Genomic DNA, 57,671 nt, shown 5'->3' with positions numbered 1-57,671 from the left:
AAGGTGGAACTTCAGCAAAAGGGGCATCGCTTTCGTTCGGATTGTGATACAGAAGTCATTATCCATGGTTATGAGGAATATGGAACCGGGTGGATTGAGAAGTGCAACGGTATGTTCGCTTTTGGCTTGTGGGACCCCTCTAGAGGTACCTTGCTTCTTGCCCGTGACCGTATGGGAGTGAAGCCGCTTTATTACTATATGGACGATCACTGTTTTGTATTTGCTTCAGAGATCAAAGCGATTCTACAACATCCTGACGTACCTGTTCAGCTTGAACCCGGATCTATTCCCGAATATTTGTTCAGTACTGCAATTCTGGATGAGCGAACTATGTTCCGCAACATATACGCTGTTCCTCCCGGACACACACTGACCTTAATCAACGGTGAAATGCGGCTTGCCCCTTACTGGGAGCTGAATCTGGATTCGGATCATTCCCCGGGCTCCCTGGAACAGTGGAAGGACGAATTCGTGGACCTGTTGACGGAATCGGTACAAATGAGGTTGATGAGTGATGTGCCTTTCGGCTCTTTACTGAGCGGAGGTTTAGATTCCAGCCTGCTGACGGCGATGGCTTCTGCCGCTTCACCTTCCCGCCTCAACACGTTTTCGATTGAATTCACCAATAATGTAAAGATGAATTTCCAAAACAGCGATACATACTATGCCCGCCTGCTCGCAGAACGCCTGCCGACGACTCATCACGAATATGTACTCGATCCCTCTGAATATTCAGGGATCATGGAGAAGGTCACCTGGCATATGGAGAAGCCGGTTGAATTGACAACACCGTCCCTGTACCTGCTGTATCAGAAGGTAAAGGCAGAAGCCACAGTTGTCATTTCCGGGGAAGGCGCAGATGAGCTGTTCGGAGGGTATTTCTTCTTTTTGCAAGAGCAATCAATCGGCCGGATGAACCAGTTTCCGTGGTCCCCATATTATGAAGAGGTTTCCGGTCTGTTGGACCCAGCGATGGAGACATCCACTCATTACAGGCAACGTCTGAGTCTCGCGATCAACCGGATGATGAACCAATTCAGTACAGGTGACACCATCAACAAAGTGCTTTATATGTTCCTGAAGGTCTATTTGCTCGAAATGCTGGAACGGCAGGACAAAATGAGTATGGCATCCAGTGTAGAGGTAAGGGTGCCGTTTCTGGATTATCGGATCGTCGAACAGATAGCGCGTCTGCCCTCCCATCTGAAAATCCAAGACGGTACAGAGAAATGGTTCTTGAAAGAAGTAAGCAAGGCCTTTCTCCCGGATGAGATCGTTAGCAGGAAGAAGAAGCCTTTTCCTTTTCCCGTTGATCCCAAATCTCTCTTCCAGCAAAGAAATATGGCGCTTGAGCTGATGCATTCAGGTAATTCGAAAATTGCGGCTTATTTTGACCGGAAGAAGGTCAGCGATTTTTTGAACAAAACCGGAGATTACACGAAGCTTGATAATCTGGCCATCTTCCGAACGGCTCATGCACTAATCGCTTTGGAGCTATGGCACAAGACATTTGGAGTGTGAGATATGGACGATTCACAGTTACGTCAGATTGTTCTTGAATCCACAGATGCTTTTATAACAGAATTTGTTGCGCCGATTGCCCAGGAGATTGATGAAAGTGAACGTTTCCCTCTGGAGAATTTGAAGGAGATGGGTCGAATCGGACTTACAGGCATTCCTTTTCCGCAGAACTATGAAGGATTGGGGCTTGATTACAGCGTTTATCTTACAGTGATCCGCAGGATAGCCGGTATCTGCGCTTCCACAGCGATGACGCTTGTCTCGCATAGTACATTAAGCTGTACACCTATTCAGGCGTTCGGAACGGAGGAGCAGAAACAGACGTTCCTCAGACAGATGATTTTGGGTGAGAAGGTAGGCGCATTTGCCTTGACGGAGCCCGGCAGCGGCTCGGACATGGCATCCATGATGACCACAGCAGTGGAAAAGGACGATTATTACGAAATTACCGGCAGCAAAGCCTTTATCACCAATGCCAATGTGGCTGACTATTATATTGTCGCCGCCAAAACCGCGCCCGATAAGAAAGCGCTCGGCATTAGCCTATTCATCCTGGAAAAGGACATGCCAGGTGCTTCCACAGGTGTAAAGAAGGAAAGAAAGCTGGGGATGAGGGGCTCAGATACGGGCTCGTTAACTTTTGATCATGTGAGGGTACCAAAGACTCATTTAATTGGAAAAAGGAATTTCGGCTTAAAAATCTTGCATCATACTTTGGTATCTGCCCGGTTGGGGATGGCTGCCATTGCTCTCGGGATTGCCGAGGAAGCCCGTAAGCAGTGCCTGGAATATGTCAGGCAGCGGAAGCAATTCGACCAATATCTGTTCCAGTTCCAGGCTATTCAGGGCATGCTCGCTGATATGGAAATGGGAATCAACGCTTCCATGCTGCTGCTGGAGAAGGCTGTCCGCTTGAAGGAAGAGGGTAAGCCATACACCAAAGAAGCTTCTGAGGCTAAGCTGTTCGCCTCGGAAACGGCAAACCGGGTAACCAAAAATACGGTACAGATCTTCGGCGGATACGGATACTCAAGGGACTTGCCTTTGGAAAGGTTCTATAGAGATGCTAAGCTAACCGAAATCGGAGATGGGACCTCAGAAATTCAGCGGATGATCATTGTTGAGGAACTTATGAGAAAAGAGAGCCGTGCCTGAATTCAGGAGAAGGGAATGAATTGTAATGACTCTGGAGAAACGAAAGTACTCTTTGCCTGCCATAACTGAGAAAGCCGCTTCAGCACCGCTGTCCTTTCAGCAAGAACGGTTATTTTTCTTATCGCAGCTGATGCCGGACAGCCCGGTTTGGAATCGGGTATCCGTACGTAAATATTCCGGAACCCTGGAAGTCTCGACGATACGCAAGGCTGTGGCAGAACTGGCTAGAAGGCACAGTGTGCTGCGATGCATAGTTAAACGGCAACAAGGCGAACTCTGTCAATATTTCACAAGGGATGTCTCAGAGTTGTTTATTTATACAGACTTGACTGCTGGAGAAGGTCGGGAGGTCGGGATACAGCAGTTGCTGTCCGATGCCTGGCGGATACCTATTCAGCTTAGCGGAAGCGATCCGCTGTTCCAGGCAAATCTGGTACAGACTGCCGGGCAAGAATTTTACATCGTGTTAAAGCTGCATCATATCATTTCGGATGCGACAACCTTTGAACTCCTGTGGCGTGATCTAAAGCATATCTATAACGCCTTACTTGATCCTGCGGCAACGGACTTACCGGAGTTGAAGCTCGATTATGGTAACTATGTAAAGTGGCAACGCAAAGCTTTCTCCGAGGAACACACGAGGGAACAGGAGCGTTATTGGCTGGAGGAATTCAAGGGAGAATTGCCCATTCTGGACCTGCCCACGGACTTGCCGGCACCTGCACAGGTCAGCTTTAAGGGGGCGTTGACAGGGGTGATTCTGCCGGAAGAACTACTGAAGCCACTGCGCGCTCTATGCTTGAATAATAAGGCGATCCTCTTCTCTGGACTGCTATCCGTCTATTATATACTTCTTCATAAGCTGGCCCGGCAGGAGGAAGTTGTTGTCGGAACGGTGTTTAACGGACGGCATTACGGCTCTCAATTAAGCCAGATGGCCGGGTTCTTTGTCAATACTGTAGCTATTCGCCTTAATGTAGATGAAGAACAGTCTTTTGCAGACCTGCTGAAGAGGGTTCAAGGTAAGGTGAACGATGCCTATTATATGCAGGATTTTCCGTTTGAGCGGCTTGTACAAGCCATTAACCCGGACCGGTTGAACAGCCGCAATCCGTTGTACCGCGCCATGTTCAATATGGTGGTAAGCGGGAAGGATAGATTAAGCTTTGCGGGTATGGAGGAATCGGCTGTAGATTCGGAAGGTGAATCCGCGCAGACCGATCTGTTGTTTGATGTAAGGCAGGATGGGGAGCAAACAGCCCTTTGGGCAGAATACAATACCGATCTTTTCCGCAAAGAGACGATTATGCATTTTCTGGATATGTACAAGCATCTGTTGAGCCAGATTGTGACCAGCCCGGAGATATTGCTGAAGGATCTGACACTGATTAATGACGCGGAGAAGGAAATAATCCTTCAATCGTTTAACGCCACCTCCACCGGAGATGCGGCGGACAAGTGTATCCATGAGCTGTTTGGGGAAAGGGTGCAGGAAAAGCCTGAGCGTACGGCACTCCTATTCCGAGACCAACAACTTACTTACCGCGGGATGAACGGGCTTGTCAACCGGCTTGCACTGCATTTGCGCCGTTCGGGTGTTCATGCTGAAAGCATCGTAGCAATTATTGCCGAGCGAAGCCTGGAAATGGTTATCGGGATTTACGCCATTTTGAAAGCGGGTGGAGCTGTGCTGCCTATCGATCCCCTCACGCCGAAGGAGAGAGCCCTGTATATGCTGGAGGACAGCGGTGCAAGCCATGTTCTGCTTCATAAGCCGGAATTCTCGGAGCTTGTGGGCGAGGGGATAAGGATTCATCCGATTGGCGATTTATCGGTATATGCGGATACGGATGAAAGCACTGAGATCGGCTGTGTTAACCAGCCTGAGGATCTGGCCTATATCATCTATACCTCAGGTTCAACCGGCAAACCGAAGGGCGTGATGCTGGAGCACCGCTCTATTGTGAATACCCTGTTATATTTACAGCAAACTTATCCGCTTGAAGCCGGAGACACACATCTTTTCAAAACCACATATACGTTCGATGTGTCGATTGCGGAGCTGTTCGGCTGGTTCTTCGCAGGGGGCAGGCTGGCGATTCTTGAACCAGGGCTGGAACGTGACCCGGGAGGTATTCTGGATGCATTTGGAGCACATAAGATTACTCATGTCAATTTCTCCCCTTCCATGCTGGCAACCTTTCTGGAAGCGACTGAACGCAGAGCCGGTACGGAGTGGGAACAGGTCAAATACGTTTTTTCTGTTGGAGAAGCGCTTAAACCTTATGTGGTAAAGAGATTTTTTGAACGGGTGGAAGGCACGCAGCTGGAGAATATGTACGGGCCGACGGAAACGACCATCTATGCGGTTATTTATTCAGCACGCACAGAGGATGCTGCTGCAAGTATTCCTATTGGTAAACCTATCTCCAACATGAGAGTCTACATTATGGACAAGCATATGCAGCTTCTGCCTCCAGGGGTTGCGGGAGAACTGTATCTAGCCGGCCGGGGAGTTGGCCGCGGTTACCTGAAGCAATATGAACTGACTATGGAAAAATTCGTGGAAGACCCATTTTTCCCTGGTGAACGAATGTATAAAACCGGAGATTTGGCCCGTTGGCGGAGTAACGGGATTCTTGAATATTTAGGACGGATGGATCAGCAGGTCAAGGTACGGGGCTTTCGCATTGAACCTGGTGAAGTTGAGCAGACGCTACTGATGCATCCGGCGGTTAAAAGGGCCATCGTGGTTGTAAAAGAGGATGAGGACGATCAAAAACGGCTGGTCGCTTATCTTGTCATGCAGCCGGACGGGCACGAGGATAACTGGGCAGGCTTCTTAAGTCGATGGCTGCCATCCTATATGATTCCTACAGCGTTCGTACAGTTGGACGAAATCCCGCTGAATGCAAACGGCAAGGTAGATATAAGAGCGCTGCCGGCTCCAGGTCTGGCAGTCATAGCTAATCCTCTGAAAAGTGATATTCCGCTAACCTACGTGGAGAGCAAACTGATTGAAATTACTGAAGCGGTACTCCATATCGAGGGCATCCGGATTACAGATAATTTCTTTGAACTGGGCGGGAACTCCCTGCTGACGATTCGTTTTGTAACCGAAATTGAGGAAGCCTTTGGCATCAGCGTCTCACTGCTGGATTTTTTTGATCTGCCGGTTTTGTCTGACCTTGCCAAGATCATCGAACCTTTATTTCAAGCCTCGGTGGTATAGAAGGTACACGGCGTATAACCCTAAGAGGGAGAGTGTGTGATGGTAAATCTGGTTAAGAAGTATCCGCCTTTGTTAGCTGCAGGCCGTGCAGACACGTATCCTCTTTCCTATCAGCAGGAACGGCTGTATTACTTATCCCAGATTCTGCCGGACAGCTCTGTATGGAATCTGGTTACATCCAGAACATTATCGGGAAATTTGCAGGTGGCTGCCATGAAGAAGGCTGTGGCCGGGCTGGCCTCGCGGCATCCCGTATTGCGCAGCGTGATGGACTGGCAAGGTAATGCTCCCTGCCAATCTTTCACAAGGAATACAGATGAGTTATTCACTTATTCTGATTTGTCGGTAAAGTCGTTAAGTGAGCGCAGCCACATGCTGCAGGAACAGCTCGAAGAACTCTGGTACCATCCAATTCGGCTGAGCGGGGAGGATCTGCTGTTCCAGGCTACGCTAATCCGGACGGAGGAAGAGAAGTATGTAATGCTGCTCAAGCTTCACCATATCATTGCAGACGGAACGAGTTTGCAGATTCTATGGCGGGACTTAAAGCTCATTTACAATGCTCTAATTGACGGGATTCCTGCCGACTTGCCTGCACTTAAGCTGGAGTACGGCACTTATGCATGGTGGCAGCGGGAGAATTTTTCCGAGGAATTCACGAAAGAACAAGAGCGCTATTGGCTTAAGGAGTTCCAGGGTGAACTGCCGGTACTGGATTTACCTGCCGATTTTCCCCCGCCTGTGCAACTTAGCTTTAGTGGTGCACTTACGAGCCTTGAGTTGCCTGGGGAATTGGTCAAGTTGCTCCGAATACTTTGCATGAATAATCGGGTGATTCTGTTCTCCGGTTTGATGGCCGTTTTTTATACGCTGCTGTATAAGCTTGCCGGTCAAGAGGACATTGTGGTAGGTACGGTGTTTAATGGCAGGCATTACGGTCCGGAATTCAATCACCCGGTAGGTTTTTTTGTCAATACGGTAGCGGTTCGCATGGAGATCAGTGACGGGCTGAAGTATACGGACTTGCTCAAAAGCGTTCACGATAAGGTGGATAATGCTTATTACATGCAAGATTATCCGTTCGAAAGGCTAATCCGTGTCTTGAATCCTGACCGGGATAATAACCGGATTCCGCTATTCCGCACCATGTTCAACATGGTGTCGGAAGGAACAGAAGAGCAGGGGTTCCTGGGTCTGGAAGAGACCAAGCTGGAATCGGACGCCTGTGCTACCCAGACGGACCTCTTGTTCGATGTTCGGCAGGAAGGACCCCGGACATTCCTCTGGGCAGAATACAATACCGACCTATTCCGCGAAGAGACGGTTAAACAGCTTCTTGGGATGTATCTGAATCTATTGCGCCAGATTGTCTTAAGCCCGGAGGCAAAAATGGAGGAGTTAGTATTAACCGGCCCGCAGGAGCAGGAAGAAATCCTTAAGGTGTTCAACGACACTTCAGTACCGTACCCAGCGGACAAGTGCATTCATGAGCTGTTCGCAGAACAAGTGAAGCGGACGCCGGACCATACGGCACTGTGTTACGGGGACCGGCAGTGGACATATAGCGAAGTGAACCGTCAGACTGAACGGTTGGCGGGTCAGCTTCACCAGGTAGGGGTGGAACCCGGAAGCATTGTAGGCATTCTCGCTGAGCGGTCACCTGAACTGGTCATCGGGCTGTTGGGTATTCTGAAGGCAGGAGCCGCCTATCTGCCGATTGATCCGGCCTATCCGGAGGAGCGGAACCGCTTCATGCTGGAGGACAGTGGCACATCTATTTTGCTGGTTCAGTCCGGGCTGAATCCTCCTGCAGCCTGGAGCCTAAAGACGCTGGTGCTGGATCAGCAGGAAGCGGAAAGCGGACCCGGCGGCATGATACCGGAGTTCCCCATCCCGATGGAGCAGGACGAAGAACAGCGCGCGGGGCGGTTAGCCTACGTCATGTATACCTCCGGGTCGACCGGCACACCTAAGGGAGTGATGGTTGAGCACCGGAATGTGGTACGTCTGGTTCATGACGGCGGCTTCCTGGCGATTGAGCCGGAGGACCGTCTGCTGCTGACCGGTTCCCCATCATTTGACGCCGTTACCTTTGAAATATGGGGCTCCCTGCTGAACGGCCTCCCCTTGTATCTAGCCGGAGATGATACGCTGCTGCAGGCCGGACGCCTTGGCATGTTCATCCGGGAGAAGGGGATCTCTCTTCTGTGGCTGACAGCGGCGCTGTTCCAGCAGCTGGCCGAAGAGGACCCGGGGCTGTTCGCGCCGCTGCGGTCTCTGCTCGTGGGCGGGGATCAGCTGCCGGTTCGCCAGGTCCGGCAGGTCCGTGAGGCCTGCCCGGGACTACGCATAGTGAACCTGTACGGACCTACGGAGAATACCACCTTCTCCACCTGTTATCTCATTCAAGGTGAGCATGACACCGGGATTCCCATCGGGAAGCCCGTTCCCAATTCAACGGCTTATATTCTGGATGCGCGGGGACAGATGCAGCCGGTGGGGGTTCCCGGAGAACTGTATGTGGGCGGAGACGGGCTGGCCAGAGGTTACCTGAACCGGCCGGAGCTGACCGCAGAACGGTTCGTGCCGGACCCCTTCCATCCGGGACAGCGGATATACAAGACAGGGGACCGGGCAAAGTGGTTGCCGGACGGGAATATTGCTTTTCTGGGGCGGCTGGACAACCAGGTGAAAATTAGGGGGTACCGGGTTGAGCCGGGTGAAATCGAGACGAGCCTGCTGCTATGCAGCGCCGTCACGGAAGCTGCAGTCGTGGCCGGAGAAGACCCTGAGGGAAGCAAATATCTGTGCGCTTATGTGGTATGCGCCGGGCCGTCCGCTGTCCCCGAAATCCGGGATTTCCTGAACGAACACCTGCCCGGTTACATGATTCCGTCCGTCATCGTTCCACTGGCGAAGCTGCCGTTAACGCGGAACGGGAAGATCGACCGGAAGCAGTTGCCGGCTCCGGCAAGCCTTGAGGAGCCGGCCGTGTTGTTCAGAGAACCCGGCAGTGCGGCGGAGAAGCAGCTGGCGGAAATCTGGCGCGAGGTGCTGAACCGGGAGCAGGTCGGAGCGGACGATCACTTCTTCGCCAGCGGAGGGCATTCGCTGAAGGCGATGTTGCTGATATCGCGGATTAACCGGAGCTTTCAGGTCGAGCTGCCCCTGCGGGAGATATTCCAGGCGCCGACAGTAAGCCGGCTGGCCGCACGTATTGAATTCCTGATGGAGCATGGCCGTTCGGATAGCAAAGGGGATGGAACTGCGATTCCTTACGCTGTACCCCGGGCGGAGGGGTACCCGGCATCAGCCAGCCAGAAGAGGATGTATGTGCTGCACCAGATGATGCAGGAAGGCATCGGATATAACGTTCCACTGGTGCTGCGTGCAGAAGGGACCGTGGATGCTTGCCGGCTGGAAACGGCGTTGAACCTGCTAATACAGAAGCACGAGGCACTGCGGACCTCCTTTCACATGGTGAACGGAGAGCTGGTGCAGCGGATAGCGGAGGATGTGCGGCTGCGGATAGAATACCGGGAAGCAGCGGATGAAGCCGAAGCCGGGTGCCAGGTTCAAGCGTTGATCCGCCCCTTCATTCTAAATCAAGCGCCGCTTATGCGCGCTGCTGTGATTGAAGGCAAGGACAGCAGTGTGTTTCTGGTGCTGGATATCCACCATATTGTAACGGACGGGGTGTCCAGCGGAATACTGCTGCGGGAGTTAAGCCGGTTCTATGAGGCGGCGGCAACGATAGACCCGCAGGATGCTTCCAGATTGCAGGAACTTTCCAGATTGCCGGAGACCAGACTGGACTATAAGGATTATGCCGCATGGCAGCAGGAACGACTCGGGTCGGAGGCGTTACGGGAACAGGAAGCGTACTGGCTGGAGCAGCTTCGGGGTGACATACCGGTCTTGAATGTGGCTGCGGATTATCCGAGACCGCCGGTTCAATCCTTTGCGGGAGATCGCCTGAGCTGTAAGGCGGATCAGCAGCTGTATGAACGGCTCCAAAGAACCGCAGCTGACAACGGAGCGACATTATACATGATCCTGCTTGCCGGGTATCAGGTGCTGTTATCCAAATACAGCGGGCAGGAGGATATTCTGGTAGGAACGCCCATAGCAGGACGGCAGCATGCCGATGTGCAGAACATGGTGGGGATGTTCGTGAATACGCTGGTGATGAGGGGGTATCCGCGGGGCAGTCTGAGCTTCAGGGAGTATCTGGAGGAAGTGAAGGCGGGAGCACTGGGCGCTTACGAGCACCAGGAAGTTCCGTTTGAAGATCTGGTGGAGAAGGTGCAGATGACCCGGGATATGAGCCGCAACCCGCTGTTTGACACGATGTTCGCTCTGCAGAATATGGAGCAGAGCCCGCTCGTGTTGAATGGAGTGACATTCCGGGAGGCGGAGTATGAGTATCCGGTATCCAAATTCGATCTGACGCTGACGGCGGAGGAAGGGGAAGAGGGGCTGCGGTTCGAGTGGGAATATGCCGTGAAGCTGTTCAAGCAAGCAACGGTCGCCCGTATGGCCGAGCATTACGTTCATATCCTGGAACAGGTGACGGAGAACCCGGACCAGCGCTTGTCTGCCGTGGAACTAGCCACTATACAGGAGCAGGAAGAAATCCTTAAGGTGTTCAACGACACTTCAGTACCGTACCCTGCGGACAAGTGCATTCATGAGCTGTTCGCAGAACAAGTGAAGCGGACGCCGGACCATACGGCACTCCTGTTCCAGAACGAATCACTGACCTACTGCGAACTGGACAAGCAGGTTAAGCGACTGGCCTGGCGATTGCGTGATAGCGGCATCCAGTCCGGAAGTATCGTGGCTATTATTGCCGAGCGGAGCCTGGAAATGGTCATCGGAATTTATGCCATTCTGAAGGCAGGAGCAGCCTATCTCCCCATAGATCCCGGCACTCCCGGTGAACGGCTTCGTTATATGCTGGAGGACAGCGGTACCCGGCACGTCCTGATTCATCGGCCGGAGGATTCGTCTCTAGTAGATGCAGATGTAACCTTCCATCTAATTAACAGTCTGCCCAAGGATAACGCAGCAGCAGAAGAACAGGAAGAGTTATGCGTGAACCGGCCGGATGACCTCGCCTACATCATCTATACGTCCGGTTCAACTGGCAAGCCAAAGGGCGTAATGATCGAGCACCGTTCATTAGTCAATACGCTGTTGTATCTCCAGGATGCTTATCCGCTCACTGCAGAAGGAACGTATCTGTTCAAGACGGCTTTTACCTTCGATGTGTCAGCGACTGAACTGTTCGGCTGGTTCTTTCAGGGAGGGAGACTGGCCATTCTGGAACCTGGTCTGGAGCGGGAGCCGAGGGGGATTATGGAAGCGGTAAGGCAGCACAAGGTAACTCATATGAACTTCTCGCCGTCCATGCTGGATGTCTTCCTGCAAGCTGTAGACCGCAGAACAGACATGGATTGGGATGGAGTCGAATATGTCTTTGCCGCCGGGGAAGCGTTGAAGCCCCATGTGGTGCAGAGTTTTTACGAGCGGGTCAGCGGTGTGCGGCTGGAGAATATCTACGGGCCGACCGAGATTACGATCTATGCCACCGCCTATCCTACAGAGGCATTGGACAAGAAGGGGAATATCCCGATAGGAAGACCTATTTCTAATATGAAGGCCTATATAGTTGACAAGTATATGCGGCTGCAGCCTCCAGGCGTAGCTGGAGAACTGTGCTTTTCGGGAGTAGGGCTGGCAAGGGGCTATCTTAACCAAGAGGAGATGACGAAGGAGAAATTCGTGAGCAATCCGTATCATCCAGCGGAAATGATGTACAGAACGGGTGATATGGCCCGGTGGTCGGACGACGGGAATATTGAGTATCTGGGACGGCTGGATCAGCAGGTGAAGGTAAGAGGTTACCGTATTGAGCCGGGAGAGATCGAACAGACCCTGCTTGGACATCCAAACATCAGAGCCGCCGTTGTGACTATAAAGGAAAGCTCATCCGACCTCAAGCGCCTACTCGCATACCTAGTCCTGAGGGATGAGGAACAAGAGGATAATTGGGCGGGCTATTTAAAACGTTGGCTGCCATCTTATATGATCCCGGAAGCTTTTGTACAGCTCAAGGAAATTCCGCTTAATGCAAGTGGGAAGGCGGATATAAAGAGGCTGCCGGACAGCGGAGCCGAAAAAAACACCTCGTTCAGCGCGCCGCGTACAATGCAGGAAATACGGCTTATACAGCTTCTCGAAGAACTGCTCCAAACGGGTGGACTGGGGATGAACGATAACCTGTTTGACCGTGGAGCCAATTCGATTGTCCTCGTTCAACTGGCCATGCTGCTGGAAGACGAATTTCAAACTGTTATATCTATTATGGAACTGATGGAGGCTCCCACAGCTGAAGCCATTTTCGATAAAATCAGCCTTTCGGCAAGGACAACGGGTACAAGCATATTGCTGTAGGTAACGCGTAACAACCTTTCAATGTAGAGGAGGAGGTCCGGTGAGTCTGACACTGCTGAGCAAATCACATCAAAAGTTTCAGTACAGACGTAGTCTGGTGCTGCTGCGAAAAGGGTCTGATCCCGGTAAAAAGCTATTTCTCATTCATGATGGTACCGGCAGGATCGAGGGATATCTTCCGTTATGTGCTTCACTGGATCCCCGGTTTGACATCTATGCGGTCATACTGGATGCAGCTGTAGACGGAATACCCCGCAACATTCGGATAGAGGAATTGGCCAGCCGGTATGTGGAGTACCTGCTTAATCTGACAGAGGGCCCGTTTTATCTCGCAGGCTGGTCGATAGGAGGAAGTATCGCCATTGAGATGTCTAATCAGCTGGAGGCGAGGAATGCGCAGGTGAAGCTCTGCTGCATGTTTGATACTCCCCAACCCGGTTACTATCCGAAAGGGAGTGTCGCGGCATTTACAGTGGCCTCCGAATATGAGTTCTTCAAGCGGTTCATCAAGAGCGGCAGTGTGCAGAGGGAGCTGAATGCGTACGAGAGTATGAGCATGGAGTCTTTTTGCTCTCAGCTTATTGATGCTCCGGCTGAAGCCATTGACTGGGAAGCTTTTTTTGCAGGGTTAGACGGTGAATGGCCGTTTCCCTTGGTGAAGCTAGGCAATCTTACTTATATTGACCGGCTGTATCTGCTCAATATCAATCGTATTCTCCACCATGCACGAACAGAATACTCGCCTCATACCGTAGGAACCTATCCGGTTCATATGTTTCAGGCCATGATTGATCCCATACCTGACCTGAATGAGTGGTCGCGGTACTGTTCATATTTCACTATCCATGAAGTGAACGCAACTCATTATTCTATCTTTGATCCAGAACCCAAAGAGGCTATAGCATCCCAACTCAATGCAATTCTCGAAAAGGAGTGTCCCGCATGACACATTTGTTCGATAGCGTATTTGCACTGCATCAGGACCGGCTTGAGCGTCTGCCACTTATTAACCAACCGAAACTGGGTTATAGTTCGATCTATACACCAGAGGAAGTGCTTTACGCTGCAGGCGTTGTCCCTTTTCGCATAACAGGTGATACACGTACCGTTAATTCGGATGCAACCTCGTTGTTGTCTAACAATTTTTGCTCCTATATCCTAAGCTGCCTGAGTGAAGGCTTGGAGCAGGTCTATTCGTTTTCAGACGGTCATATTTTTGTAGATACATGCGACATGCGTAAGCGGCTGTACGAAGTGTGGCAGAAGAGCGTTGGTGATTCTTTTCATTATCTATTGGAGCTTCCGAAGGATGTCAAGGAATCGTCGAAGAGTTACTACCGCTGGCAAATCGAACGGCTGATTAAGGAGCTGGAGGAGAGATATTCCTGCACGATTGGCCAAACGGAACTCCGGAACGCAATCAGGCTGTGTAACAAATCTAGAAGACTGCTGCAAAAGACGTGCAGAATGCGCAATCAGGGCATACTCCCGATGAATTCTGTCGACATGCTGGAACTGGTCAAGGCCGGCAGCTCGGGATTCAATGAGGAATTCAACGAGAAGCTGGAAGCCATTCTCCAGATCTACGAAGGGGTAGAGATACCTGCTCATACAGAAGGCTGCAATGTACTGCTCACTGGAAGCTATTTCGACAATGCGAATATTCTGGAGGTTATCGAACGTACAGGTGCCCGTGTCGTCTATGAGGACATGAGCACGGGATACAAATATTTTGAAGGTGAAATTGATGAGAATGCAGAACCACTGGAAGCTATTGCGAGTTATTACCTGGATAAAGCGACAAGTGCACGGATGATCGATGCAGACCGGAGACTTGCCCATATCCAGCATTTAATCCGGGAGCATAATGTGGATGCGGTGTTGTACCTTTCGCTTAAATTTTGCGATACCAATCTGATTGATTATCCATATATCCGCCACGCGCTTGCCCAGCTCGGAATCCCGGTATTATTCATCGAGTCGGAACGGCATATGACCAATATCCAGAGTATCAAAACTAGGATTCAGACTTTTTTTGAAACGAGAATATCTTAGAGGAGGCCATAATGACACTGACTAATGATTTTAAGCTGATCGATGGTGATGACCGGAGCCTGCAGGCTAAGAATATGGCAGAGAATCTGGTCAGCTACAATGTGCAAAACTACTCGCAGCCGAGCTATCCTAAGACAGCCCGTATCCGTTCGCTGTTCAATGCCTATTACATTATGCAGTGCTTTAAAGAGCAAACCAAGGTCGCGTATGTCGGAGAGGTTTTTCCCAACGAGCTGTTATTCTTATTCGGTTTCATTTCACTAAACTTTGAGAGCATATCCACGCTTTTCTCCCAATCCGATGCGATAGATATGTGTCTGAGGCTTACGGAGGAGAATCATCTTCCGAGAGATTTATGCTCCAGTGTTAGAGCTGCCTATGGAGCGGCATTGGCCAATTGTCTGCCAAGACCGGATATCATCATCATCAACAATCACTTATGTGACGGGCTCGCCAAACTGGGCTTTCAATTCAGTAAAATCTATGACAGTACCTACAGTACCTTTAATGTGCCGATGCTGCAGACGGAGGAATCAGTTGCCTATCTGACCGGACAATTTCAGGAAGTCCTCAGGGAAGTTGAACAAGTAACAGGAATGTCCTATGACGAAAAATCTTTTCAAGAGGTTATCAAGCTTTCCAATGAGGCGAAGGATTACTTCCTTCAGACGATTGATATTGCCAAGCAGGTGCATATCCCGGGACTGCAGCGAGAGCTGTATGAAATAATGGCTGTTAATTGTTGGGGCATGAAAGAAATGGTGAAGATTTGCCAATCCCTGCACTCAGAGACTCTTGAAAAGCTGGAAACACAAGAAGTAGCACCTAGAAAAAAAAGGATGCTATGGGTTGGACTGGCCCCCGATCAATCGCACGAGCTGGTTCAATATTTGGAGAGGGAAATTGAAATTATCTATTGGACTACCTATTGGGAAGGTAATTTGATGAAGCTTGATCCTGAGCGACCTCTGGATAGTATGGCTGAGCGGTCTATCGCATATTTGTGGAATTCTGAAAGAATGAGGGAACAGACCGCCGTTGTCTGCGAGCAAAATCATATTGATTGCATTATCCTGGTCAATACCTGGGGCTGCAGAAATATGATGGGTCTTAGCCAAGCGGTCAGGGAAATGTCTGTCACTAAGCAGATTAAATATCTTTCGGTTGACGTGGACATCCGGGACAAAAATAATTATTCGTTCTCTCAAGTAAAAAACCGTATTGATGCGTTTCTGGAAATTATCTAACCTTCAGAAAAAGGAGACTATCATAATGATTACATTAGGAATAGATATTGGCTCGCTTTCCACCAAATCGGCGATTCTTAAGGATAAAAAAGAAATCCTTGCTTATGATGTCATTTATACCGGAGGCAACAACAGACAATCTGCTGAAATGACCTACCAAAATGTCATTGAGAAAGCCGGACTGACACCCGATGACATTGACCTTGTAGTGACTACCGGCTATGGCAGGGAAAATGTACCATTCTCCAATAAGAATTATTCTGAAATTACTTGCCATGCAAAAGGAATGTATTTCCTAAATCCGGAAATCCGTACTATTCTTGATATCGGAGGGCAGGATAGCAAAGCGATACAGCTTGATGATAACGGGAATGTGCTGAACTTTCTAATGAACGACAAGTGTGCGGCTGGCTGCGGAAGGTTCCTGGATATTATCGCGCGGGCGCTGAATGTCCAGCTTGAAGACATGGGAGAAATTTCACTCAATTCCACCTCCGCAGCACGGATTAGCAGCATGTGCTCTGTTTTTGCCGAAACGGAGGTTGTCTCCTTGGTGGCTGTAGGCACACCTGCTCCCGATATTGTCAAAGGCGTTCACGATTCCATTGCGACGAGATCCATTGCTTTGCTTAAGTCGGTAGGAATCCGGGAACCGCTTGGAATGAGTGGAGGTGTAGCTAAAAATATAGGGATTATCAATTCGCTGAAAGAAAAGCTGAACATGGATATTCATGTTACCGATTATCCTCAAGTCACTGGTGCGATAGGTGCAGCGTTTCTCGGACAATAAGGATATAAAATATGAATGAACAAAGGGGGGGATTCAACTTGAATCACACGGCTGCACTTGATAAAATCTCTTATAAAAAAATTATAAACATCACCTATCCTATTATTTTGTCGATGTTTTCCATCAATATTATGGTATTTATTGATCGTGCATTCGTGGCGCAATACGATATTACGCAATTTGCGGCGGTTATGCCGTCCAGTAATGTTGCGACATCATTAGGGAGTATTTTTTTGGGTGTTGTAGGGTTTTCTTCTACATTAATAGCCCACTTTTACGGGGCGGGCGACAAGAATAGCTGCAGCAAATCTTTGTGGCAAGGAGTGTACATAAGCCTGTTTTCTTCACTCATTTTACTCCTTACAGCACCCATTTTTGCATCAGTCTTTTCACTCATGGGACATAGAGGAGAACTTCTAGCCTATGAGAAGCAATTTTTTTACCTGATGATCTTCTCCAACTGTGTGCAGATTATGATTGCCGCTTTTTCCAGCCTGTTCCGGGGTGTGGGTGATACCAAGAAAATTCTGTATGTTGCGCTGATTTCCAACCTCTGCAACATAGCTCTGGATTGGCTGTTGATTTTCGGCCATTGGGGCTTCCCGGAACTGGGTGGAATCAAGGGGGCGGGTCTCGCTACCCTGATCAGCTGTTTCATTAATTTGGCGATTAATATCCTCATGCTCTGTTCCAATTCCTATAAATCAGGCTTTCAGATCTTTAAGCATATCAAATTTGATCGCGAGTTGTTCGTGAAAATATGGAAGTTCGGATTGCCTTCCGGTGTCCAGTCCTTTGTAGGTACTGCCTATTTCAGTCTGCTATTGCTGATTATCGGAAAAACGGGAGAAAGTGATTTAACTGCGGCAAATATTGTGTTTACGATTGAAGGCTTATCCATCTTTCCGATCTGGGGACTCGGTAACGCCTTAAGCATTCTGACCGCTCAGGAGAGGGGCGGGGGAAGGATTGAAAATATTTCGGTCATCCTGAAAAAGGGTTTGTGGTTTGCACTTGGGTTCAATGTGCTGATCATAATATCGTTCAATCTGTTTCCGGAGTTCCTTGTGTCCATTTTCCACGCCAAGCAGAGCCAAGGGTATGATCTGGTCAGGGATATTACCGTCCCGCTTATAAGATTGACATCCGTATGGATTATATTTGATTCTGTTCAAATTGTTATTGGAAGCATCCTGAGGGCAACGGGAGACACCTTGTTCATGATGAAGTTATATTTGATTCTGCCTATTCTGTTTTATTTGCTGCTTCCTTATTACACTTACATCATAGCTGATTATTCGTTATTCTGGGTATGGATCGAGCTGTTAACATATACGATAGTTATGCTGCTTATTGTGACCTGGCGGTACGTAGGAGGCAAGTGGCGTAATATCGAGGTGTTGAACAATCAGTCAGTGAGAGCCTGATGCTGGTCAAGCAATGAAGAAAGGGGAAGATAATGATGATTGAGCTGGCTCCCAAGGATTATCACAAAGCGCTCGACCTGGTCCGCCAGATACAGATTAACACCATGTTCGCTGAAGCGGTGCTTGAGCAGCAAATTACAGGACATGTATATGTAGATTGTATTGAGAACCCCTGTACCTTTTATGTAGTCCATTCCTATGGGATGTCTTTGCTGTTCGGTGATGCTGGAATTGAGTCCTTTACTAACAAGCTTTACGATTATATAACCAATCAGTCGGCAACCAGGGAACAAGTGGAATGGCTGCAGGCTGATCCGGGGGGAGAATGGAGCGGGATAGTGGATGGTATGCTATCCTTCCATAACAGTGAGCTCAAGAAGTGTGATTTGCCGTCCGGTGGCTTTGAGGAGAAAAGAATTATGAGAAATACCAGAGTCAACTTCACCTTTGATCACGATGCCTATCAGCAGGCAAAGCAGAAATTTCCCAGGCACAGTGAGCCTGTAATCCGCATAACCCCAAAGCAGTTTTTGACCCAGACCGGAGCTGTAATTCCCCGGCACTTCTGGCGGGATGAAGAGCATTTTGCCACGGAAGGCGTGGGTTATGCCCTGCTTCGCGATGGAGAAACTGCTTCAAGCGCATTCTCCTCTTGCCGGACCGGGAATCAGCTGGAGATTGGAATTGAGACGGCGGAGGCTTACAGGGGAAATGGTTATGCGGTCTCCGTATGCTCCGCTCTAATCGAGTATTGTCTAGACCATGATCTGGAGCCCGTATGGGCTTGCCGTCTGGAGAACGAGGGGTCCTATTATTTAGCGCAGAAGCTGGGCTTTCGGCCGTCGGTAACGTTGCCTTATTATCGGCTGCCGGTATAATCACTAAGAGAAGAGAGGAATCTCTGGGTGGCGGGCATTCAATAATAAACTCAGTAAAAATAAGGGTGACCAAGAGCCGGAGTAACGCCCGGCGATTCGGTCACCCTTATTTGCTATACTCTTTAGCCTTCCGTCTGCAGCCGTTGCTTCAGCTGTTTTTGTTCGGAATGCAGGGCCAGCTCAGTCTCGAGCTCCATGCCATAGGCTGCGGCCGCCTTTCTGGCATGGCTATGATCAGGACCATAGCGGTGGCCCATCATGTAACAGTTCTTTACCACGTTACTCCTAACCAAACAATAGCCCAAAAGAGTAGTTTTGGCCGTATTCACCAAGATGTAAGAAAGAGTTGATCCTTTCATGAACGTTTGAAGGCAATAAGGTGACCGGAACTGTTTTACTTAAAATTAAAGATATAATAATTCAAAATATCTAACTGCTTGGATAAGGAGGCACTAACGTAATGGGCATCGATACTGTGCTGTGGAGCAGACTGGTGACAGGCTTAACATTGGGGTTCCACGTTATTTTCGCAACAATTGGCGTTGGGGTTCCGCTGATGATTGCTATTGCAGAATTCATGGGCATACGCAAAAAAGACGCTCACTACACGTTAATGGCCAAGCGATGGGCCCGCGGGTTTGTCATTTCTGTAGCCGTTGGCGTGGTGACAGGTACGGCGATTTCACTGCAGCTGGCCTTGGTCTGGCCGAATTTCATGAAGCTGGCCGGTAACGTGATTGCGCTTCCGCTATTTATGGAGGTGTTTGCGTTCTTTTTTGAGGCGATCTTCCTGGGCATTTATCTCTATACCTGGGACCGCTTCAAAAAGCCGTATATCCACTGGCTCCTTACGATCCCGATTGTTGCCGGTGCCGGGATGTCCGCTGTGTTTATCACGACTGTAAACGGGTTCATGAATCAGCCTGAGGGCTTTGCCATGGCGGGAGGACAATTCACAGCTGTGAATCCGGTGGAGGCGATGCTGAATACAGCGACGTTCTCCAAGGTGTTCCATGTCTTAAGCTCAGCCTATCTGACCGGGGCTGCACTGCTGGCAGGCATTGCCGCATTTGCGCTACTCAGAAAGGGCGCTTCGGAATACCATAAAAAAGCGCTGAAGCTGATGATGGCCGTGGTGATGGTGTTTGGACTGCTGAACGCACTAGCTGGAGATGTATCTGCGAAATTTTTGGCGGAGCATCAGCCGGAGAAGCTGGCAGCGGCAGAGTGGCATTTTGAAACGGAGAGCGGAGCAGATCTGGTTCTGTTAGGGTGGCTTAACGCAGAGCATGAGGTGCTGGGCGCACTGCACATTCCCAAATTTCTCAGCTTCCTCGCCTTTGGCGATTTCAATGCAGAGGTGACCGGTCTGAATGAATTTCCTGCGGATGAGCGGCCGCCGCTCCTGGTTCATTATTTGTTTGATCTAATGGTCGGTATAGGGTTCGCCCTATTAGGCATTTCATTCCTGTATTTCCTGTTTGTATTCTGGAAAAAACGCAATGAGCATAACAAATGGCTGCTCCGCGCCATCGCGTTAGGCGCACCGCTTGCTTTTCTGGGAGTCGAGCTGGGCTGGTTTTACGCTGAAATTGGCCGCCAGCCCTGGATCTTAAGGGGATACATGCGTGTAGAAGAGGGGGCAACGACATCCCCGAGCGTGAGAATCCTGTTTTTTGTTTTCCTGTTGCTGTACATCCTGTTGGGAACTGTATGCGTTCTTGTGCTGCGGCGCATGTTCAAGGACAATCCGGCGGAAACCGAGATGGAGAAGTGGCATCAGCCTCCCGGAGGCAACTCAACAGGAAAGGGTGAGCACGCAAAATGAGTTATGAGCTGATTGGAATTTCAGTGCTCTGGCTGTTTTTATACGGCTATTTAATCGTGGCCTCCATTGATTTTGGAGCCGGATTCTTTGCATTTTATGCGCGGCTGACGAAGCAGGATCATCTGATTAACCGTTTGATCTCCCGCTATTTATCGCCTGTCTGGGAGATTACGAATGTGTTTTTCGTCTTTTTTTACATCGGACTTGTCGGCTTCTTCCCGGATACCGCTTATTATTACGGCTCGGCGCTGCTTGTTCCGGGAAGCATTGCTGTGATCCTCATCGCGATCCGCGGTTCGTTCTATGCGTTCGAGAATTACGGGTCCAAAAATAACATCGTATACCTCTTTCTGTACGGCGCTTCGGGGCTGCTGATTCCCGCATCCTTGTCCGTGGCGCTCACTCTGTCGGAAGGCGGCTTCATCTTCAAGCAGGGGGAGAGCGTGTCTCTGGATTACTGGGCATTGTTCACCAACCCCTTATCCTGGTGCATTGTAGGCTTGGCGATTGTATCCGTGCTGTTCATCAGCGCCTCCTTTTTGGCCTTTTATGCTTCCCGGGCTGAGGATCAACCCGCGCTGAAGCTTATGCGCACCTATGCGCTGTTCTGGAGCACGCCGACGATTGTTACCGCGCTGACGGCCTTTATTTATCTGGGACAGCACAATGAGCGGCATTTTCAAAATATGATGGATTTATGGTGGCTGCTTGCGCTGTCCGTCGCTTTCTTCATGCTTGCCATGTGGCTGCTGTACAGCGGACGCCGTTACGGGCTGGCGTTCATAAGCATCATGCTGCAATTTCTATGCGCCTTCTTCGCTTACGGGATCGGGCAGTACCCTTATATTCTGGACCCGTTCATTACGCTGGAGAACAGCATCACTTCACCGGCCATGGGCCTGGCGCTCGTCATTGTATTCATCGGCGGGATGTGCCTACTCATTCCTTCTCTGATTCTGGTGTTCAAGCTGTTCCTCTTTGACGCAGATTATGTGAAAGGAAAGAAATAAATGAACAAGACAACAAGCCTGATTGCTGAGCAAATGTCACGGCAACGAAAACGGTTGGTTATGCTGGCCGTCCTATCGCTCCTGCTCGGTATTGCGATTGTAAGTCAGGCCGGGCTACTGGCGGAAGCGGTGCAGCGGGTGTTCGTGGAGAGGGCTTCCTTATCTTCGGTTGCACTGCTGCTCGCGCTGCTGCTGTCAGTGATGGCGATCCGCACGTTGCTGTTATACGGGAACGGAAGAATAGGCTTGGCTATGGCGGCCGACGCTAAGGCAAATATGCATTCAGCCGTGCTGCAAAAGCTTACCCATGCCTCCATGCCTTCAACGCTGCGTGGGCAGACGGGAGGAAAGGTCAGTGTGGCTCTGGATGCAGTGGACGAGACGGACAGCTACTTCAGTCAATACATGCCGCGGATGGCCGAAGCTGCGATCATCCCGGTTCTGATTCTGGTCGTTACGTTCATTTTACATGCGAATACCGGCTTCATTCTGCTGTTTACGGCACCGTTCATCCCGCTGTTCATGATTCTGGTGGGACTGCAAACGAAGAATAAATCGGAAGAGAAGTATGCGCAGCTTGCCGAATTCTCCGGCACCTTCCTGGATTCGCTTCAAGGGCTGGTGACCTTGAAAATATTCGGACAGGGCCGCCGCCAGCAGCAGCAGATTGAGCGCAGTAGCCTGGGGTACCGTGACGCGACCATGGATATTCTGAAGGTTGCCTTTACGAATACGTTCATGCTGGAATCCATCGTCATGCTGGGCATCGGGATTGTCGCTCTTGAATTGGCTATTCAGCTGCTCGTGTTCAAATCAATGCCGTTCCACACGGCATTTCTGGTGCTGCTGCTTGTTCCTGAGTTCTTCAACCTGCTCAAAAATACAGGCACCGCTTTTCACAGCGGGCGGACCAGTATGGGGGCGGTCCGTAAGGTGGAGCAGATGCTTGCGGAAATCAGCGGCGGCACCGGTGCACAGCCGGAAGCGGGCGGGCAGACCTCAGCCAAGCTGCTCAAGCTGCCGCCATCCATTGCGCTCGATGGTGTACATTTCCACTATGCACCCGGTTCATTCGAGCTTAAGGCTGGGTCTGTCTCCATAGAACCCGGACAGCATGTTGCCATCGTCGGCCACAGCGGCTCGGGCAAAACAACCTTACTCCATCTCATTGCCGGGCTTTTGAAGCCGGTATCAGGGACAGTGACGGTGAACGGAAGCCCGCTGACAGAGTGGGAGGAAGACTCATGGTTTGAGCAGGTGAGCTACATTACGCAGCACCCTTATATTTTTGCCGGCACCTTCGCTGACAATATCGCCATCGGCGCCGGACGGAACGTATCCAGGGAAGAAATCAGGCAGGCCGCAGAGGAAGCGGGACTTGCACCGCTGATTGCCGGGCTGGAGCAGGGATTAGACAGTTATGTCGGGGAAGGCGGCAGGGGACTGTCGGGCGGGGAAAAGCAACGTCTTGCTTTAGCCCGGGCCTTTTTGAAACGTCCGGCCCTGATCTTGTTCGATGAGCCTACGGTAGGCCTCGACTTGCAGACCGAACAAATTCTGCAAAGCTCCATAACAGCGCTGGCCCAAAAGGCCACGATGATCACAGTCGCACACCGGTTATACACGATCCGGCAAGCGGATAATATTTTGTTTATGGACCATGGAGTATTAGCAGCGGCCGGACCTCACGACGAGCTCCTTGAACGTATGCCTCAATATGCCCAGATGGTTGATATGCAGCGAAAAGGAGGGTCAGCATGAATGAACTGGCGATTTTATCCAAGGCCATGATAGCGGAGCGTAAGGATATTCTCCTGTCGATTCTGGGAGGGTTTATTGCCGGCGCAGCCGGTGTGGCCCTCTTCTCCGCAAGCGGGTATCTGATTTCACAGACGGTCTTCATGCCGCCGCTCTACACCCTGATCGTACTGACCGCGCTGGTCAAGCTGCTGGGTCTGCTCCGGGCGGCAAGCCGTTACGGAGAACGCCTGTATTCGCACAGAGCCACCTTTTCCATGCTTAGCCGTTTGCGCACAGGCTTTTTTACCCGGCTGATCCCGTTAACGCCCGGTATCTTGAACAAGAACCGCAGCGGAGATCTGCTGGCGCGGATTGTCGGCGATGTAGAGAGCCTGCAGAATTATTTTTTGCGTGTCGCTTATCCGCCGGTGATCGTCATCTCGGTGTTTCTGGCAACCATGGTGTTCAGTGCTTCTTATTCGTTCTGGATCGCCTGCTTATTTGTAACAGGGATGCTGCTAACCGCATGGGTTGTACCGGGCATCGTACTGCTGGGCCAGCGGGCGATACACGGGCGTGTCCGTAAGCTGCGGGCGCTGCTGTCAACGGAAGTGACTGAAGTATTATATGGCTTCCGCGATCTGAAGGTGTACGGGCAATTGCCGCAGCGGGAGCAGCAGCTCCAGGCGGCTTCAGCAGCACTGACAGCAGAGCAGCAGCGTGCAGCAGGCCATCTGTTATGCGGACAGGCAATGCACACCTTTGTAACCTTTTTTATATCGTGGGGTGTACTGACGCTAGGGGCCTATCTAATTATGGAAGGTTCGCTGTCCGGCGTATTTCTGGCTATGCTGGTCATGGCCTCACAGACGGTGTTCGAAGAAGCAGCGGCCATGGCTACTTTACCAGCCTATAAGCAAGACAGCGAGCACGCGGCCAGCAGGCTGACTGAAACTGTACTGACTGCTGGTGATTTACCTGTGCAGCCGGGCGGCACCCTGGCGGCGGGAGATGCTGTTTCGGTGGAGCTGTCCGGCGTTACGTTCCAATATGAAGACGAGTGGCGGCCCGCGCTGACCGAGGTGTCGCTGCAGCTCCCGGCAGGCTCCGGAACGGCAGTGGTCGGACCGAGCGGTTCCGGCAAATCCACGCTGATCGATCTGCTGCTCAAGCTGCGCACGCCTGTATCCGGGGACATCCGTTTGAACGGTATTCCGGTGCAAGAGCTGGATGAGTCAGGCATCTGGGAAGCTGCGAATGTCGTATTGCAGCAAAGCCATTTTTTCCGCGGAACGGTCCGTGACAACCTGCTGCTGCATGGAGAAGAACAATCCGACGAAGTATTGTTGGAAGCTCTGGCTAAGGCCCAATTGCCGGATATGGCATTAACAAATGTCGTATTCGAAAAAGGAGAGAACCTGTCCGAAGGCGAGAAGCAGCGTCTGGCTCTGGCGCGGGTAATGCTCCGCAAAGGGCGGTTATGGCTGCTGGATGAACCGACCTCTTCACTGGATTATGTAACGGAAGGGCGCGTGTTAACCCATCTGTACGAACAGTCTGCCGGAGATACGTTGCTGCTCATTTGCCACCGGCTTACCGGCTTGGAAGATATGGACAGGATTATCGTCATGGAGCAGGGCAGGGTGATCGAAACAGGTTCGTATGCGGAGCTAATGGAACGAGAGGGGTACTTGTACCGGATGAAGCAGATTGAGCTGCAGATGATTGGAGAGCAATAGGCAACAGAATTACATCCTAAAACAATCCCGATATGACACCAAGCATATCAGGGTTGTTTTTTTGTCTGGTTAAACCTTTTTCTGTAATTCAACAGGTTGTCTATTTACAGGAATATAGTTATATTTTAGGAAATGAAAGAAAGAGAGAATGAATGAGATTATGCTCAAGCAAGCCATAAAATCCATTGCTATTTTATACAAATATGCTCCCTATCTGATCATCTTGAAGTTCTTACAAATCCTGCTGCTGGCTCTGACCACTCCGCTAACGCTATACATAACACAGCATCTGATTGATTCTTTGCAAGGTTATATCAATAATGGTGTTCCGCTGAATCAGCTTGTCCAATGGGGAGCAGGCTTGGTAGCTACTTTGCTTTTCACAGCGAATAGCACCTTCATGGACAGCATGATTACCCTGCGCTTAAGGAGTAAGCTGAACAAGGATTTTATGGAAGAGATTGTGGAGAAATTTAACCGGATAGAGTACTCCTGCTTTGAGGATTCGAAGGTACAGGATCATTTGAACAAAATGGGAAATCACCCGGATGAAAAGATTCTGGAGGTGCTGGTTCAGACCTTAACGATGATATCGCAGCTGGTCAGCTTAGTGAGCTTGATGGCTATCTTTTTACAGGTATCGGGCTGGTTCACTGTGGCCTTCTTGATAATCTTCACACTAATGGTGGTACTGAACTTCAAAGCCATGGAAATGATGAACGGACTGTTCACCAGCCAATCCCGGGATGAGCGTGAACTATCCTACTTGGGGGGACTGCTAAGTGACAAAAGATCCCTGCTAGAACTCAAGGTATTTGGTGCGGTCGGATACATACAGAGTAAATGGAAACAAAAATCGGAAAAGGTGCTAAAAGAGCGCTTGATGACGACGATAAAGTCTCATCGCTATTTTGCTGCCAGCAGCTTTTTGCTTCTAATGTGGATAGGACTAGTAATCTTTGAGCTGATTCATGGAGTCATGGACGGGCGGGTGTCTGTCGGGTTGTTCGTTTCTTTGGTTGGAGCATCCGGCAGTATTTTGGGCATTGCAGATGATCTGTCATTGCTGTTCTCCCGGCTGTCTCATCGTTGTATGGAGATTATGCATTATGAAATGTTCATGCAGCTTCCAGAGCGGCAAATTACAACTGTATCCGTGCATCCGGCACCTGCCGACTCTGAACCGTATCCATTCATAGAATTTAAAGATGTTTGCTTTACATATCCGGGGACTGCAGAACAGGTGCTGAAGAAGGTCTCCTTCACCATTCATCAGCATGAACATCTTGCTTTGGTTGGCGGGAATGGGGCCGGTAAATCGACAATTGTAAAGCTGTTAGTGAAGCTATATGTTCCAGATCGCGGAGAAATATTGATTCATGGTGTACCCTTGAACCAGATCAGTCAAGAAAATCTTAGAAACAGTATAGGGATTATCTTTCAGGATTACGGCAAGTATTCACTGACTCTTCGGGAGAATATCGCTTTTGGTAACATAGCCAAAATAGGAAATGACAATGACCTTAGAGGCGCTTTAACCAAGGCAGCACCCGATGGGTTTCTGTCTGATTTGGATACGGCTCTAGGGAAAATTGCGGAGAACGGTATAGATCTGTCTGGAGGACAATGGCAGAAGATTGCCACGGCCCGTGCCTATTTGGCAGATTGCCCTTTCATGATTATGGATGAACCGACAGCGGCATTAGATCCGGTGGCTGAGAGTGAATTGTACGCAACTTTTAGAGATATGATGGGGGAGAAGGGTTGTTTATTTATCTCTCATCGATTGGCGAGCGCCAGATTCGCTGACCGTATCTTAGTGCTCCAAGACGGTGCTATTGTGGAAGACGGAACTCACGAACACTTAATCAGTCAGAAGGGTATGTATGCAAATCTATGGAGCAAGCAAAGCTCTTGGTATAGGGACAGTGATAACCATGAAGGATAGATACACACCGCTGGTGATTGTGCTCAGAGTATACAAACAAACGTTAAAGGCTGCTCCCTGGTCAGGGATTTTGTCTCCGCTGTATTATTTGCTTGAGGGCATTTTTCCGGTATTTATAACGATTATTTCGGCCGCTCTTTTTAACGAGGTTTATTCTTACTCGCAGGGAAGGACGGAGGCGGAGCCTCTTTTTTTCTACGGGGGAGTTCTGCTGGCAGGCTATGTAGTGAAGCAGATCCTTCAGTTTATATCTAATATTACAATCAATGCCGGAGTATATGAACGATGCACAGACTATCACAAACAGGCTATAGCCCACAAGAGCTCCCGGTTACCGTTAATCCTGTATGAGGACTCCGAGACCATGAACATCAAAGCTAGAGCTATGGACTGTGTAAACCGTGAAATTCTAAGTCAAATTTATATGTCATCTGCGGTATTTGCTACAAGCGCTATCAGTATTATTTCATTGGTGTCTGTGCTGGCCAGCTACAATTTGCTGTTTATTCTGTTGTCCTTGTTGACAGTCATGCCCTATTTTATTGCGAGAAGGCTGCGTGGTAAGGATTTCTATGCGCTGAAGAAGAGACAAACCAAGCGGGTCCGCTACAGGGATTATTTATGGGAACTGTTCAATGATAAGACCGCAGTGAAAGAAATGCGAACTATGGGGTTCGACCAGTACTTAAGCGAGCAATTTAAAGAAACGAGAGTTGAGATCGATAAGGAGTTATGGGCATTCAGTAAAAAGGATGCATTATCTTTGCTGTTCTGCGATACAATTCGTGTCATCGGTTATACGGCGAGTGTAGTTCTCGCACTGGTCCTAACCCTATCCGGGGAGATTAACATAGGCTTGTTCGGAGCAAGCATCGGGGCTTTCTTATCTGTGCAGAATGAAACGAAGAAGTTCTTAATGGATTTAGGCAGCCTTCCTGAGAAGATAGCCTTTGCCAAGGACTACTATACTTATTTGGACTTGAATGAAGAACAGAAAGGCTCTGTGCAAAAAAAGGGGCTGAGCGAAAGCATAAAGCTGGAGCAGCTTGAATTTACTTACCCCAACGCTGCTGGCCAATCCATCAAAGGAGTTAATCTGGAAATTCATAAAGGTGAGAGGATAGCGATTATAGGTGAAAATGGAAGCGGGAAAACAACGCTCTCGAAGTTGATTTTGGGACTATACCCCGTTCAGCGCGGTACAGTTACCTATGATGGAGAAGCCTTAGAGGGGCTGAATCAGGATACGCTTTTCCAAATGAGCTCTATCATTCCTCAGGATTTCATGAAATATTCCCTTACTCTGAGAGAGAATATTTGTATCTCGGATCTGAGCAGATTAGAGGCTGACAATGATATTCTGGATGTACTTGCTGCGGTTAATCTGGAATTTGAACCCGCCCAGCTTGATTGTATGTTAGGCAGAGAATTCGATGGCCTGGAGCTTTCGGGCGGACAATGGCAGAAGCTCTCTATCGCCAGAGGATTATTTAAGAATAGCGAGCTTATTGTGATGGATGAGCCGACGAGTGCTCTCGACCCGCTGATCGAGAATCAGATCCTGATGAATTTCCTTACAGTAGCTCAGGGCAAGACGGCAATTATCGTCTCCCACCGGACCGGCTTGTGCAAGCATGTAGATAGACTTGTTGTGATGAAAGCCGGTGAAATCGTCGAAGTTGGCAGCCACAGCGAACTCATACAGCAAGATGGCGACTATACAAGGCTGTATACAACGCAAGAGCAGTGGTATGTTTAGCAAGAATTATAGAGCCCAAGCCTCTTAACGGTGTTACTGTATTAAACTTAGCGGCGTATGTGTATATGGATATTGGCTTCGTTTTCAACGCTTCCTTTTGTGTTGAGTAGCGGTTTCGCCGAAATACTTTTTGAACGCATTGCTGAATTGCTCCGGGGTAGCGAAACCAGCCTGTGCTGCGATCTCGCCAATCGATATTTGTGTAGTGAGCAGAAGCCTTGAAGCGGCGCCCATCCGGGCTTGCTGCTTCTTATCTTGGAAGGACATGCCGTATTGCTTATGAACCATTCGTTCCGTCTGTCTGGTGCTTAGCCCCAATTGGTTGGCAAGCTGTTGTAGCGTAATGGAGTTGTACTCATATAAAAAGCAGTTCTCGATCATGAGCAGTCTGCTATCATCGAGAGTCTTCAGGGGAAGGGACGGTATAACGGAGTGATTCCCTCTATAATGCCTTAACAGGCAAATCACAATCATCTCAAGAATGTTGGTCGCCATATGATGGACCCCAATCCGCCCGCGGGAGAGCTCTTCGGCAAGCATCTCGAATAAGGAAAGCATGGTACCGTCCTCTTGCCCAATCCAGAAGGGGTTGGCTACCAGCAGTTCGGGGAGAGACGGCTCGCTGAAGTGTTGATGTTTTACATTCGGAGAAACGGAATTTCCGGGCAATACCTCAAAGAAGATGCAATATTCCGCCATAGGGTCTTCCAGATCGGGAATCTGCTCGTGAACGACATCCGGGCCGGTTACAAAGAGCATGCCAGGCGAAATCGCGTAACGGTTGCCTTGTGCAATCAGAGTCCCCTGGCCGGTTGGAATGTAATGCAGCTCGTAGCTTCCCTGGCTGTGGCTGTGTGCAGGCATAGCCTTATAGAAGTACCCGAACTTGACATACAATACGTTCAATACCATTGTGCCCAGAGTCAGCTTGATATCCAGATCACCGATGTTAATGTTAGGTAAGTTCATTCTTCCGGACGCCCCCCCCTTGTCAAAATGCGACATTCATTGTTCTTCCTTGTCATCTCTAAGGATAACGAATCTCAGCCTCCATTGATATAATTATTACTGAATTTCGATGTAATGTGATTCATTAGCCCAAACCGCTCAGGAGGAGATCCAATGACGATTGCACCGGAACCAGCACGGATGTATAAGAAGGGGAATTATGCAAATGTCTATACAGAAGTTTCAGCAGTTCATCCCGGAAATGCATGGCGGGAAGGTATGGTTAGCGGAAACGGGGAGAACGGATATATTACTTCAGGCTCACCGTATACGGACTGCTTTATTTTTCAGAATATGTGGTTTAACTATCCTTCCAGGGACCCGCGTGCGGTTCCGCAAGAATTGACAGGACAACTGGATGCCGCCAGGCAAAATGTGTACAGGCAGAACGATGAATGGAAGATTACAGATGCTAACGGATCTACCCGGATCAGAACCTTTTATTACAGCTACCATCCGGGCCATCAGCTCCGGTTCAATATACCCTCCTATGGAAGCTTAAGCGGATATCAGCGATGGACGAATTATGAAACTGCGGAGACAGGGGTACGGTACAGCGATGAGAATGGGGAGTGGGTCCGTACTTCCTTTACTTCTCGTGAGGATAATGTCTCAATTACCAGGATTACAGCTTCTTCTGCAGGTGCAAAAGTTAATATAACCCTCTCGATTGACGATATATCCTCGATGAGCGGAGCGAACGAAGGTCACATTGAGCTGAAGGGACTGCAATATAAAAAGCTGGTGGACGCAAATGCCGACATTCTCGCCCAGGTTGCGCATTACCCTTTTTATGCGGAAAGTGAACTGGCTTACGGGGGATACGCCGGCTTGACTCAGGTTGTTGTTGTGAATGGAACCAAAAAGAGAATACAGATGCAAGGCAACCATGAAGCAGTGAACGTTGGTCAAGAGGCCAACCCGGCAATCCAGATTAAGGACGCTGATGCTGTATATCTCATTACGCGCTCATGCAGAACACATTCTATGGGAAGCATCGAAGATTTTGGTGCAATGGCTCACTACAATATTGTAGACGAGCTCTTTGAAGGGACCCGTGCCGTTGTTCAAAAATATTCAGCAGCAGATGGTCATTTAGATTATGAAGCGGCACTGGCTGCTCACACTATCAAGCATTCCGCAGAATTTAATGCAGTGAGCTTCCATATTGAAGGCGATGCACCTCACAGGAATTCGGACAACCAGACCTTAATTGCTGAGCAGCAATCAACCCCGGCAAGGGTTAATCATGCCTTTATGGAGCAGGTATACAATCAGGGGCGGTATGCCATGATCTGCTGCAGCGGTGCAAGCGCACCGCGCTTATATGGAATGTGGACCGGGGAGTGGAATCCTGGCTGGCGGGGGATTTATACGCTGGATGCCAATGTGAACCTGCAGGTGGCAGCCATGAATATTGGTCATTTAACTTATGCGCCGCTCGGGTATATTACATTTTTTCTCCGGAATACGCCCGATTTCGAATACAATGCGCGAATGGCCTACGGAATGCACGATGCCATTCAGGTCTCTGTTAACTCTGACGGGGACCGGGCAATGCATGTCGAATATGACAATGATTATCCGTTTGAATACTGGAATGCCGGAGCAAGCTGGTGCCTTCTGCCCATTTATGAATATTGGCAATGCTGCGGGAATCAGCAGATACCAATCAATGATCAGATGAGAATCCATAAGCTGAAGCCGATTCTAAGCGTTGAAGATGGAGGGCTGGCTGATGAAGAATTCGCAGAGTTGCTCGGCAGGGGATATTTGGATTTAGAGCAAGATATCCTGCTTCCCTTGCTGACCAAGCAGGCCAACTTTTGGGAGCAGATCTGCACACCGGAATATTACACGGATATTAACGGGAAGGCTTGTTATCGGCAGGGGAAAGCGCGGCTTGATCCGGGAGAGAAATACTTGATTATTCCTGGATATTCTCCGGAAAACCATCCTATCGGATATAACAGCACCATTACGGCAAATGCCACGATGGATATATCAGCTGCACGAGATGGTCTCTCTATGGTTATTGCAATGGAACGGGAAGTCAAACGTGAGGGTTATGAAGCAGCTATAGCTAAGTGGAAGGCATTACTTGAGCTGTTGCCGGATTATAAATATGACTACGATGGTGCTTTGCGCGAATGGGCAATGAATGAATATACAGAAAATAACAACCATCGTCATTTGAGCCATCTGTATCCGGCATGGCCTGCTTATGAGACACAAGCCGATCCTGCGCTGACACGGGCAGCTAAGATAGCGATTGATAATAGAGACCGGTTGAATACCGGCGATGATACAGCAGGACACGGCTGGATGCATAAGGCACTAGTGCAAGCCAGGTTGAAGAATGGTGACGGAGTACTGTCATCCCTTCTGCCAATGATGAGAGATGCGGCGTATTACAGCTCCTTAATGACAGATCATGATTCTAACAGAAGATGCAATTGTTATTGCACGGACACCTTATTCGGTACTGTGGCAGCTGTGAATGAAGCGCTATTATTCTCGAACACAGGCGAAATAGAGATCCTGCCAGCGTTGCCCTCCGATTGGCTGACGGGTTCTATACATGGGCTTATGGCAAGAACCTGGGCTGAAGTCAAAACATTAACCTGGAATCTTCCTGCGAAATCAGTGCATCTGGTACTGCGTTCCCGTAGGAATGACAATGTCATCCGGTTAAGCGCTGGACTTCCTTGGACAGAGGCCCGGATCAACGGGGAGAGGTTGGATGTGGTACAGGACTCACGGGGGAAATATATTCAATTCACTCTAAGTGAAGGAACAGAGGTTAGCGTAACGTTTGAATGGTAAGAGAGACGGGAAAGACACCTTTGAAGTATCGCCGTGCGCAAAAGCAGCATTCCTTTCTTCCTTTAACGGGGAGCGGAGACAATGCTGCTTTTTGCGGTTTAGTTAAAAAAGGTACATGCACCTTAGCCAAAATAGGGTTAAGCTAGAGTTATAAGAATGGAGGGGACACACCATGAAACAGCTCTACATCAAGCAAAAGGTATTCAGCATAGGCGAAAAGTTCACAGTGAAGAATGAGCAGGAGCAGGATGTGTATTATGTGGAGGGCAGCTTCATGCGGATTCCCAAGACCTTCTCGGTTATGAATGCCGGCGGGAGGGAAGTTGCACAGATTACGAAGAAGGTGTTCAGCTTTCTGCCCAAATTCTTCGTGGAAGTGGATGGCCGTGAGGTATTGACGATTAAGAAGGAGCTGTCATTCTTCAAGGCGCGCTATTCGATAGATTCGGCGGATATTGAGGTGTACGGGAACTGGTGGGACATGGATTTCCAGGTTTTGCAGCGCGGGACCGTCGTCGGGGAAGTGAGCAAGAAGTGGTTCACCTGGGGCGACAGCTACAGTGTGCAAGTATGGAATGAGGAGCTGGAGGCGATCATCATCGCGATTGTGGTTGCCATTGATTGTGTGAAGAGTGATGAAGCCTCGGCTTCTAGCCAGTAGCCGGCATGTTAGAATAGATCAATTATGATCCTGCTTAGATCATTGTTTTGGGGCAGGGCGTCTATTAGAATTTGGGGGTAGGTAACGATGTACATGTAAAGGAGACGGTAATATGCTTAGATTGGTCAATGTGGAGAACGGTGCGGTAAAAGGCTTGCCCGCAGCCGATCCCCGGATTACTAGCTTCAAGGGAATACCGTTCGCAGCTCCGCCTGTAGGCGAGAACCGCTGGCGGGCACCGCAGCCTGCCGAAGACTGGGAAGGCGTGCTGCAGGCCCACGAGTTCGCACCGGTCTCCATGCAGGTCAGACAGGAGCTGGATGACAACAACATCTATACCCGTGAATGGGCGGTTGAGCCGGACATTGCGATGAGCGAGGATTGCCTCTACCTGAACGTATGGACCCCGGCCAAGCAGGCGGACGAGAAGCTCCCCGTCTATGTATGGTATTTCGGCGGCGGACTGCAGGTCGGCCATCCGGCAGAGATGGAATTCGACGGCGAACGGATTGCCCGCAGAGGGATTGTAGTTGTGACGATCAATTACCGGCTGAATATCTTCGGCTTCCTCTGCCATCCTGAGATTACGGCCGAATCACCGGAGGCGCCTGCTAACTTCGGCAACCTTGACCAACAGGCGGCAACCCGCTGGGTGAAGCGCAATATTGCGGCCTTTGGCGGCGACCCGGACAACATTACCATCGGCGGGCAGTCGGCGGGCGGCGGCAGTGTCATGAGTCAGCTTACCTCTCCGCAGAACGAAGGATTATTTCAGCGGGCGATTGTTGAAAGCGGTATCTTCACGGACCTGTACCCGGGAAACCTGCTGCCGCCGCTCCGGGGAACGCTGCAGGACGGGGAACAGGATGGCATTGAGTTCTTCAAGTATCTAGGCGTATCCACTCTGGCGGAAGCGCGGAAGCTGGATGCGGACTACCTGCGGGACAAGGCTGTAGCGCTTGGCGGGTTCTGGGGTACGGTTGCCGACCAGAAGTTCCAGGTGGGGAATCCGTTCGATCTGTTCGTGCAGAATAGACGCTTGCAGGTGCCGGTGATGCTCGGCCATACCTCTTCCGAATTCTTCAGCACTCCGAAGGTACAGTCCTACGAGGAGTTCAAGCAGCTTGCGGCAGACATGTTCGGGGAGGATGCGGAGACCTTCCTGAAGCTTAGCGGCGCACGGCCGGATGCTGTTCAGGAAGCGGCGGAGCGGGCAGCGGTAAGCGGGATCGAACACGCCATTCGTATTGCCGCGCAGGCGAATGCGGATACCGGAGGAGAAACCCCGCTCTATTACTATAACTTCGATGCCGAGATTCCGGGCTGGGATAACCCGGGCACCTTCCACTCGGTGGATCTGTGGTTCTTCTTCGAGACGCTGGCCAAGTGCTGGCGGCCGTTTGTCGGCAAGCATTACGATCTGGCCCGCCAGATGTGCAATTACACGGCGAATTTCATCCTTACCGGTGACCCGAACGGCAAGGATTCCACAGGCGAAGAATTGCCGCGCTGGGAGCCGTACACCCCGGAAGCACCTTATGGGATGCTGTTCGCAGACAAGGCGGAGTTCTCCAGAGAACAGCCAGGCGCTATCATGGATTTTCTGGTGCAGCAGTATTTCAAGAAGGCTGGCAGCCCGGTCTGAGCCGGATGTGATTCAAGCTGGCTGCTAAGATTAAGCGGCCGGAAGCCCGATAGGCTCTGGGGTTACGGCGGCGAAGCCCCGGCCCTGGCCTGTCTCTGGTAATTTCGCGGTGTATGCCCGGTCACCTGCTTGAATTGCCGGCAGAAATGCTCCACATTCGGGTAGCCGCACCGTGCAGCGATATCGGCGATGCTCTCGGCGCTGTGAACGAGGTATTCCTTGGCCATGCGGACGCGGCTGTTAATGACATCCTCCATGCAGGAGAGTCCGAAGTTTTTTTTGTAGATACTCTGGAGATAGCCTGGACTGATCTGAAGCACACCGGCCATTCTGGCCACGGTCCAGTACTCTCCGGGGTTCGTCTGAATGAGCGTGCGCAGCTTCAGCAGCTTATAGTATTGCGGGGTAATATTGTCCTGGAAATAGGATTCCCACAGCTTGTTGAACAGCGCGCGCAGGAGCAGATCGGTGGAGGAGGCTTTGCAGTCCCCGCCCATATGGTGCTCGCTGGCAAGCAGTTCAAGCAGCTTTTGACAATAGTCAGGGTCGCTAAGCGCAAAAGGGATACCTAGGGGGAGCGGAGATTCCGTGACATAAGGCTCATTGGACTCAAAGCGAATCCAGTCATTAATGAACTGGCCGCCGCAGGCCTGATAATACACCTTCTGCTGCGGTTGATAGAGAACTACGCTGTGAGCAGGGTATTGCTGAAGTCCGCCATGCACCCAGAATAGCGCCGGAGTCTTGGTAATGACCATGAGCCAGTGCGCACCGGCGGGAACATCTACAACAAAGTTAGAAGCGTGTATCGTATTGCACTCGACATAGTGAATAAGGGCCATTCGCACTCTCCTCCTAATGAATCTCGCGGAATTCACCTGGCGTAATTCCTTCGGATTCCATGAATTTCTTGTTGAAGTAGCTGATGCCCGGATACCCTGAGAGGATGGCCACCTCTTTGATAGAGATAGTGGGATGGCCCAGCAATAGTTGCTTGCTTTTTTGAATCCGGCATTTGGTGATATAAGTGACAGGAGTCATTTTCGTTGCTTTTTTAAATAGACTGCAGAAGTAATTCGGTGTCAGCCCTGCTTTGCCCGCCCACCATTCCAGCTCAAAGGGAAGGTGGGCTTTTTGCTGCATTTCGGGCAACAGAGCCGTTATTTTATCCAGATGATTGGTGCTGCGGTAGGAGGAGAATGGAAGCGAATTGCTCACAAATTCAATGATCACGCTATAGGTTAAGGTGGAGATCCGGGAGGGGCGGAGGAAGTTATAATGCTCCACCTCATGAAATAAATCCTCAAATGCCGAATGCAGGAGGGAAGCGTTCTTCAGCGTCCAGATCGAAGAACTGGTATACCGGTTATCCAGAAAGTAAGCCGGGAGTGCATTGCCATTGAACTGAATCCAGAAGATATTCCACGGGTCTGACTCCGAGCAATAATAACGCATACGGTCGTTCGGGAAATGGAGAAAAGCATCTCCAGCGCCCAAGGTGAAGGTCCGGTCCCCGATTTCGATATCCCCGCTTCCGCTGGCGATATAATGCAAGCTGAAATCTCTGACCCCGTTCGGCCGGTTCACATTATGATCGTCCGGGCGGACGAAGTTTCCGAACGAATGCGGAAAGCAGAAGAACCGGAATTCCGTAAAGTTGGGTAAGTAATAAGTCCGCATGTTGCTGTCCCCCTACCTTTCCTCTATCAGACGAAATCTTAATATAGTTTCATTAATAGTATAATATTATTATTTCGTCAAGGATTATTGATCATTATAATGAAAACAATAAACTATTTTTGTTTTAGAAAACGGTGCCCGATATATAAAAGTGACAACGCTTTCTAGAAAATGTTAGCTTACGCCGCGCTTCCCCGGGAAGGTAAACTACAGGTAAAGGAGGAACGAATGATGCAGCTCGAAACAAACGTAACCGGCGCGGAGGTTCAGCGGGGCCAGATATGGAAGCGGTTTAAAAAACAAAAAGTGCTCCATTTATTTGTCGGACTTGGCCTGATATTTCTGGTGATTTTCTCCTATACGCCGATGTTCGGGATTCTGATGGCATTTAAGGACTACAGTATTTCCGACGGGATCAAGGGGATTTTTACAAGTGATTGGGTGGGTCTCCGCTATTTCGATGAATTTGTACATGATTATCAGTTCGGGAAGATCGTCAGGAATACGCTCGTGCTCAGCTTCCTGAAGGTGATTTTTGCTTTTCCAGCTCCAATCATACTGGCCATTCTGCTCAACGAAGTGAAAAGCATGCCGTTCAAGCGGTTTGTGCAGACCATCAGCTATTTGCCGCATTTTATCTCCTGGGTAGTGGTGGTCGGGGTCTCCTATGCGTTCCTGTCCGCAGATCTCGGTCTTGTGAACAAAGCGCTGCTGCAAGCCGGATTCATCGACCAGCCGCTTAATATTCTGACCAGTCCGAATTATTTCTGGGGCCTCGCGGTAGGAAGTGCCGTGTGGAAAGAGATGGGCTGGTGGACTATTATCTTTTTGGCGGCCATTACAGGCATCAATCCTTCTCTATATGAAGCCGCCGAGATTGACGGGGCTGGCAGGCTGGCCCGTATCCGCCATATTACACTGCCGGGGATGAAGGGGACCATCGTGGTCGTGCTGGTTCTGACCATCGGCAGCATTCTTGGAGGCGGCTTGGTCGGCTCTAACTTTGAGCAGGCGTATCTCCTGGGGAACAGCATTAATAATCCGACCTCGGAAATCGTGCAGACCTATGCGTTCAAGGTGGGGTTAAGCGACGGCCGGTTCTCGTATGCAAGTGCGATTGATTTAATCCAGTCTGTTATCTCGGTCATTCTAATCTTCTCCAGTAACTTCATTGCCAAGCGCGTCTCTGGCTCAAGCCTATTCTAGAGAAAGGAGCGTTAACTGTGCCCAAGAGTCAAAAACAAAAAGATCTGGTTATGGACAGCATTGTTTATTTGCTTCTTTCCATTATTGCGCTAACGATGCTATATCCCTTTTATTATGTACTGATTGCTTCGTTTAACAAGGGATCTGACACATTGTTGGGCGGGATGTATTTATGGCCGCGCAGTGTAACCTTTGAGAATTACAGGATTTTTCTGGAGGACCCCAAATGGATGAAGGCATTTCTGGTTACTGTGGCCCGCACGGTCTCCGGCACTGCGCTTGGGCTTCTGCTTACCAGTCTCGTCGCCTACGCGCTGTCTCACCGGGACCTGCTGTTCAGTAAATTTTATTTCACCCTGATTATTTTCGCGATGTACTTCTCCGGCGGCCTGATTCCGTATTACGTGGTGCTGCGTTCATTGGGACTGCTGAATACGTTTGGTGTGTACATTGTCCCTTCTATGCTGAATACGTTTTTCTTGCTGATCGCCATCTCGTTCTTCCGGGAGATTCCCGGTGAATTGAAGGAATCTGCTCACATGGACGGCGCAGGCGAGTTCACGATTTACTTCCGCATCATCCTGCCGGTCTCGATGCCGCTGCTTGCCACCATGGCTCTGTTCATGGGTGTAGGCCAATGGAATTCCTGGCTGGATTCCGCGTATTTCGTCCAATCCGAGAATCTGCGGACGCTTACGTTCCGAATGATGGAGATCATCAACCAGAGCAACGCCCCGATGGATTCGGTGGCAGTGGCCAACCGGCCCGGCGGCGGGGTCACCAGCTTCTCGTTGCAGGTCACCTCGATGGTCGTCTCCATCCTGCCGATCATCTGCGTGTATCCTTTCCTGCAGAAGTATTTTGTACACGGAATTATGTTAGGTTCTGTCAAAGGTTAATCAGAATGCTGAGAACAAAACAGGGAGAGATAAACATTGCTTAGAGAGAATCTGGACCGGAATTGGGAGTTTGAACACGGAAAGCCGTTTCACATTCAGCGCAAGGAAAACGGGCAGGCAAGGATCGTCCATCTGCCGCATGACTTCACGATTGAAACGGATACCTGGGCGGAGGCTCCCGGCGGAAGGGCAACCGGGTATTACGGCGGAGGAATCGGCACTTACACCAAGCTGCTGGATATCCCGGCAGAGGCAGAGGGCAAGCGGGTTCTGCTCGAATTCGACGGCGCTTATATGAACACCACTGTGGTGCTTAACGGACATACTGTTGCCCAGCATCATTACGGATATACTCCATTCCATGCGGACCTCACGCCTTATATTAAGCCCGGCAAGCCGAACCGGCTCGCGGTTACGGTCAACAACGCCGCACAGCCCAACTCCCGCTGGTATACGGGTTCAGGCCTATACCGCCATGTCGATCTGTTAATCAGCCCGAAGCTGCATATCGTGCCATGGGGAATCTATGCCCGCACCTCGCATATCGTGGGCGGCACAGCGTTCATCATTGTGGAGACAACGGTAGCGAATCATACGGATACCCCGGCGAGTGTATGGGTGGACCTTAAGCTGGAGAAGGAAGCCGGAGGGGGTGAGGCGGGAAGTGGCAGAGTGCGGGTCTATGTACCGGCAGCGCAGAAGGCCGTGGGCCGGGTGACGGTCGCGGTTGAACATGCCGAATGTTGGGATATTGATTACCCGTGTCTGTACCGCATTACCGCATCTCTGAATGGGAGCGACAGGCACTATGACAGTGACAGCACACTGTTTGGCATCCGCACGCTCAGTGTTGATGTGAAGAACGGTCTTATGCTGAACGGGCGCACGGTCAAACTGAAGGGCGGCTGTGTGCACCATGATCACGGGATTCTCGGGGCTGCCTCCTACAGGGACAGCGAGTACCGCAAAATGAAGCTGCACAAGGATAACGGATATAACGCCATCCGCTGCGCTCATAATCCGCCGTCCAGGGATATGCTGGATGCCTGCGACCGGCTGGGCCTGCTGGTGATGAATGAAGCCTTCGATATGTGGACGATGGACAAAAATCCGCATGATTACAGCTTGTTTTTCGAGAGCAGCTGGAAATCTGACATCGAAGCCTTTATCCGGCGTGACCGCAATCATCCCAGCATCATCATGTGGTCAACAGGCAATGAAGTCAATGAGCGCGGAGGGTTGTCCGGCGGATATGAGTGGGCTGCCCGGCTGGCGGCATGGGTCAGAGAGCTGGACCCGAGCCGTCCGGTGACCAATGCGGTATGCACCTTCTTCAGCGGGCTGGAGGATGAGGATCAGCAGCGATTCTATGATGATCTCAAGAATCCGCCCAAGGAGTCAGCAGGCTTCGTCAACTTCGACACGGAGTTCGGCAAGCAGGTGTGGGACGGCTATACCGAAGCCTTCTGCGCTCCGCTCGATATTGTCGGCTACAACTACCTGATTCATCAATTCGCTGCCGCTGCCCATAAATATCCTGACCGGGTAATCTGCTCAACCGAGAGCATAGCCAGAGATATGGATAAATATTGGGAAGGTGTGGAGCAACATCCTTATATTATCGGTGATTTCAACTGGACCAGCTTCGATTACATCGGTGAGGCCGGACTCGGTAAGACGTTATATGTGGAACCGCATGAGGCAGATGAGGGGCGTAAAACCTTACATGTGTCTCCATACCCTTGGCGCTTGTCCTATGATGCGGATTTCGATCTATGCGGCTTCGCGCGCCCCCAGCTGGCTTACCGGCGGATTGTCTGGGGCTCTGACGAAACCTTCATTGCCTCCCATCATCCCCGGAACTTCGGTAAAACCGAGCTGATTAGCGGCTGGGGCTGGCCGGAATGCGATCATGCCTGGACCTGGAGCGGGTACGAGGAACAATCCGTTACGGTCGATGTCTACTCGGCGGCTGAGGAAGTCGAGCTCATTCTGAACGGCGTAAGCCTGGGCAGGCAGCCGGCCGGGAAGTCTAACCGCTTCAAGGCGCGCTTTGTTCTTACCTATATGCCGGGCACCTTGGAGGCTGTCAGTTATACGGGCGGCAGTAAAGGTTCCAGCGATGTGCTTCACTCGGCTGGAGAGCCAGCGGGCATCCGCATTGTTCCGGAGAAAAAGGAGCTGTCCGCCGATGGGCAATCGCTCTGTTACGCGGTTGTTGAGATCATCGACGCCGCCGGCCATTGCGTGCCGGAAGCCTCGCTGCCGGCGGTTGCCCGGGTAGAAGGCACAGCGTCTCTGGCTGGCTTCGGTACCGGCCGGCCGCAGACGGCCGAGAATTATACGGCTGGCCGGTTCACGTCCTTCAAAGGCAGATTGCTGGCCGTTGTCCGTGCAGGGGGTGAGCCGGGAATCTCCACGCTGACAGTCAGCGTGGACGGGCTGGAACCGGTTAGTCTGGATATTCCTGTGAACTAATCATATGGAGGGATTACATTGACAAAGAGAACAAGCCACAAGATGCTTGCGGCAACCATGGCCGTTACCTTGACGCTGGGACTATTGTCCGCCTGCGGCGGAAACAACGAAGGAAGCAAGCCGGAGGAAGCTGCCGCAACAGCCGGAGCCGGAGCTGTGAAGGAATTATCCTTGTTCATTGATTTTCCCTGGTGGGCAACTAAGGAGTGGAAGGGACCGATTGCGGAGAAAATCACCGAGAAGACTGGCGTTAAGCTGAATGTAACCGTAGCCACCGACGACAAGCAGCTCCCGCTAATGATTGCATCAGGCGATTTGCCGGATCTGGTGCTCACCTCCAGCAACGTAGGGCGGATGTCCGACGCCAAACTGTCGTATTCGTGGAATGAGCTGATTGAGAAGTATGCGCCGGACTTCAAGCTGGACCCCACCCGAATTGCCATCAATACGATGGATAACGGCAACTTCTATACGGTCCGCAATGCTTTTGCCACCCAGGAAGAGATGTCCAAGAATAAATTTGCGCTCGGCGGGGACGGCAATCCGGGGATTGCTGTGCGTGAAGATATCCTGAAGGAGCTGGGGAATCCCCCGGTCCAGACGCTGGATGACTTCGTGAAGGTGCTGGGGATGGTCAAGGAGAAGTATCCCGACATGGTGCCGCTGGTGCTGGACAAGAACTGGATCGAGCAATATTTTCTCCAGCAATTCGGTGCTGAGGCCCTGTTTGACAATTGGTATGAACAAGACGGGAAAGTCGATTATTTCATCAGACAGCCGCAAATGCTGGAGTTCTTCAAATTCATGAACAGCCTGTACCGGAGTGGCTACATTCTGGCCGAGAACTTTGCGTTTGCCAATGATCAGATCGACGAGCAGTATGCGACCAGCGGCAAAGCGTTCGCCCACGGCCACACCGTAGGCACTGCGGATACGGACAACAGCGCGATTAAGAAAAACAACGGTACGTTTACCTTCAAAATGCTGCCGAGCGCATTGACCAAAGAAGCGAAGAAGGTAAGCACGGGACTTGGCTTCGCCGGCACCTTCATCACCAAGAAGAATAAGGACCCGGAGGCCTCGATCAAGCTTCTGCAATATCTGGCCAGTGACGAAGGGAAGAAGCTGACGATGTTCGGGGTAGAGGGCGAGCATTGGACGTGGAATGAAGAGGGACACCCGGATCTGAAGTATGATTCCTCTGATCAGGACTTCATGAATGCAAACGGCATCGGCTGGTGGGTGCTGTACAATGACGGTGTCATGGAGGGCATGAGAGGATATGTGCCGGGCAAGCAGAAGACACAGGCGCTGATGGAGACGAAGGCGATCACAACCTATAAGCCGGCGCTCGGCCTGATTCAGACCCAGCCGGATTCTGCGGAGAAGACGCTTAAGACCAAAATTGACGAGATGATTAAAAATGAGAAGGTCAAGGTCTATCTGGCAAGCTCTGAAGCGGAGGCAGCAGCCAATTACGAGAACCTGGTGAAAACGGCCGAGAGCCTGGGCTTGCAGCAGTTGGTCGATTGGGCCAACGACACGTATCAGAAGAAGAAGGAACTGTTCAAGTAAATCAGGGACAACTGGTAGAGGCGATGAGCCTCTACCTTATTTTGTGTCAGACGATACTCATTACAACAGGAGGAAGAGCAAACATGAGAGTACTGATTGTAGATGACGAACCGCTGATTCTGAACGGGCTGGTGAAGATTATAGGGGAGGCGGCTCCGCTCGGGACGGAGGTGTTCAGGGCGGACAATGCGTTTGAGGCCTTGGAGCTCATGACAGACTGTATGCCGGATGTGACCATAACAGATCTTCATATGCCGGAGAAAAATGGCTTCGAGCTCATTGAGGCGGCCCGGGAGAGCGGTCTGTGCGACCGTTTCATTATTCTGACGGGCTACGATGAGTTTGAATATGTACGCAGAGCGCTCCGCACAGGAGTCGTGGATTATCTGCTGAAGCCGCTGGGCAAGGACGAGATTGCCGCTCTGCTGGCGCGGATTGAACAGGAGCTTCCCTCAGAAGCTGATCCGGAGTACTCGAACCATGCGAAGCGCATACTTGCTTATACCAAAACCCATTATATGAACGATCTGTCGCTGGGCCATCTGGCCGAATTGATGAATCTTCATCCGAAATATATCAGCAGTCTGTTTAAAAGAGTGACCGGCGATACGTTTGTCAATTATCTGAACGGATTTCGCATCAAGGAGGCCCAGAGGCTGCTCCGGTCTCATGGCCGGTTATCCGCGAACGCCATCGGTAAGAAGGTCGGGTTCGAGGACAAGCATTATTTCACCAAAGTGTTCAAAAAGTATACAGGAATGACGCCGGGCGCATACCGTGAAGAGGTCAAACAGGAGTATCCGGCGAGTAGCGTAGAAGCAACCGGAGCTGGAGGACTGGAGCTGCAAGATAAGCGCAGTTAAAGCGTTGCATCCGGGATTTTGTCAATGCCGGATAAGTGAAGTAAAAATGTGAGCGTTGTCATTAAATAGATGCCTCCCTCATAATGAAAGCGTAACCAAAATAAAGACCACAATAATTGAACTGGGGGTTGACTATGAAGACAGGTACAAGAAAAGGTCAGAGCTTACTGAAGAGTACTTCCATCCTGTTGTTGTCTGCACTGCTGTTGTCCGCTTGCTCAGGCAAGCTGGAATCCGGTAACGGCGGGAAGGAAACGCCAGCCGGTAATGATCCGAAGCCAAGCGCAGCTGTAGATGAGAGTCCGCTCGGCAAATACGATCCTCCGATTGAGTTGTCGTTCGTCAGAGATCTTAGCGATGTGGTAGAGAATAACGTGCTTGGCGTATTGAAGGACGAGACGATTGATAACAACCGCTGGACCAAGTTGTATGAGGATCAGCTCGGCATCAAGATCAAATATAACTGGATTGTGAAGGGCAGCCAGACCTCGGACCAGTACTTGCAGAAAATCAATGTCACTCTGGCCTCCGGGGATCTGCCGGATGTAACGCCGGTCAACGCCACCCAGCTTAAGCAATTGGCCGATTCGGACCAGCTTGAGGATATGACGGCGTTATATGAAAAGTATGCTTCACCGTTCACAAAGAAGGTGCTGTCGGGAGAAGGAACAAGTGTGTTCGATGCCGCGACCTTCGATGGCAAGCTGATGGCTATTCCGAGCCTGGAATCCTCTATTGAACGGTCGATGTACATCTGGATTCGGACCGACTGGCTGGAAAAGCTCGGGATGCAGCCGCCGAAGACAATGGCGGATGTCCTGGCAATCTCTGAAGCGTTCGTGGATAAGGACCCCGACGGAAACGGGAAGAAGGATACCTACGGCCTTGGCATTACCAAGGACCTGTGGGGCGGGGCCATGGGACTGGAAGGCTTCATGGCCGGATACAATGCGTACCCGAACATCTGGGTGGATGACGGCAGCGGCAAGCTGGTCTACGGCAGCATTCAGCCGGAAGTGAAGAAAGCGCTTCAGGTGCTGCAGGATATGGCCAAGAAAGGGCAGCTGGATCAGGAGTTCGGCGTGAAGGACGGCGGCAAGGTCTCCGAGCTGATCTCAGCCGGCAAGATCGGGATGGAGTACGGCGAGCAATGGAATTCCATCTGGCCGCTGCAGCTTAACCGTGACAACGATCCCAAAGCCCAGTGGCAGGCCTTCCCGATTGTCTCGGAATCGGGAGACACGCCGAAGGTACCGCTGAAGTTCAGCACGACCCGCTTCTTCGCGGTCAAGAAGGGCGCCGCACACCCGGAAGCGGTCATTAAATTGTTCAATCTGCATGTGGAGAAGAACTGGGGCGAGACGGCCGAATTCGATAAGTACTATGCACCGCCGGAAGCGGAGAGCGTCTGGCAGTTATCCCCGGTTACGCCGTATCCGGTTACGAAGAACGTAGACGCGTTCCGGGAGATTGATGCTGCCCGCAAGGCCGGTGATTTCTCCACCCTGAAAGGTGAAGCGAAGACAATCCAGGAGAAGCTTGAGTCCTATGCTTCAGGTTCAACAGAAGGCTTCTCCTTATGGGGCTGGGAGCGGATCTATGGTGAGCAGGGCTCCATGGGCATAGCCGACCAATATATCAAGAATGACCAGTTCCTGCAGGAGAAATTCGTCGGCGCTCCGACTCCGACCATGGTTGAGCGCAAGACAACGCTTGAGAAGCAGCAGAATGAAATGTTTGTCAAAATCATTCTGGGTGATCCGATCGATAAGTTCGACCAGTTCGTGAAGGACTGGCAGAAGCTGGGCGGCGATCAAATTACGCAAGAGGTCAACGAATGGTACGCAGCGACTAAGAAATAAGGCGCCTCTGGAGGAAGAAAACGACCTTTTCTTCCTCCATTCCATTCTAGCCCTGCAGATGTGGAGGATAACAATGAGAGCAAAACTGCGAAAAGAACTGCCGCTTCATTTGATGCTTTTGCCGGGACTGGTGATGATCATTCTGTTCTCCTACGTCCCCATGGCCGGTGTCATGATCGCGTTCCAGAAATTCATCCCTGCCAAGGGCTTGTTCGGGGATCAGAAGTGGGTGGGCCTGGATAACTTCGAATATGTGATGAACCTGCCAAGCTTCACACAGGTGCTGTGGAATACGCTGTTTATTTCGAGTCTCAAGCTGATTCTGGGCCTGATTATTCCGCTGGTGTTCGCCATTCTGCTGAACGAGCTGGCCAGCAATGTGATTAAACGGTCCGTGCAGACAGCGATTTATCTGCCGTATTTCTTGTCCTGGGTGGTGCTTGGCGGCATCTTGATTGATATTCTGTCTCCATCGGGCGGGATTGTGAATGAATTCCTCGGATGGTTCGGCGTCTCCAAGATCTTTTTCCTCGGCGACAATGACTGGTTCCCCTTCACGCTGATTGCCTCGGATGTGTGGAAGAACTTCGGCTACGGCACGATTGTATATCTGGCGGCCATAACGGGCATCGATCCCGGGTTATATGAAGCAGCTACCATTGACGGCGCCAACCGCTGGCACAAGACCTGGCATATTACCATTCCGGGCATACGCATGGTCATCGTCCTGCTGTCGGTGCTCAGTCTGGGACAACTGCTGAACGCGGGCTTCGATCAGGTCTTCAATCTGTACAGTCCGCAGGTCTACGAGAGCGGGGATATCCTGGACACCTTCGTCTACCGGATCGGTCTATTGGATGCCCAATACGGCGTAGCGACTGCCGTCGGCTTCTTTAAATCCATCATATCGCTCACCTTGATCTCCAGCTCGTATTTCCTGGCTTACCGTTTTGCCAAATACCGGATCTTCTAGAGGAGGGAGTACCCTTGGAGCAATCGCTTACGCCTAAACAGGCAGACATAACTACTGTTCACCGTTCCAAAAAGTTCGACGGGATATCGGTGCTGAACGCCGCCTTCCTCATTCTGGTCTCACTGCTCTGTATCCTGCCGCTCGTTCATATTATAGCGGTGTCCTTCAGCTCCAGTGCGGCAGCCTCCGCAGGGTATGTCAGGCTCTGGCCGGTAGACTTCACGTTCGCCTCGTATATGTATACGATGAGCCGCACGGAATTCTGGCAGTCGATGGTGGTATCACTGACCCGGATCGGGATCGGGACGCCGCTGAACCTGCTGCTGACGATCCTCGTGGCCTACCCGTTATCCAAAGAATCACACGCTTTGCGCTTCCGCAGCGTCTATGCCTGGGCCTTCTTCGTCACGATGCTGTTCAACGGCGGGCTGATCCCCTGGTATACCACACTCAAGGAGTATGGCCTGCTGGATTCCATCTGGGCACTGGTACTGCCTGGCGCAGTTCCTGTGTTCAGCGTAGTGCTGCTGCTTAACTTCTTCCGGGAGATTCCGAAGGAGCTGGAAGAGGCGGCGCTGATTGACGGGGCCGGCCACTTCCGGACAGTCTGGTCCATCTTCGTGCCGATCTCCAAGCCCGCGCTGGCAACACTGGCCCTATTCTCGATGGTGGAGCACTGGAACAGCTGGTTCGACGGCCTGCTGCTTATGGGGAATCCGGCCAACTATCCGCTGCAAAGCTATATTCAGACGATTGTCATCCAGCAGAACCTGTCGAATATGTCGCGTGATGCCATGCTTGATCTGGCGCTGATCTCGGACCGGACGCTGAAGTCCTCCCAGATCTTCCTCGGCTCCCTGCCGATTATTCTGGCGTATCCGTTCCTGCAGAAATATTTCGTGAAGGGAATTGTACTCGGCAGTGTCAAAGGTTAACCACCCGGAAGTTATGCATAAGCCTGCGGCTCCCCACGGATTCAGGCTATAATGGTGAAAATGATTGCTGGGGGTCTGGGATTGTTGTTCAAAAAGGATTACTCACTGCGCAATACGATATTTCTGCGGCTGATTGTGACCTTTCTGCTCATTATGCTGCCTATTCTTGTCTTCGCCGCTTATCTGTATCAATGGATTATGCAAACGGCCAGCAGCGATATCCGAAGCTCGGCCAGCGCCCAGACCGTCTTTTACTTAAATGATATGGAGAATGAGATCGAGCGGATGAAGCTGCTGCAGTACAGTCTGCTGGAGGATGAGGATCTGAACAAGCTGGCCCTGACCTGGGAGACGCTGCCGACCATTGACCGCACGGAGAATCTGAATTCACTGATGAAACGGCTGTTCATCGTGCAGAACAGCAGCACGTATATCAAGGACGTTAGGGTTCATATCATGACTATAGGCCGGACGATCTCATCGGTCGGCGGTGTGCGTGAGATTGAACTGAAGCGCTTCCGCGAGATCCGCTCGGTCTTCGGGGACCGCCGTTCCCAGGTGATTGAGTGGGATGGCGGCCTGTATCTTAGCGCGATGAAGCAGCGGGGCATCAAGGGGGCGGAGCCGGTGCTGACGGTCGAGATTGAGCTGGATACCCAGGAGCTGCGGGCGGCGCTGGGCCAATTCAATACGTATCCCGGCAGTGGAACGCTATTGCTCTCCGATAGTGCGAGATTCGCGCTCTACAGCATGACCGGCGAGCTGGCGCGGGCGGAGCCGTCCCAGTATGCCCGGGATATCCGCGCGGTGGCCTCCGGGGAGAGGCTGAGGATCGCCGGTGCGCCATATTACATCGTCCAGACCGGCTCGCAGGAGCTTGGGTTGTCCATTTACCGGATCATCCCGGAGGATATTATCAAGAATCCGCTTAGCAAATTCTATACCTGGGCCTGGGTGTTTGGTGTGGCCGCGCTTGCTATCATTATTGCTTTTGCGCTGTCGACCTACAAGTTCATTCATAAGCCGATGCTGACGCTGGTGAAGAGCTTCCGGAGAATGGAGCAGGGCGATCTGGATATTCATATCCAGCATGAGTCAAAGGATGAATTCCGTTATCTGTACAGCCGCTTCAACCAGATGGTGAGCAATCTGCATTCCCTGATCGATCAGGTCTACAAGCAGAAGATTATGGCCCAGCGGGCAGAGCTGAAGCAATTGCAGTCACAGATTAACCCGCATTTTCTGTATAACAGCTTCTTCATTCTGAACACGATGGCGAAGACCGGCGATACCGAGCGGATCGAACAGCTTACAACGATGCTCGGCGAATACTTCCAGTTTGTCACCCGTAACGCTTCTGACCTGGTGTCCTTGGAGCAGGAGATTCACCATGCAAGAATGTATACAGAGATTCAGGCCATGCGTTTCTCCCGCAGAATTGGAGTCCGGTTCGATGCCTTGTCCGAGGAGCTGAAGAAGGTGTCCGTTCCGCGGCTGATTGTGCAGCCGATTATTGAGAACGCGTTCAAGCACAGCCTGGAAAAGAAATCCATGGAGGGCCTGATCATTATCCGCTTCGCCCAGGAAGGCCCGGACATCCGCATTATCGTAGAAGATAACGGGGATAGGCTGAGTGATGATACGCTAGAGCAATTGAGAGAGTCCCTTAATGTTTATCGAGAGCAGGCGGAGACAACGGGACTGGTGAACATTCACCGGCGCATCCGCATTACCTTCGGCGAAGAGAGCGGCTTGCTTGCGGACCGGAGTGAGCTGGGCGGATTAAGGGTAACCATCCTTCTTAGAGCGGGAGGTGAGAATGCTGGTGTACAGGATGCTTATCGTTGATGATGAAGAGATTATCACAGATGGACTGGCGGTTATTTTCGGCAAAATGGAGCTCGAGCTGGACATCTACAAGGCCTACTCGGGCCGCGAAGCGCTACATCTGCTGCACCGGACCCGGGTGGACCTTGTTCTCTCAGATATCTGCATGCCTGAGCTGGACGGGCTGGAGCTGATGAAGCATATCCGCCGGAGCTGGCCGCAATGCAAAATCGTCTTCCTGACCGGACACAGCGACTTCAATTATGTCTACCAGGCGATTCAGGCTCCGGGCGTTCAATATGTGCTCAAGAATGAAGGTTATCCGAAGCTGATTGAGGCGGTGATGCGTGCGCTCCAGGAGCTGAACGACACCATGCAGGTGAATGATCTGATCCGTGAGTCCAAGGAGCAGCTGAACACGCTGGAGACCTTGGCGCAGGGCGATTATTTCCGCCATCTCATTCACAGCGTCAAGGCGGATCAGGATATGGCCGGGGACTTCGTCCGTCTGAACATTCCGCTGGATGCTTCGCGGCCGGTCCTGATCGCACTGGGCAGTATCAGTGATCCTGAATCCTCGCGCACGTATATGGACCGGCGGGAGACGGCGCTCGCGGTGAAGTTCCTGTCCGAGAAGCTGCTGAAGGAGCGGACGGTCAGTCTTGGGGTCATCGACCGGTACGGTGACCTGATCTGGCTGATTCAGCCGGGCGGTACGGGAGAGGCTTCGCAGCCGGAGGATCTGGAGCAGATGATTAAATTCCTGGAAGGCACCTTCGAGCTGATTCAGCAGTCGTGCCGGGAATCACTGGAGGTCGGGATGGCCATCACCCTGAGTGCAGAGGAGTCTGCGTGGTCCAGGCTTCCGCTTGTGTACGATAAAGCGAGGCAGGTTCAGCATTACCGGGCCGGGGATGGGGAGCGGATGGTGCAGAAGGTGCAGCTGAATGAAGCGGCGGTGCCGGATACCGTGCGTGACCGCTTCCTGCGTGACAAGGTGGAGACCTTGGCTGCACATCTGGAGGCGGGCCGCAAGGAGGAGTTCCTCCAGCTGTTCGGGGAGATGGCTGAACCGGCAGGGCATGAATGCACACGGGGCAATCCTTATCTGACTGAACTATATTACACCATTGCCCTGATGCTCATGTCGTATACGAACAGATGGGAAGCCGACGGGGAGATTGGGGCAAGCGGGCTGATGCAGCTTGAGGTCCACCGGACGCTGGGAGAAGCCTTCCAATATCTTCGGGACACGGCTGAGCTGCTGTTCTCTGTCAGGAAGAACGGGGAGCAGAAGCGGGCAGCGGGTGTCATCGACCGGATCTGCATATATATAGAAGAGAATCTCGACCAGGACCTGTCGCTCGTACGGCTGGCCGATGTGATCCACTTCAATCCCTCCTATCTGTCCCGCCTGTTCAAGCAGGAACGGGGAATCAATCTGTCCGAGTACATCGAGGATATGCGCGTCCGCCAGGCCAAGGAGCTGCTGCGCAGAGGGGAGTTGAAGGTCGCCGAGGTCGGCTCGCTGATCGGCTACGTCACCCCGCAATCCTTCACCCGGGTATTCAAAAAATGGACCGGCACCACGCCGCAGGAATACCGTGCGGATGTGGTGGGGGGCTGAAAGGCTAAGAATATAAGGGAATCGCTCCTTCGGGATGGATAGCGTTGCCTCCATCGCCCGGGGGAGCGATTGTTCGTTGAGGAGAGTAAATGAGAGGGATAAATCCCTTTGGTGGGGCTGAAAGTGGAGTAAATGGTGAAATGAAAGGGATAAATCCCTTTGGTGGGGCTGAAAGTGGAGTAAATGGTGGAATGAGAGGGATAAATCCCCTTGGTGGGGCTGAAAGTGGAGTAAATGGTGAAATGAAGGGGATAAATCCCTTTGGTGGGGCTGGAAGTGGAGTAAATGGTGAAATGAAAGGGATAAATCCCTTTGGTGGGGCTGTGCTTGGGCTAAAGGAGTGCCTGAATATGCCGGACGCGGGCGGAATCGAAATGAGGAGCCCTTGTGCAGCACAAGGGCTCCTCATTTCGATTCCGCCTTAGGTGGGGCGGATTGCTTCAAGCTGCTTACTGTTACTTATTTATAAATCCGATAATTCCCGCTCAGCGCCAGCATGGTGAAGAAGTACAGGCAGTTGTCATAATAGCGCCGTTCTCCGGTGCGCAGGGGAGTGTTCCAGAACAGCTTGACGAAATGCCCGGCATCCGGTCCGTCAGCAGCGTGCGAGGCCATGGCCAGAGTGGACAGCAGGCCGACCGGATGCAGGGACAGCTCGTCAAAAGGCTGGCCGTCAATCGTATACCGCCGGTAATCAGCCGGATCGATATCGCGGAAGAAAGCCTGGATGCGGTTAGACTGCTCCACCTGCCAAGGATCGCAGCGGAACCATTCATAATCCAGCCCGATGTTGGCGGCTACCCGGTAGGCGTCGCTGAAGAAGTGGCGGTAGTCGCCATGCGGCTGGGGTTCAGCTGGAGTTCCGTCATAGTTGGCGTATTCCGGGGACAGGCCGGTTGCGGGATGGCAGGCCAGATGCAGGTAATCCCGGCTACGGGCGGCCGCATCCTTCCAGAACGCCCGGTCTGCTTCATCCGCCTGCAGCGCGAACAGATCATAGAAATGCGGCAAATGATAGGAGGGATCGCTGAACGGAGTCTCCGGGATGAACTTGATCAGCCGGGTCTCGGGGTCCCACATCGGATCGCCTTCCCCGTCTTCTCCCTTGTGCACACAGGCGCGGAGAATGATTCTGGCCTGCTCCGAATAATTGAACGGCGCGGCCCCGTCACCCCAGCGGCGGGAAGCGAAGAACAGTGCCATCGCGAAGAACTCCTCCCCGTCCGGGGCGGGTCCTTGCGACAGCCGGGTGCCGTCCAGCTTACAATGCCAGGCGAAATAATCCTTGTAACGGCCCTCCGTATGCTGCATGAAGACTTTGGCGAATGTCCAGAGCCGGTCAAACTCCTCTTTTTTATCCATCTGAACCGCCATCATCATCCCGTAGGACATGCCCTCTGTGCGCACATCGGTATTGCCTGTATCTACGATATAACCCTTATCCTCACCCATAGTATGGTAGAGCCGCACATCAGGGGCACCGTAGAATATTTCGTTCCAGGTATCTTCCAGCCGCTGCTGGATGGCCTCCGCACACAGTCCGTTCTCAAGGAACAGATTTCTATACTCTCCTGTATAAAAAGAACCCTCTGTAGTATTCATCATAACATCCTCCAGGTGAATTTTATTTTGCCCAAGTATACCATAAGCGGCGGTATAGAGATTAAAGCGTTTTCCAGATAATTTATAGACGATTCCGGCTCTGGACCATAATCTAAGGATAGATCAAGCTTAGGTGTCTATATGTCATGGACTTCACGCCAAGAGCTTCTCTATACTGGTAGGGATATGCTGCAAGATGAATAACAAGGTAAGGGTGATAGAGCTATGAATGAGGTGTCAGAGCTAATGAAGCTTACAGTCTACACACGCATACCGAACCAGGATTACACCGGGTCTCTCAGCAACAGTGTTCATGTGGCCTGCGCAGATGATCATAACGGATTTCAGCCGCTTAACCGGAACTATGGCCTGTTATTTGCCGAGGCCACCGTGGATGAGAAGAATGTGATCCATGAAAAAGGACTGAAAAATCCCTATCTGTTCCGCACGCAGGATGGTGCTTTCGGGATTGTTGCCGTAAGGGTGGACGCCTCGGGGGAGGATGACGGGGAGAGCAGAGGGCAGATTCTGCTGTGGACCTCGCTGGATCTGGTGACCTTCGATGCCCAGCAGCTTGTACGGCTCGATAATGAACGCTATGTAAAAGAAGCCGTCTGCGCACTGGACAGCACCGGCGGATATGAGATCCGCTGGCAGGATAACGACGGCAACTATTATGTGAACCGGCTGGCTGACCTGCGGAAGCCGGAAGGGATCTCGCCGCCGGAGCCTGCTGAAGCTTACACGGTAGAGCAGCCCGCTAGGCCGCTGACCGGCACCTGTCCGGGGAATGTGCTGACAGTGGACGGTCCCACAGGCCGCAAGGTACAGGCAGCATGGACCCCGGTGTATAACACCGATATCCGTGTGGAGGAACAGGTCAGTGTTCGTTCCGCCGGCGAATTGGCGAAGGTCAGAGCCACCGCGCTGTATTCTGACGGCTCCACTGCCGATAAGCGGGTGGACTGGGATACCACAGGGATTGATTTCACCTTGCCGGGAACGTATACCATACATGGCAAAGTAGTCACCTACGACTTGCCGTTCCCGTTGGCAAGCGGCTATGCAGACCCGATAATTCTCCCTTGGAACGGCAGGTACTACTTCCTGGCTACCAATGACAATGTCAATAATATCGGCATCTATGTCCGCGTGGCAGATACCTTGCAGGACTTATTCGTTCCGGGCTTCGAGGAAGCCGTTATTCTGGACCTGAATGAGGAGCTGAACTTCATCCAGACCTTCTGGGCGCCGGAATTCCATGTCATCGGCGGGGAGCTGTACATCCTGTTCGCTGTTGGCGGCAAGGTATGGGGACCGCAATGCCATCTTATGAAGCTGAATCCCGGCGGTGATATTATGCAGGCCGGGGATTGGAGCACACCGGTCCGGGTGAAGCGGATGGACGGTACTCCATTGGCCGGAGACGGCATTACGCTGGATATGACTTATTTCAAGGCAGACGGCACCTCCTGTGTAGTCTGGTCTTACCGCAAAGGGATCGGAACGCCGCTGGATACCGGCTCCATGCTGTACATCGCCACTGTAGATGAAGCGAACCCGGCGGTGTTAACCAGTGAGCCGGTGCTGCTGTCGCGTCCGCTGCTCGGCTGGGAGAATGTTCAGGGCACGATCAATAACGAAGGCCCGTATCCGCTTCTTACGGAAGATACCGTGTATATTGCCTACTCCGGCGGGGCGGCAACGGGATATACCTATGCGGTAAGCTGGTTAAGCATTCCACGGGGCGGCGACTATCTGAATGCCGGTGCCTGGAGCAAGGCAGGCACGCCGGCACTTTCTTATTATTCGCTGGACGGGGTGTACGGTCCGGGGCATAATTCCTTTTTCCAGGATACTGACGGTACTACGCTAGTCCTCTACCATGGGGAAGAGCAATTGGTGAAGCATGGAACGAGATGCTCGGCGATCCACAGAGTCCATTACAATAGTAACGGCATTCCACTGCTCGATGTGGCCGGGGAGAGAGATGTACATCCGGATTACGCCGAGTGCACGATACAGGTGACTGTGCTTGATTAGCTAGGCCACACTTACAACGACAATCTATATAACAAATGGAGGATGTTAAAATGACACAACCACAAGGATTGAACCCATATCTGCCTTCCTGGGAGTACGTGCCGGATGCGGAGCCTTATGTTTTTGAAGGAAGAGTATATGTCTATGGCTCACATGACCGGTTCAACGGACACGCCTTCTGTCTGAACGACTACGTCTGCTGGTCAGCGCCGGAGGACAATCTGGGCGATTGGCAATATGAAGGGGTGATCTATAAGACGACAGATGATCCGCTCAACCCGGAGGGCAGCATGTGTCTCTATGCACCGGATGTGACGCAGGGACCGGACGGGCGCTACTATCTCTACTATGTACTGGACAAGGTTTCTCTTGTATCGGTGGCAGTCTGCGATAAGCCGGGCGGCAAATACGAATTCTACGGCTATGTCACCTATAAGGACGGCACACGCCTGGGCGAACGGGAAGGCGATGAGCCGCAGTTTGATCCGGGGGTATTGACCGAAGGAGACACCACGTACCTGTACACCGGCTTCTGCGGATACGGAGACAAGTCCAGGCATGGCGCGATGGCTACTGTACTGGGCCCCGATATGCTTACAATAATTGAAGAGCCTGTGTTCGTGGCACCGAGCCAGCCTTACAGCCAGGGAACCGGCTTCGAGGGCTATGAGTTCTTCGAGGCCCCTTCCATCCGCAAAAGAGGGGATATCTACTACCTGATCTATTCCTCCATCTCGATGCATGAGCTGTGTTATGCCACCAGCAGTCATCCTACCCGGGGTTTTGTGTATCAGGGTGTCATTGTGAGCAACTGTGATCTGCATATCGATACGTATAAGCCAGCGGACCGGACGATGTATTACGGCGGCAATAACCACGGCAGTATCGTGGAGGTTAATGGAGCGTGGTATATCTTTTATCACCGGCATACCAACGGGACAGCGTTCTCGCGCCAGGGCTGCATTGAGCCGATTGCGTTCCGTGAAGACGGCACGATCCCGCAGGTGGAGATTACAACCTCCGGCCCGAACGGCGGTCCGCTGGAGGGACGCGGAGAATATCCTGCTTACCTGGCCTGTCATTTGTTCACCAAGGATCAGGAGATGTATACCGGAGGCTTTGGCCCTATGGGTGCCTGGATGGACAGCCGGTTCCCGAAAATTACGCAGGACGGCAGAGACGGTGAAGAAGAGATTGGCTATATTGCCAATATGACGGAGTCGGCCACCGCCGGGTTCAAGTATTTTGACTGCAAGGGGGTTAGCCGGGTCTCCATCAAGGTGCGGGGATATTGCCATGGTGAGTTCCAGGTGAAGACGGCTTGGGACGGGCCTGCGCTTGCTTCTATACCGGTAGGCTTCACGAACGTCTGGAAAGAATATGCGGCGGATGTGGCGATTCCGGACGGCGTTCAGGCGCTGTATTTCACGTATACCGGGGGCGGCGGCGCGCAGTTTGCTTCGTTTACACTGGCTTAAGCGGTCGCGGGCGGGATGGAATAGAGCATGACAAGGAGCAGTGCCCGAGAGACCTCTCAGGCACTGCTTCTCTATTGGATGGAGGATAGTTAGTTGAAGACAGAGAGGGTTCCTCCTATTTGGCTCCACTCATTTGCAACTTATGCCTTAGCTCCAACATCTGAAGTAGTGCACGGACACAGGTGCCGCTATTTTGTCCAAAAGTGTGATTATTCACGAGCTACGGACTCAGTGGACCTTAAATGGGCGATATGGAAGCCAAATAAGATAGAAACAGTTAATTAACGGCCACTGAGTCCGTGAAAAGCTCATTTCTTCGGTTTTCAGGAATATAGCGGCATCTGAGTCCGCATGGCTTGCAGCCAGGTGCAAGAAATCTCTTGCCTAGTAATCTAGCTCGTACAGGGCGGAGCCTATTTGTTGTCCGCTCCCGCCCACACACACTAGATGGTAATGGAGTACGCCCCGGACACTACACGCCGGAAGAATACCGGGCCTTGTACTCTGAGGGCGTCATGTTCATATAATGCTTGAACCATTTGGAGAAATAGCTGACATGCTGGTAGCCTGACTCCAGTGCAGCCTCCAGTACATTGTATGAGCCGCTGCGGAGCAGACTGGCTGCTTGGCTGATGCGGATATAGTTCAGATACTCCATCGGGCGCATCCCTGTCTGAGCCTTGAAAAACTTGCAGAAATGCGAGCGGCTCAGCGCCACCACAGAGGCAAGCTGATCCAGCTCCAGCCGGTCGCGGGAATGGGCTTCCATATAGCTCAGCACCTCCCGGATCTGCCGGTTATATTCCCGGCCGTGCCGGGTCTCCGCCGCCGGGTTCAACCCGGTCAGCTTGTACTGATAGCAGTCTGCGATGAACAGCAGCAGGAGCGCCTTCAGACTCATTTCGTATGCCCCGGGCCTGCACTCATAGCGGCTTAACAGCTCCCTGATCAGCTGAAGTAAGGGGGCGTGGGAAGCATCTGCAGCAGATAATAGAGCGGGAAGCCGGACCGTCCCTTGCAGGACGGGGTCCAGGAACAGCTCCTGTACCCGGTCGGGCTGCGGCGAAGACAGCCAGGAGCCTTTGAACACGATGGAGTAATAACAGGTGCCGCCCATAGCAGTGTCTATACCTGAATGAAGCTCCCCGGGATGGACGATCAGGGCATCCCCTGCTTGAATGGCGAACTCACGGCTCTCAATATGGAAGACAGCGCTGCCTTTTGCCAGATAGATAATCTCCATTTCGTTATGCCAGTGTACCGGAAGAATGGAATGCACGCGGGCCTGATGCTCCACCCGGTAGATATGCAGCGGGAATTCCGGCTGGCCGTGCAGCTTGTTCTCCCGGTAACGGTGTTCGTACATGATGTCCTCCTGTAAATCGTCATATTGTGTTGATATCGCGCAAATATATGCTAGATGAACCGATATCAATAATAATATCATTAACATCAGAGGAAGTCATAAGGAAGGGTGGAAGCATTGTGAAACTGATAGAGGTACAATCCGGCGGGGCCGGCGTAAGGCTTGCGACTAGTGAGGGAATGATGCATATCGGCTGGTGTACGCCAGGGATTGCCAGAATCCGTTATACGCTGAATGCTGAGCTGAGCGGCAAAGAGAGTCTGATGGTGATAAGCCAGCCAGCGGCCGGGAACGTAGAGTACAATATCGCAGACCTGCCCGGGCATCTG

39 protein-coding genes (2 of these 39 only partly in view) are annotated in these 57,671 nt (G+C 51.5%); 33 read left to right on the top strand and 6 right to left on the bottom strand.

The window, feature by feature from the left end; translation table 11 throughout:
* The 10 genes in view from asnB to NSU18_RS07985 are tightly spaced (at most 40 nt apart) and all read left to right on the top strand, a layout consistent with a single transcriptional unit that may run on beyond the window.
* A protein-coding gene (gene asnB, locus NSU18_RS08030; protein ID WP_341020611.1) for an asparagine synthase (glutamine-hydrolyzing) crosses the window boundary here: on the top strand, nt 1–1,521 show its 3' portion. Its footprint begins 252 nt before the window's first position; the window shows 1,521 of its 1,773 coding nt (coding positions 253–1,773); its start codon lies off the left edge, out of view; the stop codon is at nt 1,519–1,521.
* 3 nt (nt 1,522–1,524) lie between these two features.
* On the top strand, nt 1,525–2,676 hold the full coding sequence (locus tag NSU18_RS08025; protein ID WP_341020612.1) for an acyl-CoA dehydrogenase family protein: 1,152 nt from the start codon (nt 1,525–1,527) through the stop codon (nt 2,674–2,676).
* Between the two features lie 25 nt (nt 2,677–2,701).
* On the top strand, nt 2,702–5,908 hold the full coding sequence (locus tag NSU18_RS08020; RefSeq protein WP_341148732.1) for a non-ribosomal peptide synthetase: 3,207 nt from the start codon (nt 2,702–2,704) through the stop codon (nt 5,906–5,908).
* A gap of 39 nt (nt 5,909–5,947) precedes the next feature.
* Nucleotides 5,948–12,367 carry an amino acid adenylation domain-containing protein gene (locus tag NSU18_RS08015; protein WP_341148731.1) on the top strand — a complete coding sequence of 2,140 codons (6,420 nt, stop codon included), beginning with the start codon at nt 5,948–5,950 and terminating at the stop codon, nt 12,365–12,367.
* Nucleotides 12,368–12,407: 40 nt separating this feature from the next.
* Nucleotides 12,408–13,313: a thioesterase domain-containing protein gene (locus NSU18_RS08010; protein ID WP_341148730.1), complete on the top strand. Its 906-nt coding sequence runs from the start codon at nt 12,408–12,410 to the stop codon at nt 13,311–13,313.
* Nucleotides 13,310–14,422: a 2-hydroxyacyl-CoA dehydratase subunit D gene (locus NSU18_RS08005; protein ID WP_341148729.1), complete on the top strand. Its 1,113-nt coding sequence runs from the start codon at nt 13,310–13,312 to the stop codon at nt 14,420–14,422. Before NSU18_RS08010 ends, NSU18_RS08005 begins: the two co-directional genes overlap by 4 nt.
* A gap of 11 nt (nt 14,423–14,433) precedes the next feature.
* Nucleotides 14,434–15,669: a 2-hydroxyacyl-CoA dehydratase subunit D gene (locus tag NSU18_RS08000; RefSeq protein WP_341020617.1), complete on the top strand. Its 1,236-nt coding sequence runs from the start codon at nt 14,434–14,436 to the stop codon at nt 15,667–15,669.
* A 25-nt stretch (nt 15,670–15,694) separates the two neighbouring features.
* Nucleotides 15,695–16,459, top strand: coding sequence for an acyl-CoA dehydratase activase (locus tag NSU18_RS07995; protein ID WP_341020618.1), 765 nt, complete (start codon nt 15,695–15,697; stop codon nt 16,457–16,459).
* Between the two features lie 38 nt (nt 16,460–16,497).
* Nucleotides 16,498–17,886 (top strand): MATE family efflux transporter, encoded by a 1,389-nt coding sequence (locus NSU18_RS07990; protein WP_341020619.1) that lies wholly within the window; start codon nt 16,498–16,500, stop codon nt 17,884–17,886.
* A gap of 32 nt (nt 17,887–17,918) precedes the next feature.
* Nucleotides 17,919–18,764 carry a GNAT family N-acetyltransferase gene (locus tag NSU18_RS07985; RefSeq protein WP_341020621.1) on the top strand — a complete coding sequence of 282 codons (846 nt, stop codon included), beginning with the start codon at nt 17,919–17,921 and terminating at the stop codon, nt 18,762–18,764.
* A 122-nt stretch (nt 18,765–18,886) separates the two neighbouring features.
* Here the strand turns inward: NSU18_RS07985 and NSU18_RS07980 are convergent, their stop codons facing one another.
* Nucleotides 18,887–19,024 (bottom strand): hypothetical protein, encoded by a 138-nt coding sequence (locus NSU18_RS07980; protein WP_341020623.1) that lies wholly within the window; start codon nt 19,022–19,024, stop codon nt 18,887–18,889.
* A gap of 200 nt (nt 19,025–19,224) precedes the next feature.
* Between NSU18_RS07980 and NSU18_RS07975 the strand changes: the two genes are divergently transcribed.
* From NSU18_RS07975 to NSU18_RS07950, 6 genes are all read left to right on the top strand, one after another.
* Nucleotides 19,225–20,592, top strand: coding sequence for a cytochrome ubiquinol oxidase subunit I (locus NSU18_RS07975; protein ID WP_341020624.1), 1,368 nt, complete (start codon nt 19,225–19,227; stop codon nt 20,590–20,592).
* A complete protein-coding gene (locus NSU18_RS07970; protein WP_341020625.1) occupies nt 20,589–21,602 on the top strand; it encodes a cytochrome d ubiquinol oxidase subunit II in 1,014 nt (337 codons plus the stop codon). The genes NSU18_RS07975 and NSU18_RS07970 overlap by 4 nt, the downstream gene beginning before the upstream one ends.
* Complete coding sequence (gene cydD, locus NSU18_RS07965; RefSeq protein ID WP_341020626.1) at nt 21,603–23,363, top strand: thiol reductant ABC exporter subunit CydD; 1,761 nt, start codon at nt 21,603–21,605, stop codon at nt 23,361–23,363.
* Nucleotides 23,360–25,081, top strand: a complete 1,722-nt coding sequence (cydC, locus tag NSU18_RS07960) for a thiol reductant ABC exporter subunit CydC (RefSeq protein WP_341020628.1) — start codon at nt 23,360–23,362, stop codon at nt 25,079–25,081. Before cydD ends, cydC begins: the two co-directional genes overlap by 4 nt.
* 148 nt (nt 25,082–25,229) lie before the next feature.
* Complete coding sequence (locus NSU18_RS07955) at nt 25,230–27,029, top strand: ABC transporter ATP-binding protein (protein ID WP_341148728.1); 1,800 nt, start codon at nt 25,230–25,232, stop codon at nt 27,027–27,029.
* On the top strand, nt 26,968–28,788 hold the full coding sequence (locus tag NSU18_RS07950; RefSeq protein WP_341148727.1) for an ABC transporter ATP-binding protein: 1,821 nt from the start codon (nt 26,968–26,970) through the stop codon (nt 28,786–28,788). Before NSU18_RS07955 ends, NSU18_RS07950 begins: the two co-directional genes overlap by 62 nt.
* Before the next feature lie 84 nt (nt 28,789–28,872).
* Here the strand turns inward: NSU18_RS07950 and NSU18_RS07945 are convergent, their stop codons facing one another.
* Nucleotides 28,873–29,757 (bottom strand): AraC family transcriptional regulator, encoded by an 885-nt coding sequence (locus NSU18_RS07945; RefSeq protein WP_341020631.1) that lies wholly within the window; start codon nt 29,755–29,757, stop codon nt 28,873–28,875.
* Between the two features lie 153 nt (nt 29,758–29,910).
* On the opposite strand from NSU18_RS07945, the gene NSU18_RS07940 reads away from it, so the two are divergent.
* The 3 genes from NSU18_RS07940 (at nt 29,911) to NSU18_RS07930 (ending at nt 34,928) form a co-directional block, all read left to right on the top strand.
* Nucleotides 29,911–32,622 carry a glycosyl hydrolase family 95 catalytic domain-containing protein gene (locus NSU18_RS07940; protein ID WP_341148726.1) on the top strand — a complete coding sequence of 904 codons (2,712 nt, stop codon included), beginning with the start codon at nt 29,911–29,913 and terminating at the stop codon, nt 32,620–32,622.
* Between the two features lie 172 nt (nt 32,623–32,794).
* The gene (locus NSU18_RS07935) at nt 32,795–33,283 is read left to right on the top strand and encodes an LURP-one-related/scramblase family protein (RefSeq protein ID WP_341020633.1); all 489 of its coding nucleotides are present in this window, start codon (nt 32,795–32,797) and stop codon (nt 33,281–33,283) included.
* 112 nt (nt 33,284–33,395) lie between these two features.
* Nucleotides 33,396–34,928: a carboxylesterase/lipase family protein gene (locus NSU18_RS07930; RefSeq protein WP_341148725.1), complete on the top strand. Its 1,533-nt coding sequence runs from the start codon at nt 33,396–33,398 to the stop codon at nt 34,926–34,928.
* 62 nt (nt 34,929–34,990) lie between these two features.
* Here the strand turns inward: NSU18_RS07930 and NSU18_RS07925 are convergent, their stop codons facing one another.
* On the bottom strand, nt 34,991–35,770 hold the full coding sequence (locus NSU18_RS07925; protein WP_341148724.1) for a helix-turn-helix transcriptional regulator: 780 nt from the start codon (nt 35,768–35,770) through the stop codon (nt 34,991–34,993).
* Between the two features lie 13 nt (nt 35,771–35,783).
* Nucleotides 35,784–36,608, bottom strand: a complete 825-nt coding sequence (locus NSU18_RS07920) for an AraC family transcriptional regulator (RefSeq protein ID WP_341020640.1) — start codon at nt 36,606–36,608, stop codon at nt 35,784–35,786.
* 231 nt (nt 36,609–36,839) lie between these two features.
* Here NSU18_RS07920 and NSU18_RS07915 point away from each other — a divergent pair, with 231 nt between their 5' ends.
* From NSU18_RS07915 to NSU18_RS07865, 11 genes are all read left to right on the top strand, one after another.
* Nucleotides 36,840–37,814, top strand: a complete 975-nt coding sequence (locus NSU18_RS07915) for an ABC transporter permease (RefSeq protein WP_341148723.1) — start codon at nt 36,840–36,842, stop codon at nt 37,812–37,814.
* A gap of 17 nt (nt 37,815–37,831) precedes the next feature.
* Nucleotides 37,832–38,713: a carbohydrate ABC transporter permease gene (locus NSU18_RS07910; protein ID WP_341148722.1), complete on the top strand. Its 882-nt coding sequence runs from the start codon at nt 37,832–37,834 to the stop codon at nt 38,711–38,713.
* 36 nt (nt 38,714–38,749) lie between these two features.
* Complete coding sequence (locus tag NSU18_RS07905) at nt 38,750–41,191, top strand: glycoside hydrolase family 2 TIM barrel-domain containing protein (protein WP_341148721.1); 2,442 nt, start codon at nt 38,750–38,752, stop codon at nt 41,189–41,191.
* A gap of 18 nt (nt 41,192–41,209) precedes the next feature.
* Nucleotides 41,210–42,766 (top strand): ABC transporter substrate-binding protein, encoded by a 1,557-nt coding sequence (locus NSU18_RS07900; protein ID WP_341148720.1) that lies wholly within the window; start codon nt 41,210–41,212, stop codon nt 42,764–42,766.
* 83 nt (nt 42,767–42,849) lie between these two features.
* Nucleotides 42,850–43,629 (top strand): response regulator transcription factor, encoded by a 780-nt coding sequence (locus tag NSU18_RS07895; RefSeq protein WP_341148719.1) that lies wholly within the window; start codon nt 42,850–42,852, stop codon nt 43,627–43,629.
* A 134-nt stretch (nt 43,630–43,763) separates the two neighbouring features.
* Nucleotides 43,764–45,491, top strand: coding sequence for an extracellular solute-binding protein (locus NSU18_RS07890; RefSeq protein ID WP_341020652.1), 1,728 nt, complete (start codon nt 43,764–43,766; stop codon nt 45,489–45,491).
* A gap of 73 nt (nt 45,492–45,564) precedes the next feature.
* Entirely contained in the window at nt 45,565–46,464 is a 900-nt protein-coding gene (locus tag NSU18_RS07885; protein ID WP_209992448.1) for an ABC transporter permease, read from the top strand.
* A 47-nt stretch (nt 46,465–46,511) separates the two neighbouring features.
* Nucleotides 46,512–47,399 carry a carbohydrate ABC transporter permease gene (locus NSU18_RS07880; RefSeq protein ID WP_341023237.1) on the top strand — a complete coding sequence of 296 codons (888 nt, stop codon included), beginning with the start codon at nt 46,512–46,514 and terminating at the stop codon, nt 47,397–47,399.
* Nucleotides 47,400–47,480: 81 nt separating this feature from the next.
* Nucleotides 47,481–49,247 (top strand): sensor histidine kinase, encoded by a 1,767-nt coding sequence (locus tag NSU18_RS07875; RefSeq protein ID WP_341148718.1) that lies wholly within the window; start codon nt 47,481–47,483, stop codon nt 49,245–49,247.
* The gene (locus tag NSU18_RS07870) at nt 49,234–50,853 is read left to right on the top strand and encodes a response regulator transcription factor (protein WP_341148717.1); all 1,620 of its coding nucleotides are present in this window, start codon (nt 49,234–49,236) and stop codon (nt 50,851–50,853) included. Before NSU18_RS07875 ends, NSU18_RS07870 begins: the two co-directional genes overlap by 14 nt.
* Nucleotides 50,854–50,942: 89 nt before the next feature.
* Nucleotides 50,943–51,278, top strand: coding sequence for a hypothetical protein (locus tag NSU18_RS07865; RefSeq protein WP_341148716.1), 336 nt, complete (start codon nt 50,943–50,945; stop codon nt 51,276–51,278).
* A gap of 34 nt (nt 51,279–51,312) precedes the next feature.
* Here the strand turns inward: NSU18_RS07865 and NSU18_RS07860 are convergent, their stop codons facing one another.
* A complete protein-coding gene (locus NSU18_RS07860) occupies nt 51,313–52,455 on the bottom strand; it encodes a glycosyl hydrolase family 8 (protein WP_341148715.1) in 1,143 nt (380 codons plus the stop codon).
* 225 nt (nt 52,456–52,680) lie between these two features.
* Between NSU18_RS07860 and NSU18_RS07855 the strand changes: the two genes are divergently transcribed.
* Both NSU18_RS07855 and NSU18_RS07850 read left to right on the top strand, forming a co-directional pair.
* Nucleotides 52,681–54,498 (top strand): family 43 glycosylhydrolase, encoded by a 1,818-nt coding sequence (locus NSU18_RS07855; protein WP_341148714.1) that lies wholly within the window; start codon nt 52,681–52,683, stop codon nt 54,496–54,498.
* A 50-nt stretch (nt 54,499–54,548) separates the two neighbouring features.
* Complete coding sequence (locus NSU18_RS07850) at nt 54,549–55,976, top strand: family 43 glycosylhydrolase (protein WP_341020657.1); 1,428 nt, start codon at nt 54,549–54,551, stop codon at nt 55,974–55,976.
* A gap of 472 nt (nt 55,977–56,448) precedes the next feature.
* Here NSU18_RS07850 and NSU18_RS07845 read toward each other — a convergent pair whose 3' ends face one another.
* Nucleotides 56,449–57,342: a helix-turn-helix transcriptional regulator gene (locus NSU18_RS07845; protein ID WP_341148713.1), complete on the bottom strand. Its 894-nt coding sequence runs from the start codon at nt 57,340–57,342 to the stop codon at nt 56,449–56,451.
* Between the two features lie 119 nt (nt 57,343–57,461).
* On the opposite strand from NSU18_RS07845, the gene NSU18_RS07840 reads away from it, so the two are divergent.
* On the top strand, nt 57,462–57,671 hold the start of the coding sequence (locus tag NSU18_RS07840; RefSeq protein WP_341148712.1) for a glycoside hydrolase family 31 protein. Its footprint extends 2,217 nt past the window's final position; the window shows 210 of its 2,427 coding nt (coding positions 1–210); its start codon is at nt 57,462–57,464; its stop codon lies beyond the right edge, outside the window.

This window comes from Paenibacillus sp. FSL H8-0048 (assembly GCF_038002825.1).
Lineage (GTDB): Bacteria > Bacillota > Bacilli > Paenibacillales > Paenibacillaceae > Paenibacillus_AQ.
This window is presented reverse-complemented; position numbering and strand designations above follow the sequence as displayed.

Excerpts from the sequence above, each read along its gene's own strand:
- NSU18_RS08025 (WP_341020612.1), top strand. The coding sequence starts at position 1,525 with ATGGACGATTCACAGTTACGTCAGATTGTTCTTGAATCCACAGATGCT.
- NSU18_RS08020 (WP_341148732.1), top strand. The coding sequence starts at position 2,702 with ATGACTCTGGAGAAACGAAAGTACTCTTTGCCTGCCATAACTGAGAAA.
- NSU18_RS08015 (WP_341148731.1), top strand. The coding sequence starts at position 5,948 with ATGGTAAATCTGGTTAAGAAGTATCCGCCTTTGTTAGCTGCAGGCCGT.
- NSU18_RS08005 (WP_341148729.1), top strand. The coding sequence starts at position 13,310 with ATGACACATTTGTTCGATAGCGTATTTGCACTGCATCAGGACCGGCTT.
- NSU18_RS08000 (WP_341020617.1), top strand. The coding sequence starts at position 14,434 with ATGACACTGACTAATGATTTTAAGCTGATCGATGGTGATGACCGGAGC.
- NSU18_RS07995 (WP_341020618.1), top strand. The coding sequence starts at position 15,695 with ATGATTACATTAGGAATAGATATTGGCTCGCTTTCCACCAAATCGGCG.
- NSU18_RS07985 (WP_341020621.1), top strand. The coding sequence starts at position 17,919 with ATGATGATTGAGCTGGCTCCCAAGGATTATCACAAAGCGCTCGACCTG.
- NSU18_RS07980 (WP_341020623.1), bottom strand. The coding sequence starts at position 19,024 with ATGATGGGCCACCGCTATGGTCCTGATCATAGCCATGCCAGAAAGGCG.
- NSU18_RS07975 (WP_341020624.1), top strand. The coding sequence starts at position 19,225 with ATGGGCATCGATACTGTGCTGTGGAGCAGACTGGTGACAGGCTTAACA.
- NSU18_RS07970 (WP_341020625.1), top strand. The coding sequence starts at position 20,589 with ATGAGTTATGAGCTGATTGGAATTTCAGTGCTCTGGCTGTTTTTATAC.
- cydD (WP_341020626.1), top strand. The coding sequence starts at position 21,603 with ATGAACAAGACAACAAGCCTGATTGCTGAGCAAATGTCACGGCAACGA.
- cydC (WP_341020628.1), top strand. The coding sequence starts at position 23,360 with ATGAATGAACTGGCGATTTTATCCAAGGCCATGATAGCGGAGCGTAAG.
- NSU18_RS07955 (WP_341148728.1), top strand. The coding sequence starts at position 25,230 with ATGAATGAGATTATGCTCAAGCAAGCCATAAAATCCATTGCTATTTTA.
- NSU18_RS07950 (WP_341148727.1), top strand. The coding sequence starts at position 26,968 with ATGCAAATCTATGGAGCAAGCAAAGCTCTTGGTATAGGGACAGTGATA.
- NSU18_RS07945 (WP_341020631.1), bottom strand. The coding sequence starts at position 29,757 with ATGAACTTACCTAACATTAACATCGGTGATCTGGATATCAAGCTGACT.
- NSU18_RS07940 (WP_341148726.1), top strand. The coding sequence starts at position 29,911 with ATGACGATTGCACCGGAACCAGCACGGATGTATAAGAAGGGGAATTAT.
- NSU18_RS07935 (WP_341020633.1), top strand. The coding sequence starts at position 32,795 with ATGAAACAGCTCTACATCAAGCAAAAGGTATTCAGCATAGGCGAAAAG.
- NSU18_RS07930 (WP_341148725.1), top strand. The coding sequence starts at position 33,396 with ATGCTTAGATTGGTCAATGTGGAGAACGGTGCGGTAAAAGGCTTGCCC.
- NSU18_RS07925 (WP_341148724.1), bottom strand. The coding sequence starts at position 35,770 with ATGGCCCTTATTCACTATGTCGAGTGCAATACGATACACGCTTCTAAC.
- NSU18_RS07920 (WP_341020640.1), bottom strand. The coding sequence starts at position 36,608 with ATGCGGACTTATTACTTACCCAACTTTACGGAATTCCGGTTCTTCTGC.
- NSU18_RS07915 (WP_341148723.1), top strand. The coding sequence starts at position 36,840 with ATGCAGCTCGAAACAAACGTAACCGGCGCGGAGGTTCAGCGGGGCCAG.
- NSU18_RS07895 (WP_341148719.1), top strand. The coding sequence starts at position 42,850 with ATGAGAGTACTGATTGTAGATGACGAACCGCTGATTCTGAACGGGCTG.
- NSU18_RS07890 (WP_341020652.1), top strand. The coding sequence starts at position 43,764 with ATGAAGACAGGTACAAGAAAAGGTCAGAGCTTACTGAAGAGTACTTCC.
- NSU18_RS07885 (WP_209992448.1), top strand. The coding sequence starts at position 45,565 with ATGAGAGCAAAACTGCGAAAAGAACTGCCGCTTCATTTGATGCTTTTG.
- NSU18_RS07870 (WP_341148717.1), top strand. The coding sequence starts at position 49,234 with ATGCTTATCGTTGATGATGAAGAGATTATCACAGATGGACTGGCGGTT.
- NSU18_RS07865 (WP_341148716.1), top strand. The coding sequence starts at position 50,943 with ATGAGAGGGATAAATCCCTTTGGTGGGGCTGAAAGTGGAGTAAATGGT.
- NSU18_RS07860 (WP_341148715.1), bottom strand. The coding sequence starts at position 52,455 with ATGAATACTACAGAGGGTTCTTTTTATACAGGAGAGTATAGAAATCTG.
- NSU18_RS07855 (WP_341148714.1), top strand. The coding sequence starts at position 52,681 with ATGAATGAGGTGTCAGAGCTAATGAAGCTTACAGTCTACACACGCATA.
- NSU18_RS07850 (WP_341020657.1), top strand. The coding sequence starts at position 54,549 with ATGACACAACCACAAGGATTGAACCCATATCTGCCTTCCTGGGAGTAC.
- NSU18_RS07845 (WP_341148713.1), bottom strand. The coding sequence starts at position 57,342 with ATGTACGAACACCGTTACCGGGAGAACAAGCTGCACGGCCAGCCGGAA.